This is a genomic window from Achromobacter sp. UBA5777, assembly GCF_002418565.1.
GTDB classification, from domain to species: domain Bacteria; phylum Pseudomonadota; class Gammaproteobacteria; order Burkholderiales; family Burkholderiaceae_B; genus Achromobacter; species Achromobacter animicus.
Map to the genome: position 1 here is coordinate 1 of NZ_DIEJ01000291.1, position 46,206 is coordinate 46,206.

At 65.7% G+C, this 46,206-nt stretch carries 40 protein-coding genes, 1 pseudogene and 1 riboswitch; of the genes and pseudogenes, 21 read left to right on the forward strand and 20 right to left on the reverse strand.

Annotation, left to right across the window (positions count from 1 at the left end; genetic code table 11):
• Positions 1–681: AfsR/SARP family transcriptional regulator (locus B3446_RS25390; protein WP_414632421.1), on the reverse strand; the 681-nt coding region annotated here is incomplete at its 3' end.
• A 161-nt stretch (positions 682–842) separates the two neighbouring features.
• Here B3446_RS25390 and B3446_RS25395 point away from each other — a divergent pair.
• Positions 843–1,691: a class I SAM-dependent methyltransferase gene (locus B3446_RS25395; RefSeq protein ID WP_291386630.1), complete on the forward strand. Its 849-nt coding sequence runs from the start codon at positions 843–845 to the stop codon at positions 1,689–1,691.
• Between the two features lie 207 nt (positions 1,692–1,898).
• Here B3446_RS25395 and B3446_RS25400 read toward each other — a convergent pair whose 3' ends face one another.
• Positions 1,899–2,960 carry a LacI family DNA-binding transcriptional regulator gene (locus B3446_RS25400; RefSeq protein ID WP_191575532.1) on the reverse strand — a complete coding sequence of 354 codons (1,062 nt, stop codon included), beginning with the start codon at positions 2,958–2,960 and terminating at the stop codon, positions 1,899–1,901.
• 112 nt (positions 2,961–3,072) lie between these two features.
• Here B3446_RS25400 and B3446_RS25405 point away from each other — a divergent pair, with 112 nt between their 5' ends.
• From B3446_RS25405 to B3446_RS25425, 5 genes are all read left to right on the forward strand, one after another.
• A complete protein-coding gene (locus tag B3446_RS25405; protein WP_105239374.1) occupies positions 3,073–4,095 on the forward strand; it encodes a TRAP transporter substrate-binding protein in 1,023 nt (340 codons plus the stop codon).
• An 11-nt stretch (positions 4,096–4,106) separates the two neighbouring features.
• On the forward strand, positions 4,107–5,987 hold the full coding sequence (locus tag B3446_RS25410) for a TRAP transporter large permease subunit (RefSeq protein ID WP_175183783.1): 1,881 nt from the start codon (positions 4,107–4,109) through the stop codon (positions 5,985–5,987).
• Between the two features lie 66 nt (positions 5,988–6,053).
• Positions 6,054–6,593 carry a VOC family protein gene (locus B3446_RS25415; RefSeq protein WP_291386634.1) on the forward strand — a complete coding sequence of 180 codons (540 nt, stop codon included), beginning with the start codon at positions 6,054–6,056 and terminating at the stop codon, positions 6,591–6,593.
• Positions 6,594–6,618: 25 nt separating this feature from the next.
• On the forward strand, positions 6,619–7,896 hold the full coding sequence (locus B3446_RS25420) for a ribulose-bisphosphate carboxylase large subunit family protein (RefSeq protein ID WP_291386636.1): 1,278 nt from the start codon (positions 6,619–6,621) through the stop codon (positions 7,894–7,896).
• Positions 7,893–9,272, forward strand: a complete 1,380-nt coding sequence (locus B3446_RS25425) for a four-carbon acid sugar kinase family protein (protein ID WP_291386638.1) — start codon at positions 7,893–7,895, stop codon at positions 9,270–9,272. The genes B3446_RS25420 and B3446_RS25425 overlap by 4 nt, the downstream gene beginning before the upstream one ends.
• A 17-nt stretch (positions 9,273–9,289) precedes the next feature.
• On the opposite strand, the gene B3446_RS25430 is transcribed toward B3446_RS25425, so the two are convergent.
• The 5 genes from B3446_RS25430 to B3446_RS25450 form a co-directional block, all read right to left on the reverse strand.
• A complete protein-coding gene (locus tag B3446_RS25430; RefSeq protein WP_291386640.1) occupies positions 9,290–10,609 on the reverse strand; it encodes an MFS transporter in 1,320 nt (439 codons plus the stop codon).
• A gap of 43 nt (positions 10,610–10,652) precedes the next feature.
• Positions 10,653–11,126 (reverse strand): RidA family protein, encoded by a 474-nt coding sequence (locus tag B3446_RS25435; protein ID WP_291386642.1) that lies wholly within the window; start codon positions 11,124–11,126, stop codon positions 10,653–10,655.
• On the reverse strand, positions 11,123–12,190 hold the full coding sequence (locus tag B3446_RS25440) for a DUF4392 domain-containing protein (RefSeq protein WP_291386643.1): 1,068 nt from the start codon (positions 12,188–12,190) through the stop codon (positions 11,123–11,125). Before B3446_RS25440 ends, B3446_RS25435 begins: the two co-directional genes overlap by 4 nt.
• Positions 12,191–12,196: 6 nt before the next feature.
• Entirely contained in the window at positions 12,197–13,195 is a 999-nt protein-coding gene (locus B3446_RS25445) for a threonine ammonia-lyase (RefSeq protein WP_291386645.1), read from the reverse strand.
• 198 nt (positions 13,196–13,393) lie between these two features.
• Positions 13,394–14,314 (reverse strand): LysR family transcriptional regulator, encoded by a 921-nt coding sequence (locus B3446_RS25450; protein ID WP_291386647.1) that lies wholly within the window; start codon positions 14,312–14,314, stop codon positions 13,394–13,396.
• Positions 14,315–14,529: 215 nt separating this feature from the next.
• On the opposite strand from B3446_RS25450, the gene B3446_RS25455 reads away from it, so the two are divergent.
• Positions 14,530–14,937, forward strand: coding sequence for a TonB family protein (locus tag B3446_RS25455; protein WP_291386649.1), 408 nt, complete (start codon positions 14,530–14,532; stop codon positions 14,935–14,937).
• 116 nt (positions 14,938–15,053) lie between these two features.
• On the opposite strand, the gene B3446_RS25460 is transcribed toward B3446_RS25455, so the two are convergent.
• Positions 15,054–17,435, reverse strand: coding sequence for a DNA internalization-related competence protein ComEC/Rec2 (locus B3446_RS25460; RefSeq protein WP_291386651.1), 2,382 nt, complete (start codon positions 17,433–17,435; stop codon positions 15,054–15,056).
• Between the two features lie 231 nt (positions 17,436–17,666).
• Here B3446_RS25460 and B3446_RS25465 point away from each other — a divergent pair, with 231 nt between their 5' ends.
• The 4 genes from B3446_RS25465 (at position 17,667) to B3446_RS25480 (ending at position 21,650) form a co-directional block, all read left to right on the forward strand.
• Positions 17,667–18,590: a LysR substrate-binding domain-containing protein gene (locus tag B3446_RS25465; protein WP_291386653.1), complete on the forward strand. Its 924-nt coding sequence runs from the start codon at positions 17,667–17,669 to the stop codon at positions 18,588–18,590.
• 153 nt (positions 18,591–18,743) lie between these two features.
• Positions 18,744–19,721, forward strand: a complete 978-nt coding sequence (locus tag B3446_RS25470) for a Bug family tripartite tricarboxylate transporter substrate binding protein (protein ID WP_291386655.1) — start codon at positions 18,744–18,746, stop codon at positions 19,719–19,721.
• Between the two features lie 46 nt (positions 19,722–19,767).
• Entirely contained in the window at positions 19,768–21,057 is a 1,290-nt protein-coding gene (locus B3446_RS25475) for a M28 family peptidase (protein ID WP_291386657.1), read from the forward strand.
• Positions 21,058–21,200: 143 nt separating this feature from the next.
• Positions 21,201–21,650 carry a PA2169 family four-helix-bundle protein gene (locus B3446_RS25480; RefSeq protein ID WP_175138322.1) on the forward strand — a complete coding sequence of 150 codons (450 nt, stop codon included), beginning with the start codon at positions 21,201–21,203 and terminating at the stop codon, positions 21,648–21,650.
• A 249-nt stretch (positions 21,651–21,899) separates the two neighbouring features.
• On the opposite strand, the gene B3446_RS25485 is transcribed toward B3446_RS25480, so the two are convergent.
• A complete protein-coding gene (locus B3446_RS25485) occupies positions 21,900–22,601 on the reverse strand; it encodes a glycoside hydrolase family 19 protein (protein ID WP_291386694.1) in 702 nt (233 codons plus the stop codon).
• 127 nt (positions 22,602–22,728) lie between these two features.
• Positions 22,729–22,860: riboswitch (TPP riboswitch) on the forward strand.
• Between the two features lie 31 nt (positions 22,861–22,891).
• Here B3446_RS25485 and thiM point away from each other — a divergent pair.
• Together thiM and B3446_RS25495 are read left to right on the forward strand one after the other, a co-directional pair.
• The gene (gene thiM, locus B3446_RS25490; RefSeq protein WP_291386659.1) at positions 22,892–23,707 is read left to right on the forward strand and encodes a hydroxyethylthiazole kinase; all 816 of its coding nucleotides are present in this window, start codon (positions 22,892–22,894) and stop codon (positions 23,705–23,707) included.
• Between the two features lie 74 nt (positions 23,708–23,781).
• Complete coding sequence (locus B3446_RS25495) at positions 23,782–25,902, forward strand: 5'-nucleotidase C-terminal domain-containing protein (RefSeq protein ID WP_291386661.1); 2,121 nt, start codon at positions 23,782–23,784, stop codon at positions 25,900–25,902.
• 42 nt (positions 25,903–25,944) lie between these two features.
• Here B3446_RS25495 and B3446_RS25500 read toward each other — a convergent pair whose 3' ends face one another.
• The 5 genes from B3446_RS25500 to B3446_RS25520 all read right to left on the reverse strand — a co-directional run bounded on the left by B3446_RS25500 (position 25,945) and on the right by B3446_RS25520 (position 31,715).
• Positions 25,945–26,703 carry an ABC transporter ATP-binding protein gene (locus B3446_RS25500; protein ID WP_291386663.1) on the reverse strand — a complete coding sequence of 253 codons (759 nt, stop codon included), beginning with the start codon at positions 26,701–26,703 and terminating at the stop codon, positions 25,945–25,947.
• Positions 26,700–27,584, reverse strand: a complete 885-nt coding sequence (locus tag B3446_RS25505) for an iron chelate uptake ABC transporter family permease subunit (protein ID WP_409558256.1) — start codon at positions 27,582–27,584, stop codon at positions 26,700–26,702. The genes B3446_RS25500 and B3446_RS25505 overlap by 4 nt, the downstream gene beginning before the upstream one ends.
• Positions 27,585–27,678: 94 nt before the next feature.
• Positions 27,679–28,671 (reverse strand): ABC transporter permease, encoded by a 993-nt coding sequence (locus B3446_RS25510; RefSeq protein ID WP_291386666.1) that lies wholly within the window; start codon positions 28,669–28,671, stop codon positions 27,679–27,681.
• 28 nt (positions 28,672–28,699) lie between these two features.
• Positions 28,700–29,650: a siderophore ABC transporter substrate-binding protein gene (locus B3446_RS25515; RefSeq protein ID WP_291386668.1), complete on the reverse strand. Its 951-nt coding sequence runs from the start codon at positions 29,648–29,650 to the stop codon at positions 28,700–28,702.
• 43 nt (positions 29,651–29,693) lie between these two features.
• Positions 29,694–31,715 (reverse strand): ligand-gated channel protein, encoded by a 2,022-nt coding sequence (locus tag B3446_RS25520; protein ID WP_291386670.1) that lies wholly within the window; start codon positions 31,713–31,715, stop codon positions 29,694–29,696.
• A gap of 210 nt (positions 31,716–31,925) precedes the next feature.
• On the opposite strand from B3446_RS25520, the gene B3446_RS25525 reads away from it, so the two are divergent.
• Together B3446_RS25525 and B3446_RS25530 are read left to right on the forward strand one after the other, a co-directional pair.
• Complete coding sequence (locus tag B3446_RS25525; protein ID WP_291386672.1) at positions 31,926–32,639, forward strand: response regulator transcription factor; 714 nt, start codon at positions 31,926–31,928, stop codon at positions 32,637–32,639.
• The gene (locus B3446_RS25530; RefSeq protein ID WP_291386674.1) at positions 32,639–34,060 is read left to right on the forward strand and encodes a HAMP domain-containing sensor histidine kinase; all 1,422 of its coding nucleotides are present in this window, start codon (positions 32,639–32,641) and stop codon (positions 34,058–34,060) included. Before B3446_RS25525 ends, B3446_RS25530 begins: the two co-directional genes overlap by 1 nt.
• A 29-nt stretch (positions 34,061–34,089) precedes the next feature.
• Here the strand turns inward: B3446_RS25530 and B3446_RS25535 are convergent, their stop codons facing one another.
• The 3 genes from B3446_RS25535 to B3446_RS25545 all read right to left on the reverse strand — a co-directional run bounded on the left by B3446_RS25535 (position 34,090) and on the right by B3446_RS25545 (position 36,974).
• Positions 34,090–34,908: a TatD family hydrolase gene (locus tag B3446_RS25535; RefSeq protein WP_291386676.1), complete on the reverse strand. Its 819-nt coding sequence runs from the start codon at positions 34,906–34,908 to the stop codon at positions 34,090–34,092.
• A gap of 79 nt (positions 34,909–34,987) precedes the next feature.
• Positions 34,988–35,701, reverse strand: coding sequence for an ABC transporter ATP-binding protein (locus B3446_RS25540; protein WP_056562341.1), 714 nt, complete (start codon positions 35,699–35,701; stop codon positions 34,988–34,990).
• Positions 35,694–36,974, reverse strand: a complete 1,281-nt coding sequence (locus tag B3446_RS25545) for a lipoprotein-releasing ABC transporter permease subunit (RefSeq protein ID WP_056318935.1) — start codon at positions 36,972–36,974, stop codon at positions 35,694–35,696. Before B3446_RS25545 ends, B3446_RS25540 begins: the two co-directional genes overlap by 8 nt.
• Before the next feature lie 130 nt (positions 36,975–37,104).
• On the opposite strand from B3446_RS25545, the gene B3446_RS25550 reads away from it, so the two are divergent.
• Positions 37,105–38,055, forward strand: coding sequence for a hypothetical protein (locus B3446_RS25550; RefSeq protein WP_291386681.1), 951 nt, complete (start codon positions 37,105–37,107; stop codon positions 38,053–38,055).
• The gene (gene recJ, locus B3446_RS25555; RefSeq protein WP_291386683.1) at positions 38,037–39,737 is read left to right on the forward strand and encodes a single-stranded-DNA-specific exonuclease RecJ; all 1,701 of its coding nucleotides are present in this window, start codon (positions 38,037–38,039) and stop codon (positions 39,735–39,737) included. Before B3446_RS25550 ends, recJ begins: the two co-directional genes overlap by 19 nt.
• A 46-nt stretch (positions 39,738–39,783) precedes the next feature.
• On the opposite strand, the gene B3446_RS25560 is transcribed toward recJ, so the two are convergent.
• Positions 39,784–41,094 carry an MFS transporter gene (locus tag B3446_RS25560; RefSeq protein WP_291386685.1) on the reverse strand — a complete coding sequence of 437 codons (1,311 nt, stop codon included), beginning with the start codon at positions 41,092–41,094 and terminating at the stop codon, positions 39,784–39,786.
• Between the two features lie 257 nt (positions 41,095–41,351).
• Between B3446_RS25560 and prfB the strand changes: the two genes are divergently transcribed.
• The 4 genes from prfB to B3446_RS25580 all read left to right on the forward strand — a co-directional run bounded on the left by prfB (position 41,352) and on the right by B3446_RS25580 (position 45,125).
• Positions 41,352–42,456 (forward strand): peptide chain release factor 2 gene (prfB, locus tag B3446_RS25565; protein ID WP_175123383.1). Its coding sequence is split into 2 segments (ribosomal slippage): positions 41,352–41,432 and positions 41,434–42,456, totalling 1,104 coding nucleotides; the frame shifts between segments, so codons are not numbered across the junction.
• Between the two features lie 43 nt (positions 42,457–42,499).
• Positions 42,500–43,255 carry an SDR family oxidoreductase gene (locus B3446_RS25570; RefSeq protein WP_291386688.1) on the forward strand — a complete coding sequence of 252 codons (756 nt, stop codon included), beginning with the start codon at positions 42,500–42,502 and terminating at the stop codon, positions 43,253–43,255.
• A gap of 10 nt (positions 43,256–43,265) precedes the next feature.
• Positions 43,266–44,789 carry a lysine--tRNA ligase gene (gene lysS / locus B3446_RS25575; protein ID WP_175123385.1) on the forward strand — a complete coding sequence of 508 codons (1,524 nt, stop codon included), beginning with the start codon at positions 43,266–43,268 and terminating at the stop codon, positions 44,787–44,789.
• 15 nt (positions 44,790–44,804) lie between these two features.
• The gene (locus B3446_RS25580; protein WP_291386690.1) at positions 44,805–45,125 is read left to right on the forward strand and encodes a preprotein translocase subunit TatB; all 321 of its coding nucleotides are present in this window, start codon (positions 44,805–44,807) and stop codon (positions 45,123–45,125) included.
• Here B3446_RS25580 and B3446_RS25585 read toward each other — a convergent pair.
• Together B3446_RS25585 and B3446_RS25590 are read right to left on the reverse strand one after the other, a co-directional pair.
• A complete protein-coding gene (locus B3446_RS25585) occupies positions 45,109–45,759 on the reverse strand; it encodes a TetR/AcrR family transcriptional regulator (protein ID WP_291386692.1) in 651 nt (216 codons plus the stop codon). The genes B3446_RS25580 and B3446_RS25585 overlap by 17 nt on opposite strands.
• Positions 45,760–45,765: 6 nt before the next feature.
• Positions 45,766–46,206, reverse strand: a pseudogene (locus B3446_RS25590) (steroid 3-ketoacyl-CoA thiolase); the annotation flags it as partial.

Below are 46,206 nucleotides of genomic sequence, written 5' to 3' on the forward strand. Positions count from 1 at the left end.
CTCGGCCTCAAACGCGCGCACGGCCGCAGCCAGATGTTCCTCGCCTTCGCGCCACTGCCCGCGCAGGCCCAGCGCGTCCAGCATCAGTTCATGCGCCTGTGAATCGAACGGCGCCAATTGCAGCCACTTGTCCAGGCAGGCGAAGCGTTCTTCCGCGCCCGCCGGCAGGCTTGCGGCCTGGTGCGCCAGCACGGCCGCATGGCAGGCCCGCAGGCGCCGCCGCTGCGCGGTCTGCCAACTATGGAAGAACGGACTGCGGCCGATCTCCAGGCCTTCCAGGAAATCGCCCTGGAACAGCGCCGACAGGGCGCGCAGCCTGTCGGGATCCGCCTTGTCGATGCCGTCCTGCATCGCCGCGCCGATGTCCAGGACATCCACGCGGCAATCGGACAGGTCGAGGCGCACCGCGTCCTGCACCGTCTCGACCCGGCGGCGGCCCGGCTCATCCAGCAGGCCGCGCGCCTTGCTCAGGCACCAACGCAGCTCGCCGCGCGGATCGTTCGGAATATCCCACAGCAATTCGCACAGGTGCGCCCGCATCACGGCGTTCGGGGCCAGCGCCAGGTAGGCGATCAGCGCCCGTAGTTTGCGCGACGGCGGCAAGGCCAGCGGCGCGCCGCCGCGGCTGATCGCCAGCGGTCCCAGCATGCGCACGTGGATGCTCGCGCCGGTCGAATCCACGCCAGATTCCACGCCCGCTACCACGCTCGCCTCCACGCTCGGTTTTTATCGTGGTTTCCGGGGCGCACGGCACGCGAATTCCTTCGCGGCGCTGGTTGCATCACCCCGGCGCGCTGGCAATGGATGCTGTCGCGCACCCCACGCAATAACGGAGAGTCACCATGTCCATTTCCTCCCTTGCCACCAGTGACGTGCGCGAAACCGCACAGCCCGACCTGGCCGCCTTGAAGACCCGCCAGCAGGGCACCTGGTCCTCCGGGGACTACGCCGTCGTCGGCACCACGCTGCAGATCGTAGGAGAACAGCTTTGCGAAGCCCTTGATGTCCGCGCCGGCCAGAAGGTGCTGGACGTTGCCGCCGGCAACGGCAATGCCACGCTGGCCGCCGCCCGCCGCTGGTGCGACGTCACGTCGACCGACTACGTGCCCACGCTGCTCAGCCGCGGCCGCGAACGCGCCGCCGCGGAACGCCTGAAGATCGAATTCCAGGAGGCCGACGCCGAGGCGCTGCCCTTCCCTGACGCCGCGTTCGACGTCGTCATGTCGACCTTCGGGGTGATGTTCACGGCAGACCAGGACAAGGCCGCGGCCGAACTGATGCGCGTGTGCAAGCACGGCGGCAAGATCGGGCTGGCCAACTGGACGCCCGACGGCTTCATCGGCCAGATCTTCAAGACCATCGGCAAACACCTGCCCCCGCCCGCCGGCGTCAAGTCGCCCGCGCTCTGGGGCACCAAGGCGCGCATCGAAGAGATGTTCGGATCGCAAGCCGCGTCGATTCAGTGCGAACCGCGCCACTTCGTGTTCCGCTACCGCTCGCCCGAGCACTGGATGCAGGTCTTCAAGACCTACTACGGCCCGCTGCTCAAAGCCTTCGGCGCGCTGGAACCCGCGGCGCAGACGGCGCTGACGGCCGATATCACCGCGCAGATCGAACGCTTCAACCGCTCCGGCGATTCGGCGGTCGTGGTGCCCAGCGAGTACATGGAAATCGTGATCACCCGCCGGTGATCGCGCGTCAAACCCCGCCTCGCAAGCGGCGGGATCGGCCTGGCGGTCGGCTGTGTGGTCCATGGCGCAGCGCCTTCACGGCCGTCCGCCGGCAAGCGCCGGGCAACCGTTGTAGAGGAACCATCCGTTGAAGTAGGCAGCGGCGTGCCCCGCCGCTGCCGCACTGGGTGCGAGCCCATAGCCGAAATAATACGCCCGCCCCTACCCCTACGGCAGGTTCTCCCGGAATATCACCTGGCTACGCGCCAATTCCACCCCATTCATCGCGCTGCGCTTATCCCGCAGATTGCTGAAAATGCGCACGCAGCTCATCAGCGCCTCCATCGGGCTTTGCGTGATCACGGCGTCCATCGTGCCGTCGATCAGCAGTGAACGCGTGTCGGGCGTCAGTCCATGCCCGATGAAAACAACCCGGTGCTGCTGCCCTGCTTCTTTCAGCGCGCGGGCCACCCCGTCTGACGCGCCGCCGATGTTGTAAATCCCGGCAAGCTGCGGATACTGCTCCAGCAACTGCCGCGTCTGCTCGTAGTTGCGCTGCGCGTCGTCATAGCCTTCGCGCAGGTCCACCACCTGCATGGCTTGGAATTGTTCGGCGTAGAGCTGCAGAAATCCGCTTTCCCGCTCTTCATGGGCGCGGTAATGCCGCGAGCCCGCGATCAGCGCCACATGCGCCGCGCGCATCCCGATAAAGCGCGCAATCAGATAGCCGGCCGTGCGCCCGGCGGCCCGATTGTCCAACCCCACGTAAGCCGTGCGCGCACTGTTGGCGATGTCCGAGATCAGCGTCACCGTCGGCACGCCCTGCTGCGCCAGCGCATTCACGGCCTCGCGCACCACGGGGTGCTCCAGCGCCATGAACGCAATTCCGTCGGCCCGCTTGCCATGTTTGGCCAGCGCCTGCGCCAACGCGTCGGGATTGAAGCTTTCCACGTACTCGACATGGCACTTGGCATTCAACGGCGCAAAGTGCTCGTGCGCAAAGTTGACGGTATCGCCCAGCATGCGCAGATAGCGATTGCTGCCGCGCGGCAACAGGAACACCAGCCGCATTGGCTCGGGCGCGGGAGCCGCGTACACCTCGTCGTCCGGCAGGTAATCCAGTTCGATGGCGGCCTTGAAGACCTTTTGCGCGGTGGCCGGGCGCACGCCGGGCCGGCGATTCAGCACGCGATCGGCCGTGGCCGTCGACACGCCCGCGCGGGCAGCCACGTCCGCCAGCTTGGCGAGTCCACGAGAGGAGGCGCTTCTATTCACATCAAAAACCATCATGAATAAGATTTGACGATGATAGCGCCTATTCACTATTGTCCACAGTGCCGCAGGGCTAAGGCGGTTTTGTGGCACATCAAAAAACATCATAAGCAAGACAACGGAGACAACCATGAAGCTGCTTACTCGCCGCAGTGCCCTGCGCCGCCTTTGCGCGGTTCCCGCCCTCGCCGTCGCCGGCACCGGCTTTCCGCTGATCGCCCGCGCCGCCGATTACTCGCTCAAGTACGGCAACAACCTGCCGGTGACGCATCCGCTGAACATCCGCGCCCAGGAAGCGGCCGAACGCATCCTCAAGGAAAGCAACGGCCGCGTCGACATCAAGATCTTTCCGAACAACCAGCTGGGCGGCGACACCGACATGCTGGCCCAGGTGCGTTCCGGCGGCATCGACTTCTTCACGCCGTCCGCCCTGGTGATCGCCACACTGGTGCCGGTGGCCGCCATCAACGCCGTCGGCTTCGCGTTCAAGGACTACGACCAGGTCTGGAACGCCATGGACGGCGCGCTGGGCGCCCACGTGCGCGCCGCCATCGCGCAGCGCAAGCTCTACGCCTTTGAAAAGATGTGGGACAACGGCTTCCGCCAGACCACCAGCAGCAAGGGTCCGGTCAATACGGCCGCCGACATGGACGGCCTGAAGATCCGCGTGCCGGTGAGCTCGCTGCCGATCTCCATGTTCAAGGGCCTGGGCGCCGCGCCCGCCAGCCTGCAGTTCAGCGAGGTCTACTCGTCGCTGCAGACCAAGGTGGTGGACGCGCAGGAAAACCCGCTGCCCATCATCCAGGTCGCCAAGCTGTACGAAGTGCAGAAGTACTGCTCGCTGACCAAGCACATCTGGGACGGCTACTGGTTCATCGCCAACGGCCGCATGTGGGAAGGCCTGCCCGCCGACCTGAAGACGGTGGTGGCGCGCGGCATCAACGAAGCCGGCCTGGCCCAGCGCGAAGACATCAAGAAACTCAACGCCTCGGTGCAGGCAGACCTGGAATCAAAGGGTCTGGTGTTCAACCAGCCGTCCGCCGACAGCTTCCGCGAACAGCTGCGCACCGCGGGCTTCTACAAGGAATGGCAAGGCCGGTTCGGCAATGAGGCCTGGGGCCTCTTGGAGCAGTCCGTCGGCAAGCTGGCCTGAGGTCGCGCGCCATGTCCTCCCTGTCCGCTCCCCACGCCGCGGCGCCCGCGCTGCCGGCCAATCCCCTGCGCCGGGCGGCCGGCGCGCTCGACAGCGTGTTGGGCACCGTGGTCGAACACGTTGCCGCGGCCATCGTGCTGGTCGAGATCCTCGTGCTGTTTGCGGGCGTGGTGGCGCGCTACGCGTTCCACAGCCCGCTGGTCTGGTCCGACGAACTGGCTTCGATCCTGTTCCTTTGGCTGTCCATGCTGGGCGCCGTCGTGGCGTTGCGGCGCGGCGAGCACATGCGCATGACGGCGCTGGTGAACAACGTCAGCCCGGCGCGTCGCGCGCAGCTTGAAACCGCAGCGCTTGCGGCGTCGCTGGCGTTCCTGGTGCTGATCCTGGCGCCCGCCATCGAGTACGCGCATGAAGAACACTTCATCATCACGCCGGCGCTGGAACTGAGCAACGCGTGGCGCGCCTCGGCGATTCCGGTCGGCATGGGCCTGATGGGCATCATCGCGCTGCTGCGCCTCTTGCGCACGCAGCCGCTGCCGCAGGTGGCGATGGCGCTGGCTGGCGTGGCGGCGGTCGTGGGCCTGTTCTGGCTCGCGCAGCCCCTGTTCTCCGGACTGGGCAAGCTGAACCTGGTGATCTTCTTCGTGGGCATCGTCGCCGCCACCGTGTTCTCGGGCGTGCCGATCGCATTCTCGTTCGCGCTTGCCACCTTCTCGTACCTGGCGCTGACCACCAACACGCCGATGGTCGTCATGGTGGGCCGGCTGGACGAAGGCATGTCGCACCTGATGCTGCTCGCAGTGCCGCTGTTCATTTTCCTGGGCTCGCTCATCGAAATGACGGGCATGGCACGCGCCATGATCCAGTTCCTGGCCAGCCTGCTGGGCCACGTGCGCGGCGGGCTGTCCTACGTGCTGATCGGCGCCATGTATCTGGTGTCCGGCATCTCGGGCTCGAAGATCGCCGACATGGCGGCCATCGCGCCCGTGCTGTTCCCCGAAATGAAAAAGCGCGGCGCCAAGCCTGGCGATCTGGTCGCCCTGCTGTCCGCCACCGGCGCGCAGACCGAGACGATTCCGCCGTCCATCGTGTTGATCACCATCGGTTCGGTGACCGGCGTGTCGATCGCCGCGCTGTTCACGGGCGGCCTGCTGCCCGCCGTCGTGCTGGGCCTGGCCCTGTGCGGCGTGGTGTGGTGGCGCTACCGCAAGGAAGACCTGAGCCTCGTCCAGCGCTTCACCTTCAAGGAGATCGGCCGCTTCTTCATGATCGCGCTGCCCGCCGTGGCCCTGCCGTTCGTGATCCGCGCCGCCGTCGTCGAAGGCGTGGCGACCGCCACCGAGGTCTCCACCATCGGCATCGTGTACTCCGTCGTCGTGGGCCTTGTGATCTACCGCTGCTTCGACTGGGCGCGAGTCAAGCCCATGCTGATCGAGACCGCGTCCCTGTCCGGCGCCATCATGCTGATCGTGGGCTGCGCCACCGCCATGGCCTGGGCGCTGACGCAATCGGGCTTCTCGGGCGATCTGGCCAAGCTGATGGCAGGCATGCCCGGCGGTAGCTACGGCTTCCTGGCCGTCTCCATCGTGGCCTTCATCATCCTGGGCAGCGTGCTGGAAGGCATTCCCGCCATCGTGCTGTTCGGCCCGCTGCTGTTCCCGATCGCGGTGCAGGCCGGCGTGCATGAAGTTCATTACGCGATGGTCGTGATCTTCGCCATGGGTATCGGCCTCTTCGCCCCACCCTTCGGTGTCGGCTACTACGGCGCGTGCGCCATCAGCCGCGTCGATCCCAACGAAGGCATCCGGCCGATCTGGGGCTACATCGGCGCGCTGCTGATCGGCCTGATCGTCGTCGCCGCCTTCCCCTGGTTCTCCATCGGTTTCCTGTGACGCGGCGCGGCCCCTTGCGGGCCGCGCCCCTCCCGTCTCTCAGCCACCCTTTTATAAAGATCCAACATGAGTCGTTTCCTGGGCGAGATCCGCCAACTCGGTTATGTCGTGCACGACATCGAAGCCGCCATGGACTACTGGAGCACCAAGCTCGGCGTGGGTCCCTGGTACTACAACCCGCGCGTGCCCATCGTCAATTACCAATACGACGGCGAACGCCACGACCCGCACAACTCCGTCGCCCTGGCCAACTCGGGCTATGTGCAGGTCGAGCTGATCCAGACCCGCAACGACGTGCCCTCCATGTACCGCGATTTCCTGCAAGCCGGCCGCACCGGCCTGCAGCACGTCGCCTACTGGACCGAAAGCTACGACGCTGACCTCGAGCGCCTGCTGGCGCAAGGCTTCAAGCCCAAGATGAGCGGCGAAGTCGGCGAAAAAGGCCGCTTCATTTACTTCGACACCGAATACCACCCCGGCACCGTCATCGAGCTCTCCGAAGTGGCCGGCCCCAAGGGCCGCCTCTTCGACCTGATCCGCGAAAGCTCGGTCAACTGGGACGGCAAGGACCCCGTCCGCGCCTTTCCCGACCTCAGCCGCCTCTGATACGCCCCTGCCGCACACCGCCACCATGAATTCCCAATCGTTTACCGCCACCTACCTGATTGAAACCCCCGTCGACCCCGCCAAGGTCGCGGAGGTCATGGCCGGCGAGCAGTCCTGCGGCACCTTCACGCGCGTGCAGGGCGAAACCGACGAGCTGCGCGCCCGCGCACGCGCCCGCATCGAATCCATCGAAACACTGGAAACGGTCGACTCGCCCAGCCTGCCCAATGCATATCTCGCGCGACAGCCGGGCGGCATGCCCGGCAAATTCCAGCGCGCACGGATTCGCATTGCCTTTCCCGTCGCCAACGTGGGCGCCAACCTGCCCACGCTGGCCGCCACCGTCGGCGGCAATCTGTACGACCTGGGCGAAGTCACCGGCCTGCGGCTCGAAAGCATGGAGCTGCCCGCCAACTACCGCGCGCAGTTCGACCTGCCCCAGGTCGGCATCGCCGGCACGCGCGCGCTGACCGGCGTGGACAAGGGTCCGCTGGTCGGCACCATCATCAAACCCAACGTTGGCCTCTCGCCCGAGCAGACCGCGCACCTGGTGGCGCAGCTGTGCGCGGCCGGCGTGGACTTCATCAAAGACGACGAGGTGTGCGCCAACCCGGCCCACGCCCCCCTCGCCCAGCGCGTGGCCGCCGTAATGGCCGTGGTGCGCGCGCACCGCGAACGCACCGGCCGCAACGTGATGGTCGCGTTCAACATCACCGACGAAACCGACGCCATGCGCCGGCACGCCGACCTGATCGAACGCGAAGGAGGCACCTGCGTCATGGCCAGCCTGAATTGGTGCGGCTATTCCGCCATCCAGACTTTGCGCCGCAGCACGCCGCTGGCGCTGCATGGCCATCGCAATGGGTTCGGCGCGCTGTCTCGCCATCCGCTGCTGGGCATGGGATTTCAGGCGTATCAGACGCTGTGGCGGCTGGCGGGCGTGGACCATATGCACGTGCACGGGTTGCAAGGCAAGTTCTCGCAGGAAGACAGCGAAGTCGTGGACTCGGCGCGCGATTGCCTGGCGTCGTTGACACCGGGGATCGACGACGCCGTCATGCCTGCTTTCTCGTCGGGTCAGTGGGCCGGCACGGTGCCCGCCACGTGGGCGGCCGTGCGCAGCGACGACCTGCTGTTCATGTCGGGCGGGGGCATTCTGGCGCATCCGGATGGTCCGGCGGCTGGGGTGCAGAGCATTCGTCAGGCGTGGCACGCCGTGCGCGACAACCAGCGGCTGGAAGACTACGCCCGCAACGCGCCTGAGTTGCAGCGCGCGCTGGAATTTTTTGGAAGCCGCGCATGATTGGCGGCACCGCGCCGCAGGTGTGCTGGTATGGCGACGATTTCACCGGCGCCACTGACACGCTCGCCGAGGTCGCGCGGGCGGGCCTGCGCAGCCTGCTGTTTTTGGGCGTGCCTTCTTCTGCGCAACTGGAACGGGCCGGGCCATTGGACGCCATCGGCATCGCCGGCGCCGCGCGTGGGATGGCGCCGGCGGAGATGGTCGAGGAACTGCGCGCGGTTGGCGCGTTCATGGCCAGCACCGGCGCGCGCGTGCTGCATTACAAGTGCTGTTCCACCTTCGACAGCGCACCGCATGTCGGCAGCATCGGCGTGGCGGTGCGCGAGCTGCGTCGGCATTTCGCGAATCCCATCGTGCCGATCGTTGGCGGGCAACCCAGCATTGGCCGGTATTGCAGCTTTGGGAATCTGTTTGCGCGCGCGGGGACTGCGCCCGAGATTCATCGCATTGATCGCCATCCCGTGATGAGCATGCATCCTGTCACGCCGATGCACGAGGCGGATTTACGGCGGCATCTGGAAGCGCAGGGGCTAGAGGACGTGCGGTCGGTGCCGCATGTTGCTTATCCCCCGAGTGCGAACTTGGAAGTGAACACGGGTACGGACTCCGCCGTGAGTTCCGGTACCGACTTAGCCGCGCTCGATGCGTGGATCGAACAGGTCACGGAGAGTGCGGACGGACCGCTGCTGCTGGATCTGGTGGACGAATCGCAGCTCGCCGCGATCGGCCGCCTGATCCAACGCGCCGCAGCCCGCGCCCCTCTGGTGGCTGTCGGCCCGAGCAGCGTGCAGCAAGCTCTGGCTCGCGCCCGGCCCACCGGACAAGCCCCCGCTACGCAGGCTGCCCCACTCCGCCCGTCGGACGGCCCGGTGCTGGTTGTCGCGGGCAGCCTGTCGCCTGTCACCGCCCGGCAGATCGCCGCTTCCGAAAGCTATACGCGCCAACCGCTGCAAGTCGCGCGGCTGCTGGCTGATGCCGGCTATGCCGCGCAACAGGTTGCGTTGGCCGCCGTGACATTGGCCGAAGGCCGCAACGTCCTGGTGCATACCGACAGGCCTGTCGGCACGGTCAGCGCAGACCAGACCGCCGCAACAGCCCGCGCCACCGCCAGCCTCGCCGCGGACATCGTGCGCGCCAGCGCAACAGCCGGTCAACGGCTGAATCGCATCGGCATCGCCGGTGGAGACACTTCCAGCCAGGCGACGCTTGCCTTGGGATTGTGGGGACTGGCGTTTCGCTGCGTGCTGGCGCCGGGGGTGACGGTCAGCGTTGCACGCAGCGACGACCCTGTGATCGACGGCATTGAGCTGATGCTCAAGGGCGGGCAAATGGGCGGGGATCGCCTGTTTGATGCGTTGGCCGCAGGCGACGCCTGAGAGGCCAACTCATCGGCTCAACGATTCACCAGCTTCTTGGGCAGCGTCAACGTAAGAGCCGCACCGATCATTGCCACGCACGCGATGAATATCACGCCATTATCGGTGCTGCCTGTGACATCCTTGACGACACCGACGACATACGGGCTGACAAATCCGCCCAGTCCTCCGAAGCAGTTGATCAGTGCCACGCCCGCTGCCATGCCGACGCCCGAAAGAAACAGTCCGGGAATCGTGAACAGCATGGACGTCGTGCTGTAGGCGCCGACGGCGGCGATGGTCAGCGATAGAAGCGCCAGCCCCATCGACCCATGGAACCAGACACTGCCAATCAAGCCGACGCACACGCAGGTGAACGGTCCAACCAGATGCCAGCGGCGCTCGCGCATGCGATCGGAACTGCGGCCGATCAGATACATCACCACGAAAGCCGCGGTGAACGGCACTGCGGTGTAAAGACCCACGTGCATGACGTCCCCCACGTTCAGCTGCTGCACAAGCGTGGGTAGCCAGAACGACACGCCGTAAGAGCAGATGGCCGAGCAGAAGCAGATGCTGGTCATCTTCCACACCCGCCGGTCTTTCAGCGTGGCCGCGAGCGACACGGTGGACTTGTCGTGGCGGGTGAGCTCGCGCTCGGCCTGGAGTTCGCCTTCCACCAACTCGCGCTCGCCCTGGGTGAGCCATGGGGCAACCGCGGGGCTGTCGGCCAGATACTTCAGGCACAGCAGGCCGAGGATCAGCGACGGCACGGCTTCGATAAGGAACATCCATTGCCAGCCAGCCAACGAGTGCGCTCCGTGGCCCCATTCGATGATGGCGCCAGAAAGCGGCGCGCCGATCATGCCTGACAACGGCACCGCCCCCACAAAGAGCGCCACCATCTTCGCTCGCTTGTTTGCGGGAAACCAATAGGTCAGATACAGGATCACGCCAGGATAGAAGCCGGCTTCGGCCGCGCCCAGCAGGAAGCGCAACACGTAGAACTGCGTCGGCGTCTCGACAAAGGCAAAGCAGGCCGAAATGATGCCCCACAGAATCATGATGCGGGAAATCGTCCGCTTGGCGCCGATGCGCATCATCAGCAGATTGCTGGGCACCTCGAAGATCAGGTACCCGATAAAGAACAGTCCCGCGCCCAAGCCATAAACGGCATCGCTGAAGCCCAGGTCGTTCAGCATATGCAGCTTGGCAAAGCCGATATTGATGCGGTCCAGATACGCCGCCACGTAGCACAACATGAGAAACGGCATGATGTGCAGCGCCACCTTGCGGTAGACGGCATTCCGGTCCGGCGCATTTCCCGCGTAGGCGGGCTGAGTCAGAGTTGCTTGCACGAATTTTCCCCTTGCGGATGTCAGGCGGACGCCCCGCCCCGACTTATGGTTTGAGTTGGAAGATGGCTTCGACTTCCACCGCCATGCCCGACGGCAGCGATGAAGCGCCGGTGGCGATGCGCGCATGCAGGCCGCGTTCGCCCAGCACAGCGGTCAGCAAGTCCGATGCGCCGTCCAGGACCTTTGAATGGGCATCAAAGTCCTCGGCGCAATTGACCACACCGGCCAGCCGCACCGAGCTGGCGACGCGCGACAAATCGTCCCCGCAGGCCTGAGCCAGATGGCCGAGCACGTTGAGCGCGCACAGCGCCGCGGCATCGCGGCCTTGCTCGACGCTCAGATCGCGCCCCACGCGGCCCGAGAACTCCAGCACGCCGTTACGCCGCGGCGCTTGCCCCGCGACGAACAGCAAGTCTCCGGCGCGCACGGCCGGAACGTAGCTGCCGCGCGGCGGATTGACCGTTGGCAATGCAAGTCCCAGTTCGGCCAGCCGACCGGAGATGGTGGTTGCGCTCATTTCAGTTGCCTCCAGTCGCCCTGGTGCCCCTGCCAGTTGATCGAGTGACCCAGCGCACGCATCACACTGCCACGCAGTGCGCGAACCATCCCTGCGTACTCCTGCATGGCAATGCCGTCATGCGCTGGCTCCGGGGCCATGAACATCCCATCCACGCCGCCGCTGGCGACGCACAGCTCGGTGCTGCGGATTTCCAGTTCGGGCTCGTGGAACACCACCGGGTTCTCCAGCAAGGCAGCAAGCGCCGCCACCACGCCCGTTGCACCAAAATTGGAGATGTTCGACACCACCAGCCAGTCGGCAGCCGTGACAGCGGCGACGCCGCCGCGTCCCGGTGTGCCGGTATCCGCAGCCTTGGGTGAAAACCGTGGTAAGTCCTCGGCAATCACGCCCATGCCTAGCTCGTTGCCGCCGTCACCGATGCCGATGAACGGGATCTTTGCCGCCTGAATTTTCTCGAACAGATAGTCCAGATTGGCGACCAGCCCGTCCAGCGGGCGACCGCCCAACCCGTGGTACAGGCCCTTGGCGTTCTTCCCGGGCCGTTCGATTGCGATCGCGGCGCAGGGACGCGTTATCGTCACCAGCGCGTCGCAAACTGCGTGTGCGCCGCGATCGTCCTTGGGGACCGTCTTGATATACACCGGCCGCAAGAAATCGAAGGGTTTGATGACGCCATCTTCCGGGAATGGCATCGGCGCCAGGCCCGCGCCGCGGCAGGTGGCGATCATCATCTCCTCCCAGTCTTCGTCGATGACGATGACGGTCTCGCGACGCAACCCCAGGAAGAAGGCCCGGGCCATCAGCGCGGCACCGATCGGGCCATCGGTTTCAGGCGCACCGCCGCCTTCCGGAAAACCTGTCGCGATCAGGATCGGTCCGGCGCTTTCCTGGGAGGCCTTCTGCAACCGCTCGGCAGCGCCCATGCACGCATATCCAGGCTGTCGCGTCTGCAGCGCCTCGTAGAGATTGCCGATCAGTCCAACGCCGGTGTAGTCGACGCGCATGAAGTCGTCGATGGTGCGTGCAACGCGGTGATATGTCTTGGATTCAGAATTCAGCATGATAGGTCAGGCGTTCAAGGCCTCGATGAAAACAGGGGTATCGACGTTGCCGCCGCTCAGTACGACGACAACGGTCTTGCCCGCAACGTCAATTTTTCCCGCGAGCACGGCGGCAAGCGGCACGGCGCCGCCCGGCTCCACCACCAGACGCAGGTGCTGGTACGCGGCTTTCATTGCACGCCTGACCTCGTCGTCGGTGACGACAAGGCTGCCTGAAAGCAGATCCAGGTTGATCGGAAAGGTCAGCTTGCCCGGCTTCACCACCTGCAGCGCGTCGCAGATCGACTTGGCGCCGGGCGCATTGCTTTCAGGCTGGCCGGATGCCAGCGATCGCGCCAGTTCATCAAAGCCCGCTGGTTCACCGGCATACACCGCCGTTTCGGGCGACAGCGACTTCACGGCCGTCGCCACGCCAGCGACCAGACCGCCGCCGCTGGACGCCGCAATCACGATATCCAGCGGCGCGCCCATGTCGCGGGCCTGCTCAACGATTTCCAGGCCGACGGTGCCCTGTCCGGCCATGATGTGGGGGTCGTCATAGGGCGGAACGATCACGGCGCCGGTCCTGCCAGCGATTTCCGCGCCAATCGCTTCGCGGTCGTCCTTCTGGCGGTCGTACAGCACCACCTCCGCACCGTTCGCGCGTGCGCCTTCAATCTTGGCCCGGGGCGCGTCGGCCGGCATAATGATCGACGCCGAAATGCCTAACGTGCGAGCCACCAACGACGTGGCCAGCGCGTGGTTGCCGGATGAAAACGCCACCACGCCTGCTCGCTTTTCTGCGTCGGACAGTTGCAACAACCGGTTGACGGCCCCCCGGAACTTGAAGGCCCCGGCGTTCTGCAAGGATTCGGCTTTGACCAACACCCGCGCCCCCGTCATTGCATTGAGCGATGCGCTCTCCAGCAATGGGGTACGCACGATGTGGGAACGAATGCGTTCGTGTGCCTGCTGCACGTCACCAAGCGTGATGGCAAAGGCGGATGTGGGATCTGCGGTATTCAAGGCTGCTCCTGGCTGAATGGGATTTTGCGCACCCATTACATCCCGGTCGTTTCATAACAACCAATCCTATCTTTGGATAGAAATCAATAAGGCTGTCTTATTGATCACAGTTTTCCGAGGAGCGTGCACTTTCAGCGGGCGCACGAAGCCCGCAGTTATCAGGGAAACCACTAATACGTTGACGAGGTGAAGGAACCGCTACGGGCGGCCTTTTCTCCGCCCACGCGGATTGCCAGCGGATGAAGCGCGCGCAATTTCGCCGGCAAGATCGGCCAGCGCCTCTTTCGTCTGTTGGTCACTGCCTGGCGCATAAGCCACGGCAAAGGACAGATCACGCAGTTGCATCTGCGCCCGCCGAACCTTCAACCGCCCCTGCGCCACTTCCTTCGCTACCGCCAACCGCGGGACAACGCATACGCCATAGCCATCCTCTGCCATGCGAACGATGGTGGACAGGGACCAGTTGGTGAAGATTCGAGGCGCGCCATGCTCGGGGGTAGTCAGTTCCCGATGAAGAAACGTATACGGGTAGGTCCGCTTGGGAAAAGTGATCAGCGGATGCCGCGCTACCTCGCTGTTCGACAAAGGTTCTTTCCCCACTTTCAGCGAAGGCGCCGACAGAAAGTTGAGTTCGTAGCTGCAAAGCGGCTTTTCAATCAGCACATCGTCATTCAATGGCCCGAGCAGGAAGGCCATGTCCAACTCACCCGACTTCAAGTTTTCGCGCAGGGTGGGCGTGATATCCACGACAAAATCGATAATCACATTGGGATAGCGCTTGCGGCATTGCTCCAGGAACTCCACCAGCCAGGTATGAACGATGGTTTCGGCAACGCCAAGACGAATGACTCCACTGATCGCCTGCTCTTCAGCTACCTTCATCATCATTTCCGAATGCAGCGCCATGAAACGCTCGGCGTACCCATACAGGACGCGGCCCTTCGCGGTGAGCTTTACCGCGCGCGACGTCCGGTCCAACGCCTTGATACCCAGTTCCTTCTCCAACGCCGCAATGCGTTGTGAGACTGCAGGCTGAGTGGTGTGCAGTTTTGCCGCAGCTTTGTTGAAGCTGCTGAAGTTGACCACCCAGTAAAAGACCTCAAGGCTCTTGAAATTCATTTGGATTTCGCGTCAGCGGGGAAGTTCGGCGGCGCCGATTCGACGGCTATTGTGCAGCCCGCAGCACGATCACAGGCGCATGGCTCGAATTTTATATTCCCGGGTGTCTGACACCCTGGTGATGGCGGGCAACGGCTAAGCGCTTGCCAGCGCGTTATGCTCCCTGGCGAAACATCCCGCTTTCCGCGGGATCCGGTCAAACAGGAGCTCCCGCAATGAATTGGCGTGTCCGCGCGGCCAGCATGTCTGCCCTTTTGCTTTGCCTTGCAGCGCCTGCCTCGGCGCAATCGCCGGCCACACAGGCCGAATGGCAAAAGGCTGTCAGTCAAAAGATCCTGCGCGGCATCAGGCTCCCGGCGGCTACCCGCGAGATGAGCTCTCCTGTGGTGCTCAAGGTTCGAATCGCCATCCTTCGAGACGGCGCGATCGACACCGTCGAGTTGGTGGAATCTTCGGGCAGCGACGCCGTGGATGAGGCGACGCTCGGCATGATCCGGCGCAACGGCACGTTACTGCCCTTCTCTGCCGACATGGCAGAAGACCGGAAGGACCTGACGCTGCCCATCCGGTTTCATTTCAACGGCGATGCGCCACCAGGATTCCCCGCCACACGAACCCGATAGCATCGACTCGTCGCTTGCGGCCCGCCGAGTCTTCTGATGTGGGGCGCATGAATGCTTGCCGCGTGGCGGCGCACTCGGTGCATGGCGAATGCCCTGACGACGTTGGCATGCGATGTCTACCGGCCGTGCCAGTACCGCTTCGCCGATTCCCGCTGGCCCCACACCGTCAACCCCTGCGGCGTCGCTTCCGCCATCACCGCCCCGTCCTTGTCGCTGCGCCAGAATCTTCCGCCAGCCCGCATCCACCGCAACTCCACCGCCCGCGCCGGATGCTTGAACCGATTCAGGTGCCCGGCCTGCGCGATGACGTGCTTGGCCTGCGAAGCCGCCACCAATTCGCGGCTGGACGACGACGACGAACCGTGATGCGGCGCCAGGACGACGTCGGCATCCGCGAGGCCCTGTTCGACCAGCGCCCGCTCCTGCGCCACACCGACATCTCCCGTCAGCAACAGCGAATGCTCCTTGCCCTCCACGCGCAGCACGCAACTGTCGGCATTGCGGTCATCCGCCTTTCCTGTGCGTTCTGACGGCCACGGATGCAGGAAGGTGAATACCACCCCATCGGCCTCCCAGCGCCCTCCCCGTTCGCACCGCACCATCTCATCGGGCAAGACCGGCTGCGCGTTGCCCACGTCCGGCCACATCCGAGCGTCCCGCCGCACGTAGGCCGGCAGATCGAAAGACGTATAACTTCGCGCCACCGGCACCGCCGCCAGCACCGCACGTGTGCCGCCTACATGATCCATATCCGCGTGCGACAGCACCAGCACATCCAGCCGTCCGATCCCCCGGGACTGCAAGAACGGCGCGACTACCCGTTCGCCCGCGTCGCTGCCGCCATAGCTGCGCGGCCCGGCGTCAAACAACAACGACTGGCTGGCCGTTTCCACCAGAATCGCGCTGCCCTGCCCAACGTCCATCGCGCTCATGCGCCAGTAGCCGGGTTCGGGCTTGTCCGGCCGCCAGAACAGCAACGGCAACATGCAGACCCATCCCAGATGACGCCCTGGCCAGCCGCGCGTCTGCAGCGCCCAGGCCATGCCCGCGACCGCCAGCAGCAGCCACATCCAACCAGCCGCCGCAACCGGCACGCTGGCCCAGCTTGCATTGCCCACCCATGACACGGGCACCATGGTGAGGTCGAAAGTGTCCAGGCCTGCCTGCCCGGCCCACGCCGCCAACGTCTCCGCCCCCGGCAGGCACGACAGCGCCGCGCACAGCAAGGCCAGCGGCGTCACGATGAACGTCACGACCGGTATGGCCACGGCATTTGCTAACGGCGAGCCCAACGACACCTGATGCACCAGAAAAGCCAGCAATGGCATCAGGCCAACGGTCACCAGCAATTGCACGCGCACCGCCTGCCCCAGCCGCGTCGCGCAGCGCGCGCGCCAGCCGGCATCAACATCAATTGGCGCCGAAGCGATGCGCAACAACACCGCCACCGCGCCGAACGACAACCAGAAGCCCGCGGCTACCGGCGCCCACGGGTCCAACGCCACGACGGCCGCCGCCGCGCAGGCCAGCACCCGGCCGCCGGATAGCGGCAACCGAGACAGCGCCGCCGCCAACACCACCAGCAGCATGAAGAACGTACGGCGCGCAGGCACGCCCCAGCCGGCAAGCAGGCAATACATCAGCGCAACCAGCGCCGCCACCGCCCCGCCCGCAATGCGCGCAGGCACGCGCTCCGCCAATCCCACGCCGCGCCAGCGCAATCGTCGCCATAAGGCCGATGCGAGCAGACCGCCAATGCCCGCGATCGACGTCACATGCATGCCGCTGATCGACACCAGATGCGTAATGCCGCTGCGGTTGAAGATGCGCCAGTCGTCGCGCGACACACCGGCCTGGTCCCCGATCGCCAACGCAATCAATACCGGCGCATAACGATGTTCGCCCAGCGCCGCGCGCATGCCTTCGCGCACGTGGTGCCGCGCGCGTTCGATCGCGATGCCGGGCGACGCCCATGGCCGGTCGTCCAGCAGCACAGGCTGTCCGCGCACGGTGCCTGTCGCGCGAACGCCGTGGGCAAACATGCGCCCCTCCGCATCCGGCCCGGCGGGGTTCAGCAGGCCGTGCGGTCTGCGCAACACCAAAGCCATGCGCCACACCTGACCGGGCAGCACCTGCGGCACGGTCTGGTTGGCGCCGGCCCCCGCCTGCCACGTGACCTGGACGTGCGAGGGAATACCGGGACGCGCGGACGAATCCAGCTCCGCCAGGAAACGCAGCCGGTTCGCATCGCCATCGGGCAACCCCACCACACGCACCACCAGCCGCGAGACCTGATCCTGGTGCTCGTCGGCCAGCGCGTCTTCCAGGCGGTGCTGGGCTTGCAGGGCCGCGTTGCCAAGACCGGCGCAGGATCCCAGCGCCAAGGCGGCAAGCACACGTAGGCAAGGATGCCGGGCGCGCGCCCATGCGGCGCAGGAAGCCGCGCCAACGGCGGCGAGCAGCCACAGCACAAGCGGACCGGGCAAGCTCGGTGACATCTGCACCAACCCCGCGCCGGCCACGAACGCAAGGCAGAACGATCGGCCCGTAATGGCTTTCTCCTGAAAAGAGAAAGCGTAGGGCGCCGCGGATTCGGCGGACGAGCCAGTGAACGGATTGATCCACCTCGGCTAACCGCCATTGTCCGGGCGTGCGAAGTACAGTAGCGCCACGTCAGCGCTGAATCAACGCCAAATCAGCCCCAAACCCAGCACCCACTTACGTCCCGCATGAAAGGCACCCGCAATTCCCTCTCTTCACTGCGCATCTTCCTGACCGCCGCCGAAACTCTAAATTTCAGCCGCGCCGGCGAAGCGTTGAACCTGACCCAAAGCGCGGTCAGCAAACACGTTGCAGCCCTGGAGGACAGATTGGGCACGGCGCTTTTCAAACGCATGCCCGCCGGCCTGCGGCTGACCTACGCTGGCGCGCTCTATCTCGAACGCATCAGCGCGGCGGTGCGCCTTATCGACGAAGCCGACGCGCTGGTCGCCAATCCCGCCTCGCGCGTGGCCCTGAACGTGGCGGTATCGCCGTCCTTTGCGCAGTTTTTCCTGCTGCCCAGGTTGTCCGAGTTTTTCGAGCTGCACCCCGGGATCCGCGTCAACATCCGTCCTCGCCTGCTGCATGCGCGCGATCGCTCCGAGCGGTTCGACGCGGAGATCCAGCTTCATACGGGCTATGTGTCCGGCATGAGCGCACAGTATCTCTGCGGCCGTGAGATGACGCTGGTCGCGGCGCCGTCGCTGCTGGATCGCCATCCCGTCAAGTCGGTGGATGACATCACCCAATTGCCGCTGCTCAAGCGTGCCCAGCGCGGTTACGGCTGGGACGAATGGCGAGCCGACGTCGCTCCGCTGTGGTCCGGCCCTGCTGCCACGGCGCCAGAGTATGAAGGTTTTTCGATCCTGCTGCCTGCCGTGCTGAACGGATTGGGTGCGGGCATCATGCCGTTGTGCATGGTGCTGGATCATCTGGAATCCGGACAGTTAGTCCGGCCGTTCGGAGAGACGGTGGAAGGACGGTACGGCTATCACCTCATGCAGCCCCGGCCCAACGTCGGCGGGCCGTATTGCCAGGCGTTCTGCGACTGGGTCATTGCGCAAGGCGGGGACCTGAATCTTCGAACGCGGCGCTACGCGGGAATTGCGTAGCGCGCAGTGCGCCCGATCCGTCAGTTCACCGCGCTCGAAAGCGCCCGGATTTCGGTATTCCCATTTGGAATATCCCATGCGCATACTTCCTTTGCCCGTGGAAAATGCAGCCACCACAATGACGTGAATCATTCATGGATCACCATAAAAATCATGTTCAAGTGGAAAAAACTGCTGGCCGCTTTGGCCATCCCTACGGCCCTGGCCGCCGCGCAAACCGCATCGGCCGCCTACCCCGATAAGCCCGTCAAGATCGTCGTACCGTACTCGGCGGGAGGCAGCTCGGACGTGGTCGCCCGCGCCATCAGCGACCAGTTGAGCGCCCAGCTGGGCCAGTCCGTCATCGTGGAAAACCGCGCCGGCGCGGGCTCGATGCTGGGAACCGCCTATGTGGCCACCGAGGCGCCCGACGGCTACACGCTGCTGCTCGCCGACGTCCCATTCACCATCGTCCCGGCGCTGTACAAGGATCGCGTGAAGTACAACGCGAAGAAGGATTTTGCGCCGATCACGTTGCTGGGCCTGTCGCCCATGTACCTGTTCGTGAATCCCGGGTTCGAGGCGCAGGACGTCCCGACGCTGGTGAAGACCGCCACCGCCAAGCCGGACACCATCTCCATCGGCTCGGGCGGCAACGGTTCGTTGACCCATCTGATGGCCAAGCTGTTCATGCAGGACACCAAGGTCAGGCTCGCGCACATCCCCTACAAGGGCGCGTCCGCGTCGGTCAATGACCTGGCCGGCCGCCAGATCGACGCCAGCTTTACCACCATGGCCTCTGCCGTGGCCCTCTTTCAGAGCGGCAAGATCAAGCCGATCGCCGTGTCGTCACCCGCACGGCAGGCGGATACGCCGGATGTCCCGACGTTTCAGGAACTCGGCTATCCGGGGCTGACCGTGCAAAGCTGGTGGGGGCTCGTTGCTCCGGCCGGAACGCCCGAACCCGTGCGTCAGAAGCTGTCGGATGCCATGGCCAAGGTCATGCAGTCCGAGCCCGTCAAGCAGCGACTGGCCAGCGTTGGCATGAACCTGCCGCCGGACACCAGCGCGGCCGCGCTGAACGCGCTGCTGGCGCAGGACTTTGCGCGCTGGGCCGACCTGGTGCAGCGCGCCAATATCACCTTCGAATAACAACATTGCAGCGCCGCGCGGCATGCGTGCGGCGCCGGAGACATCCATGACGACACCCTGGCAACAGGCGGCTGCGGACGACGCGGCCCTGATGAGCGATTTCCAGACCATTTGCGGCTTCGGCGGACGCCTGTCCGGCACCGGGCAGGACGAGGCGGCCATGGACTGGGCACTCGGCCGTCTTCGCGAGATCGGATCCGACGTGCGGCGCGTACCGGTGCCCTACGACGGGTGGCGCTGCCTGTCCAGCAGTCTGACGCTGCTGAGCGACACGCCCATCGACCTGGAATGCGTACCCCTGCTGCGCTCGGCCTCCACGAACGGACAGGGGCTGGAAGGCGTGATCCTGGATCTGGGCGCGGGCCGTCCGGAGGACTTTGAACGCGCCGGCGAATCCGTGCGCGGCAAGATCGTGCTGGTGCGCCATGAGTTTCCGTTCTCGCAAACGCACGTTCACCGTCGCCGCAAATACGACATGGCGGTGGCGCAAGGGGCCGCTGCCTTCCTCATCGCCAACCCGCTGCCGGGCGCCGGCCCCTTGTCCGGTTCCTCTGGCCGTCCTCGTGACGGGGCGGGCATCCCCGCAGCCTACATCGGCCACGAGGCGGCTTCGGCATTGACGGCGGATGCCGGTGCACGTGTCCGGCTGCATATCCGGGGCGAAGAGCTACGCGATTCGATGGCGTGCGCCGGCGTCCTGGACCTGCCTGGCGGCCGCGAAAGCCGTATCGTCATCAGCGCCCACATGGACGGTCACGACCTGGGCCAAAGCGCGCTGGACAATGCCACGGGCGTCGCCGTCGCGCTGGCTTCGGCACGGCTGCTCGCCAGGCAATTGGGTCCGGACACGCCCGGGCTGCGCATCTGCTTCTTCACCGCCGAGGAATGGGCGCTGGCCGGTTCGGCGCGCTACCTGGCCGACATGCCCGTTGCAAAGCGTGACCGCCTGAAGCTCGACATCAATCTGGACACCGTGGCGGGCGACGACACCCTCTGCGCGCTGATCAGCGACTATCCGGCGCTGGCGGGCGTGGTCAATGACACCGCGGCGCGCGCTGGTGTGCCGGTCTCGCACTGGCTGCCGTTCATGCCGAATTCCGACCACGCCAATTTCGCCAAGCACGGCATCCCCGCCTTGCGGCTGGTGGCAGGCTTCGAGAAGCCCGAATCGCGCGTGCGCCATATCCTGTCGCGCGGTGACTTGCCGGACATCATTCGGGAAGACGAAATGCGCAACGCCTTGGCGGTCACCTGCGCGATGGCGTCGCTGGCGCTGGAGATGACCGACGAGAAACTTGATGCGCTGAAAGCCGGCTCCACGTGTCCGCGCGTCTGACGTGTCTAACGCGAAAGGACGATCACAAAGGCGATCCGCCAAATGATCGCGCTGGCCCTTGCTGACGCAGGCACGCCACTTGCTGAGTCTCCAATTCCCAGGCGGCCTGCGCCGCCTGTTCCTTCCAAACCAAGGAGACCAACATGGCTGAACATGTAATCAAGGTGCTGAACAATCTGATCGAAACGTCGAAGAACGGCGAAAAGGGCTTTGCCGCGGCGGCTGAAGACGCAAAGGCGCCCGAGATGCAGGAGCTGTTCCGCAACCGTTCGCGCGACTGCGCGGCCGGCGCCACGGAGTTGCAAACCCTGGTGACCCAACTGGGCGGCGAGCCCGAGGACAGCGGCACGGTGGCCGGCGCCATGCATCGTGGCTGGACGAACATCAAGGCGGCGGTATCCAGCCGCACCGACCTGACGCTGCTCGAGGAATGCGAGAAGGGCGAGGACGTGGCCAAGGCGGACTACGAAAAGGCGCTCAAGGAAACGCTGCCCGACAACGTGCGCGCTGTTGTCGAACGCCAATATCAGGGCGTGCTGCGCAACCACGACCAGATCCGCGATCTGCGTAATCGCTTCCGCGCTGCGACGTAAGCACTTCAAGCTGCAATACGCGTTGTATTGAAACCGCCCGCCCGCCGCTCCATGCGCCGGGCGGGCGTTGTATTGCATGGCTTCGGCTACGTAAGCTTGCCGGATCATAAATGCGCCGGCGCATGACGTGCAGTTTCTTCAATGCGTCCGCAAACCCTAGTCACGCTGGCCACACGCGATCTGACGATTCCGGATGTGCCGACTGACGCCGAACAAGGCTGTCCCAAGCGCCGACGCGGACCTGCGCCTTCACCGCATCAGCTCGGCGTAAACCTGCTTGAACAACGCAAACCGATCTTTCAGACCCACCAGCCCGCCATTGATCCGCCGTGTGATCCTGGCGAAATCCTCCAGGTCATCGTCATGCGTGCGGTCGTCCGCCAGCTCATTCAACCCGCGCGACTGCCAATACCACCCGGCGCTCAGCGCAGCCCATTTCGGATCGGACAGTAATTCGGGCGTCTCAAGCAAATTGACGCCCATGGCGTCGCCGGCCGAGTCGTAATTGCTGCGCCCCGTCAGCTGGATGATGCCCCTGCCCCGATACCGGAAGCCGTCGTTGCTTTGCGCATCGCCATTGCCCATCCGGTTCGCATACACCAGATTCGCCAGTCCTTGCGGATTGTTCACATACGGCATGGCCGACGCCTCATCGGGAAATCGCTTTGGCCACACCTTGGTCAACCGCGCGGCGGTTGAGTAATTGAGGTTTTCCTCGATACGGTTGTACTGGCCCGACTCATACCCCGTTTGCGCCAGAAAGCTGGCGATGCGATCCGGCGTTTCGATTTCGTATTTCTGAAATGCGGGAGCCAATGCGTCGGCCCACGCACCGGGGGTTTTGCAGTTGGGAAAGATGCGTTGGAGTTGTTCTGCACTCAGCATGGCGGTCACCTGCTTGCATAGGAAGTCATCACGCCCCGCCGATACCGTCGCGTGTGCATTCATCACGGCGATCAAACGCGGGTCAATGATTTTGAGCCAGGCGTGACAGCCGCCAATACCTCAAATTGAGTATGTGGATCGATCCGGCACGAATTGGCCGCTTGACACCTGCCCGGTTCCGCCGGGAACATACGCCATCCACCCGGGGAGCTTCGCCAAGAAGCTGAGAATCCGTTGGTCTGCCGTCCTATGGCAGGCAATGCACGGCGACCCGTCGAACCTGATCCAGATAACGCTGGCGTAGGGATGGTGCGTGTGCCGCCGCATGCGCGTCCCACGCCCCAGGACCGCCCGGCATGACGCATCCCGACCTGCATTCCCTCTCCCATCAATCCCAGGACCTGCTCGCCGCCGTCCGCCGCGACGCGCCGCTGGTGCAGTGCCTGACCAATTTCGTCTCCATGAACTACGCGGCCAATGCGGTCCTCGCCATCGGCGCGTCGCCCGCCATGGTGCACGCCGAAGAAGAGGCGCCCGAGTTCGCGCGCTTTGCCGGCGCGGTGGTCATCAATATCGGCACGCTGTCTTCGCCCTGGCTACGGAGCATGCTGCTGACGGCGCAAGCCGCGGTGGACGCCGGCACCCCCTGGGTCCTGGATCCCGTGGCGCACCACGCCACCGCCTTTCGCCGCGATGCCATCCAACAACTGCTGGACCTTGAACCCGCCATCATCCGGGGCAACGCATCCGAGATCATCGCCTTGGCCGGCGGCCACAGCGCCGGCAAGGGCGTGGACGCCCGCGACGCCGTGGCGCAGGCCGAGCAGTCGGCCCACGACATCGCCGCGCGCCGCAAAACCGTGGTGGCGGTCACCGGCGAAGTCGATTACGTCACGGACGGCACGCGCGCGGTACGCATTGCGGGCGGTTCGCCGCTGATGCCCCGCGTGACGGCCACCGGCTGCGCGCTCAGCGCCGTGGTCGGCGCCTTTGCCGCCGTATCGAAAGACGATCCCTATGTGGCGGCAGTGGCCGCGCTGTCGTGTTTCGGCATCGCGGGCGAGCGCGCCGCGGTACACGCCGACGGGCCGGGTTCTTTCGCCTGGCGGTTCCTGGATGCGCTGGCGGCGCTGGACGCGGATTGCCTGACCCGCGAATCCCCGCTGCGTTGATTTGACACCGTGCATGTCACGGGTAGGTCACACACCGTCCCCAAAATTCCTCCCTTCAACACGGAGGAAAGACGGTGAAGCCAAACCTACGCACGATCTTTGCAGTGACCGCCAGCTTTGCGCTGGTGGCCGGCCTGTCCGCCTGCGGCGGCGATGACGATGACGACGACACCACCGCGCCCGAGACTCCGCCGCAGGCCAGCGTGCCGCAAGGCACGACGCTGGACCTCGCGATTCTGGGCACGACCGACCTGCACGCCAATGTGCTGGGTTACGACTACTACAAGCTGGCCGAAGACAAGAGCTACGGCATGGACCGCACGGCCACGCTGATCGCCAATGCGCGCAAGCAGTATCCGAACACGCTGCTGCTGGACAACGGCGACACGGTGCAGGGCACGGCGCTGTCGGATTACCAGGCACTGGTGTCGCCGGTGCAGTGTTCCGACATGATCGCGATCTACAAGCAGATGAAGCTGCTGTCGTACGACGCGGCCACGATGGGCAATCACGAGTTCAACTACGGCCTGCCCTATCTGTCGCAGATCACCAATGTGGACTTCGGGCTGGCCGGCATCACCAAGGGCACGGCGCAGACCAACCCGGCAGGCGCCAAGGATTGCGCGGCCCCGGCGTTCCCGTTCGTGTCGGCCAACGTCGTGTCGGCGGCCTCCAAACAGCCGATCTTCAAGCCTTATGTGCTGCTTGAAAAGACCTTCACCGGCACCGACAGCGCGGGCAAGTCCATCGACGTGCCGCTCAAGGTGGGCGTGATCGGCTTTGCGCCGCCGCCCATCATGCAGTGGGACAAGGCGAATCTTGAAGGCCACGTGGAAGTCACGGGCTGGAAGGAGACCGCGGCACGCTACGTGCCGGAAATGAAGGCCGCGGGCGCGGACCTGGTGGTGGCGCTGGCGCACGGCGGCATCGACCTGGCCACGCCCTACAGCCCGGACATGGAAAACGGCGCGGGCTATCTCAGCCAGGTGCCCGGCATCGACGCCCTCATCACGGGCCACCAGCATCTGCTGTTCCCCGACACGAACGAGAAATCGCAGTTTGCGGGGCAACCCGGCGTCGAGCTGGCAAAGGGCCTGATCAATGGCGTGCCGACCGTGCAGGCCGGCCAGTGGGGCAACAACCTCGGCCAGATCACGCTGAAGCTGGCGTATGACCAGGGTTGGAAGGTGCAGAAGGATGCAACGCAGGTGCAGCGCATCTCGACGCGCCTGACCGCGCAAAGCGGGTCCACGCCGGCGACCTACGTGGCGCCCGATGCGGCCGCGCAGCAATTGGTTCAAGTCGAGCACGCCGCGACGATCGACTACGTGAAGACGCCGATCGGCCAGAGCCAGTTCGACATGGCCACGTACTACGCGCTGGCCGGCGACGTGTCCGCGCTGCAGATCGTGAACATGGCGCAGATCGATTACCTGACGGACTACATCGCGAAAAACAGCCCGTCGTACGCCGGTCTGCCGATCCTGTCGGCCGCCGCGCCGTTCAAGGGCGGTCGCAACGGTCCCGGCGACTTCACGTATGTAAAGCAAGGCAACGTCGCCATCAACAACGCGGCCGACCTGTACCTGTACCCCAACACGCTGCAAGTCGTGCGGGTCAGCGGCGACATCGTGCGCCAATGGCTGGAAAAGACGGCCGAGCAATTCAAGCAGATCGACCCAGCACAGGTCGCGCCGCAGGATCTGATCGACACCGGCTTTCCGACGTTCAACTTCGACGTGCTGTATGCGGCCGGCAATGCGCTGCAGTATGAAATCGACGTGACCAAGCCCAAGGGCTCGCGGATCACGACGTTGACGTACAACGGCACGGCGTTGGATCTGAACGCGCAATTCCTGGTGGTGACCAACAACTACCGCGCCAGCGGTGGCGGCGACTTCCCCGGTCTGGCCGGCGGCAAGGGCGACATCGTGCTGCAGGCGCCGGACGCCAGCCGCGACGTGTTGATCAGCTACATCAAGAAGAACCCCACGCTCGATCTGGCCACCTACGGCCTGGACCGCAGCTGGCGTTTCGCGCAGGTCAGTTCGCTGGCCGGACCGGTGGTGTTTTCGTCGGTGCCGGGCACGCTGGCGATGGCCACGGCGCATGACGTGACCAACGTGTCGGTGTTTGACGCCACGCCCGATCCGGTGACGCAGCTGTCGCGCTACGCGATCGATCTGACGCAGTAAGCAGTTGGATCAGGCGGGCGCCCTGCAATGGGGCGCCCCGCCTCAGCGGTAGTACACGCAGATGCGCTTGCCGCCGATCTCGTGCACGTCGATCGGCAGTTCGTACAGATCGCTCAGCACGTCGGGCCGGATCAATTCCGCCGGCGTGCCGTGCCGGGCGATCCGCCCCTGCCGCATTGCCACGATGCGGTCCGCATAGCTGGACGCAAAGTTGATGTCGTGCAGCACCAGCACCACCGTCTTGCCCAGCTCGTCCGCCGCGCGCCGCAACGTGCCCATCATGGCGACGGCATGCTTCATGTCCAGGCTGTTCAAGGGCTCGTCCAGCAACACGTAGCGCGTGTCCTGGCACAGCACCATCGCCACGAACGCGCGCTGGCGCTGTCCGCCGGACATCTCGTCCAGATAGCGGTCCGCCAGCGGCTCCAGGTTCAGATACGCAATGGCCTGGTCGATGTGAACCTTGTCCTCCATCGTCAGCCGCCCGCCCGTGTGCGGGTAGCGGCCGAACGCCACCAGGTCCTTCACCGTCAGCCGCAGCGGCAGGTGGTTGTCCTGGCGCAGGATGGCCAGGCGCCGCGCCAGTTCCCGGCTGTCGGCGCGCGTGACGTCCAACCCTTCCACCAGCACGCGGCCCGCGCTCATCGGCAGCAGCCGGCTCACCATGGACAGCAACGTCGACTTGCCCGCCCCGTTCGGCCCGATGATGGCGGTGACGCCGCTGGCCGGCAGGTCCAGGCTGACGTCGTCGATCACGACGGTGTCGCCGTATTGCTTGCTGACGTTCTGGATTTCTATCATCGGCGCCCCCTGCGCAAGATCAGGACGAGGAACATCACGCCGCCCACGAATTCAATCACCACGCTGACCGTGGTGTTCAGCCCCAGCACACGTTCCAGTAACGTCTGGCCGCCCACCAGAAAAATGACACTGAGCAGCGTCGCGGCCGGCACCGTGTAGCGGTGCCTGTCCGAGCCCATGGCTTGATACGCCAGGTTGCTGACCAGCAGACCAAAGAACGTCACGGGACCAACTAGCGCCGTCGAGACGGACACCAGCACCGCGATCGCCGCCAGGGTCACCATCAGCGTGCGGCGATAGTTCACGCCCAGGTTCAATGCCATATCCCGCCCCAATGCCAGCACGTCGTAGCGCCGGCGCATGCGCCAGACGAAAAACGACGCGGCGCACACGGCGCCGAAGGCGATCGGCAGCAACTCGACGCGCACCGAATTGAAACTGGCAAACATGCGGTCCTGCAGCACCAGGAATTCATTCGGATCGATCAGCCGCACCACGAAACTCGACAGGCTGCGAAACAGCAGTCCGAAGATGATGCCCACCAGCATCATCAAATGCAGGCTGCGCACAGCATCGGAGAACAGCCAGCGGAACAGCAGACACGCAAACGCCGTCATCGCGCACACTTCCAGCAGGAAGGCGGCGACCGGATGACTGGCGGTGGCTGCCGCCTGCCCGAAGCCGAACACCACGACGGCCTGGATCAGCAGATATAGGGCGTCGAAACCCATGATGGCGGGTGTAAGGATCCGGTTGTGCGTGATGGTCTGGAACAGCACGGACGACACCGCCACCGCATACGCCACCAGCAGCATGGCCAGCAGCTTGCCGCCGCGAAAGGGAATGACGAACGACCATTGGCCATTCGCGCCCAGCGTCATGAAAGCGACGATGCAGAGCAGCGCACCGGCGCCCAGCGCGGCAAGACGCCATGTCTGCGGCGGGCGTGCGGCCACGCGGGAAAGCGAAGAGACTTCAGCCAAGGCGGTTCCTCCGCGTGCGCAGCAGCCACAGGAACAGGATGCTGCCCAGCACGCCGACTACCGTTCCGATGGGAATCTCGTAGGGGTGGATGACCAGCCGGCCGATGATGTCGCAGGCCAGCACGAACACGCCGCCCAGCAATGCCACCCACGGAATGGCGCGTCGCATGTTGTCGCCCAGCACCAGGCTGACGGCATTGGGCACGATGAGGCCAAGGAACGGAATGCTGCCGGCCGTCACCACTACCACGGCCGAGATGGCGGAAACGATCAACAGGCCGACCAGCGTCAGCCGCGCATGGTTCAGTCCCAAGTTGGACGCGAACTCGCGGCCCATGCCCGCCACCGTATAGCGGTCGGCGGCGGCATAGGCCGCGCAGGCCAGCGCAAACCCGATCCACAGCAATTCATACCGGCCGCGCAGCACGCCGGAGAAGTCGCCGGTCGTCCACGCATGCAGGGACTGCAACAGGTCGAAGCGATACGCCATGAAGGTGGTGACCGCCTGAATCACGCCGCCCAGGATCAATCCGATCAGCGGCACGATGAATGGCGTGCGCAGCGGCACGCGGCGCAACAGCGCCAGAAACAGCAAGGTGCCCGCCAACGCAAAACCCGTGGCCGTCAGCATCTTGCCGATCACGGACGTATCGGGCGCCAGCAAGGTGACGACCAGGATGCCGAGGGTGGCGGATTCGACGGTGCCGGCCGTCGTGGGCTCAACAAAGCGGTTGCGCACCAGCATCTGCATGATGAGACCGGCAACCGCCAGCGCCGTGCCTGCCAGCAGCAGCGCAAGGGTGCGCGGGACGCGGCTGACCAGCAGCAACCGCCACGCGCGCTCGCCCTCTTCGCCGCCGTTCCATAGCGCGGCCCAATGCATCTGGCCCGCGCCCAGGCTGATGCTGGCCACGCACAACAGCAGCAACACCACCACCACGGCCGTCAGGCCACCCCACCCGCTGATTGCGCGCCGCCAGTTCACCGGCAGCCCTTCCCGTCTTGCATGCTGCTTACTTTCCTTGCGACAACGCCGCGGCAATCTGATCCACGTTCTGCTGCATGGCCGTCAGGCCCGCGCTGCCCAGCAGATACCAGTTGAAGCCGTTCAGGTAGACCACGCGCTGGTTCTTCCACGCCTTGGTCGGACGCACCAGTTCATTGTCCAGCATGCGCTGCGCCGACACGCCTTCGCGGCCGATGGCGGCGTCGCGGTCAATCACGAACAGCCAGTCGGGATCGGTCTGGGCAATGAATTCGAAGGAAATCGCCTGGCCGTGGTTGGACACGTTCAGGCCGGTCGCGGCCGGCTTGACGCCGAAGGCGTCGTGGATCACGCCAAAGCGCGAGCCCGGGCCGTAGGCGCTCATCTTGCCGCCGGTTGTCAGCACGATCAACGCGGTGCCGGCGTTGGCGGCCTTGCCCTTGAGCGACGCGATGGACGCGTCCAGCGCAGCCAGCTTTTCCTTGGCCTCGCCTTGCTTGCCGTACAGCGCGGCTAGCGTTTCGGTATTGCGCCGGACGCTGCCGACCAGGTCCTTGGCGTCGACCGTCAGGTCCACGGTGGGCGCAATCCTGGACAGCTCGTCATACTTGGGCGCCGAGCGGCCGGCCACGAAGATGACCTGCGGCGCAGCGGCGTGGATGACCTCGTAGTTGGGCTCGAACATCGTGCCCGCCTTCAGATACCGCTTGTCGGCGAACTGGCTGAGCTGCGGCGGCAGCTTGGCGGCGCTGGGCACGCCGATGGGGTCCACGCCGAGCGTGTGCAGGGTGTCCAGCACGGCCAGATCCAGCACGATCGTCCTGGACGGATTGGCCGGCACGGCGGTTTCGCCGCGCGCGTGCTTGACCGGCGTGGTGGACTGTGCGGCGCACACGGCAGCCGCGGCGCTCAGCGCCAGCGCCACGCCGGCCCGGCTTGCCCAGCGGCGGGCTGCGCCCGCCTGTTTTCCATTGTTCATGCAAACCTCTCTGTAATGGGACGCCATAGGCGCCCCGTCAAATTCAGAACTTCACGCCGACGCCCAGCCAGTAACGGCGGCCGTCTTCGACGTAGCCGAAGTCGTCGTAGGCGACCTGCTTGTCGAACAGGTTGTAGATGCCGGCATACACCGACACGGTCTTGTTGACGGCGTACGAACCGCCCAGGTCCACGAAGGTGTAGGACGGCGCGACCAGCGCGTCCGACGACGGGCCCGTGGTCGGCTGGCTTTCGCGGCCGCGGAAGTTCACGCGCGCCCACGCCTGCAGCGCGTCGGACGGCTGCCAATTGACCGTGGTCGTGAACAGATGCTTGGGCAACTGGTTCAGCGGCTCGCCCTTGTACTGGCCGGACTTCTGCTCGGACTTCGTAAACGTATAGCTGCTGGTCATCGACCAGTCGGCGGCCAGCGGCAGCTTCAGGCTGGCTTCCACGCCGCGCGACACCGCCTTGTCCACGTTCATGTACGTGGTGGGATCCGAACCGAACTGGTTGGGACCGTCCGTGCACTGCGACAAGGGGCAAGCCACGCGGGTGATCTTGTCCTTGAAGTCGTTGTTGAACAGCGTGACGCCGGCATTCATGCCTTCGCCGTCGTCATACAGCAGGCCGATTTCCTGGGTCACCGACTTTTCGGGCGTCAGGTCCGGGTTGCCGTACATGTTGCCGCCGCGGCTGGTCTGGCCCCAGCCGGCCACGGTCTGGCGCAGGTCGGGCGCACGAAAGCCGGTGGACACGCCGCCCTTCAGGGTCCAGCGTTCGGCCATGTGCCACACGCCGTAGAGGCGCGGGCTAAAGTGGCTGCCGAAGTTCTCGTCCTGATCCATGCGCAGGCCGGTCGTGACGGCAAAGCTCTCGGTCAGGCGCCACTCGTCTTCGGCGAACAGCGCCCACTGATAGCGCTCGACCTTGCTGGGGCCGCCGGCAAGCTGGTTACCGGTCTGGTCGTCCAGGCGCTGGTTGAGGTAGCTGCCGCCCAGCGTCAGCATGTGGGAACCCAGCGGCAACGACCAGCTGGTCTGCAGATCCAGGTTCTTGATCTTCATCTGGCGAGAGCGGTTGTCGAACTCTTCCTGCTGCACGTAGCTGTCGGACACGCCCCAGCCCCAGCGGCCGGTGTGCGACAACGCCCACTTGCTGCTGCGGTAATCGGTTTCCGACGACGCCGGGCAGCCCGTGCGCGGGCACGCCGTGCCGGGCGGCAGCGGCTCGACCGTCTTGCCCAGGGTGTCCTGGAACTTCTGGCGCATCGTGGTCGCTTCCAGCACGATGTCGTGATCGCGGTTGGGCGTAAGCGCCAGCTTGGCAGTCACGCTTTCGGCGTTGCGCTTGCGGTAGCCGTTGTAGATGTCGTCTTCGTCGCGCTGCGTCGCCTGGCCGTAGATCTGCAGGCCCAGCAGGTCGTTCTTGATCGGGCCGGCCAGGTAGAAGTTGCCCTGGTAGATGTCGCCCGATTTGCTGCTCTCCTGGATCGTCGTATCCATGCGGATCTCGCCGTGCCATTCGTCAGGCACCTTGCGCGTGATGATGTTGATCACCCCGCCCATGGCGTCAGACCCGTACAGCGACGACATCGGGCCGCGCACCACTTCAATGCGCTCGATGGCCGACAGCGGCGGCGTCCAGCCACCCTCCACGCCCGTCGAATCCGAGTTCGTGCGGGTTTCACGCGAGCTCTGGCGCTTGCCGTCGATCAGGATCAGCGTGTACTTCGGCCCCATGCCGCGCAGGCTGATGTCCTGGCGATCGCCACCGCCCGTGACGATGACGCCCGGCACTTCGACCAGCGCGTCGTTCAGGTCGCGGTAGAACTTCTTGTCCAGATCTTCACGCGTGATGACGCTGATCGAGGCCGGCGCATCCTGGATGCGTTGCTCGAAACCGCTGGCCGTGACCACGACCGTATCCATCGTCGTGGTGGCGTCTGCAGCCTGCGCCCAGACGGCGGACGGCCCCAGTCCGAAACCCGCGGCGCACAAGGCGGCGGCCAGTTGCGTGCGCGACGCGGCAATGCGCTGGCCAGCGGCCAGATCTTTCCTGCTCATGATTCCAACTTCTCCCGTCCCCGGTTCGCTCCGCGCCCCACGCGCCGCGCTGCCCGGCTCCCACTTATTAATGAAAACCATTCTCATATTAGAATTGGGGCTTGCAGCACGCCGCAACACGCTTTCCGCAACTTTTATCTTCTTTGCACTTCTTGACACTCCGGCGCGCAGCGTTCGGCCACACTGCCGGATGCTCGACGCCCAACACGCATGCCTTTCACTCATTCAGCGGTGGCGCGCCGCATCCTGCTTATCGACGACGACGTCGAGCTGGCGCAGATGCTGCGTGAATACCTGGAACCCCATCAATGCCGGCTGACGCTGGCGCATACCGGCTCGCAAGGCTTGTCCTTGCTGGCGCAGGACGATTTCGATCTGGTGCTGCTTGATCTGATGCTGCCCGACGGCAACGGGCTGGATCTGCTCAAGCACTATCGCCAGCGCTCGCGCCGCCCGGTCATCATGTTCACCGCACACGGCGGCGAGACCGACCGCGTGCTGGGTCTGGAGTTCGGCGCCGACGATTACCTGGCCAAGCCCTTCAGCCCGCGCGAACTCAAGGCGCGCGTCACGGCCGTGCTGCGCCGCTTTGAAGAAACGCCTGTGCCCGCCAGTCCGTCGCTCAGCCTGGGCGCGCTGTCGCTGGACCCGGCCACCGGCCGCGCACGCATGGGCGCCGACGAAGTCATGCTGACCGGCGCCGAACAGCGCATCCTGGAAATCCTGATGCGCACGCCCGGCCAGGTGATCGCGCGCGACCAGATCGGCCTGTACGCGCTGGGCCGAGCCCCCGACCGCTACGACCGCAGCATCGACACGCACATCAGCAGCCTGCGCAAGAAACTGCGCCTGGATCAACACGCCGACACGCTGTCCATCCGCAATCTGCGCGGCTTGGGCTACGTGCTGGCGGGCGCTGCGTGATGACGTTGCTGCCCGCCCGGTCACTCTTTTGGCGCGCGTTCCTGACGTTTTGGGGCGCGATGGCGGTCATCCTGGTCTGCGGCATGGTGCTGACGGCGTCGGTGGCCTGGTACCGCTTCAATTCGCTGGATGGCCTGAATCCCGGGAACCTCACGCGCGACGCCGCGCAGGTCGCGCGCACGCAGGGCTCAGAAGGCCTGGAACGTTGGGTCCGCGCCATGGACGACAACTACTCGGCGCTGAAGATCTACGTCATGGACGCGCAGGACCAGGACATCCTGCGCCGGCGCCTGCCCACGCGACTTTATGACTGGCTGGTGGCTTACCGCGCGGCACCTGACCGGCCGCCGCAGTCCGACTATGCGCCGGCGGATCCGGCGGGTGAACGCGTGTCGTGGTGGGAGCCGCAGATCCTGATCCTGCCGGATGGTTCAGAACTGCTGATGCTGTTTCTGCCGTTCGACTCGTCGCGCTGGGAGGTGCTGGCGCTGTCGCCCGTCGCGCTGGCGCTGCTGCTGTTCGCGCTGGCGGTGACCGCTCCCTTCTGCTGGGCATTGACGCGCCACATCACCGCGCCGCTGGCGCAATTGCGCCAGACCACCTACGCCTTGGCGGCTGGGCAACTGGATACACACACACCGCCAAAACTCGCCACGCGCCAGGACGAACTTGGCCTGCTGGCGCGCGACTTCGACGCGATGGCCGTGCGCCTGAAAGCACTGGTCGATACGCGCGAGCAATTGCTGCACAACGTGGCGCATGAACTCCGGTCGCCGCTTGCGCGCCTGCGCCTGGCTTCCGAACTGGCGCGGCGCAACGACGAACGCCGGGACCTGCAGCTAGACCGCATCGAACGCGAATGCGAGCGGCTGGACGCCTTGGTGGGCAACACGCTGCGCCTTGCCCGCGTGGGCGCGTTGCCCGTGCCGACCGATCCGCTGGACCTGTCGGATGTGGTGGCCGGCGTCGTGGACGATGCCCGCTATGAGGCCGAGGGGCGGCACCTGCAGATCGATTGGGACACGCCCGCGCCGATCTTCATCGCAGGCGACCGCGCCAGCCTGGCCAGCGCCATCGAAAACGTGCTGCGCAACGCCCTGCGTTTTGCGCCCCCGCACAGCGTCATCCGCGTGCGCCTTCTGACCAGCGCCAGCGAGGCCAGTTTGGAGATCGAAGACCGCGGTCCGGGGGTCGCCACGCAGGAGCTGGCCTCGCTATTCGAACCGTTCTATCGCGCGGGGTCTGCCGGCGCCGCCAGCACGCCGGGCGGCGGCGCGGGACTGGGCCTTTCCATCGCCCAGGCCGCGATCGCCGCCCACAAGGGGGCGATATCGGCCCGCAATGTCGCCCCGCACGGCTTGAGCGTGCGCATGGATCTGCCGTTGCTGTCGGCCACCGTGGCGCGCGCCGCTGCGGGGTGACGCTGCGGGGTAACGCTGCGAACGACAGTTCAGTCCGCGTCAGCCAGTATCGCTGCCGGCAACCTTGGCAGCACGCGCATCGCGTTCGCGGTCGTGGCGTGCGCCACCTGCGCCGGCGTGATGCCGCGCAGCTCCGCCAGCACTTGCGCAATGCGCGCCAATTCGCCGGGACGATTGCGCCGATCGGGTTCGTGCAACCAGGCGGGCGGAATGTCCGGCGCATCGGTCTCCAGCACCAGATGCTCCAGCCCCACATCCACCGCATGGCGGCGAATCTGCAGCGCGCGCTCGAACGTCATCGCGCCGCCCATCCCCAGCGCAAAGCCATGGTCGATGAAGGCCTGCGCCTGCTGGGCGCTGCCGTTGAAGGCGTGCGCGATGCCGCCGATGCGCGGATGGCGGCGCAGGTACTTCAGCAGAATGTCCTGGGATTTGCGCACATGCAGCAGCACGGGCAGGCCGAACTCCACGGCCATGTCCAGTTGCGCGGCATAGAACCGTTCCTGGCGTTCGCGCGGCGGGCCGGACGCGATCTCCGGCACGAAGAAGTCCAGCCCGATTTCCCCGATGGCGACAAAGCGGGGATCGCCCAGGGATTCCTTGATGGTCTGTCGCAGCACGTCCAGATCGCCGTCGTCGGCACGCGCGACATACAACGGATGGATGCCCAGCGCATACGCGCCGCCAACAATACTGGCGGCCAAGTCACGCACGACCGCGAAGTTGGCCCGCTCGATGGCCGGGATCACGATCGCCTGGACGTCCGCATGAGCGGCGTGATCCGCCACCTCGGTCCGATCAGCATCGAACTCCGGGGCGTCCAGGTGGCAATGGGTGTCGATGAGCATGGGCGTGTCCTCCTTGTGCGGATTATCCGCCCGTGGCCGCCACGCGCACTAGCGCGGGCGGCTTTGAATGCGGACCGGGCTAGCCTGACACCAGGCGGCCGTTTTCCATCAGCAGCTGACGGTCGGCGCGGGCGGCAAGCTCGGGATCATGGGTGACGATCGCAAATGCCGTGCCCGACTCCTGGTTCACCCGCGTCAGCAGTTCGAACATGTTGTGGGCGGTATGCCGGTCGAGGTTGCCCGTGGGCTCGTCGGCCAGCACGCACACCGGCCGCGTCACCAACGCGCGCGCCAGCGCCACGCGTTGCCGTTCGCCGCCGGACAACTGCCCCGGGAAGTGCCCTTCCCGCGCGGAAAGTCCGACCAATCCGAGCACTTCTCGTGCCGCCTCGCGGGCCTTGTCGCGGTTCTCGCGGCGCACGATCAGCGGCATCGCCACGTTGTCCAGCGCCGAAAACTCGGCCAGCAGGTGGTGGAACTGGTAGACGAAGCCCAGGCTGCGGTTGCGCACCGCGCTTTTCTTGGATTCGGACAGCCCGATACCCACCTGGCCGTCAACCGAAACCGAACCGCTGGTCGGCACGTCGAGCAGTCCCAGAATGTGCAGCAAGGTGCTCTTGCCGGACCCCGACGCGCCCACAATGGCGACCATCTCGCCGCGCGCGACGGACAGGCTGACATTGCTGAGCACTTCGATCCGGGCGGGGCCTTCGTCGTAGACCTTGACGATGTTTTCGGCCTGCAGCGCCGGCGTCGTGCCGGCCTGCGGCTTCTGCGTCGGGGTATCAATCATGGCGCAGCACCTGTGCGGGTTGCAGGCGCGAGGCGCGCCAGCTCGGATACAAGGTCGCCAGCAGCGACAGCACCAGCGAGGTCACGCCGATGGTGACGATGTCGCCCACCTGAGGATCGGACGGCAGCGCACTGATGAAGTAGATTTCGCGCGGCAGGAAATGCACCCCCAGCATGCGTTCGATGAACGGCACGATCACGTCCACGTTATAGGCAATGGCAATGCCGCCGGCCACACCCAGCAAGGTGCCGATCACGCCGATCAGCGCGCCTTGCACCAGGAAGATGCGGGCCACTTCGCCGGGACCCGCGCCCAACGTGCGCAGGATGGCGATGTCGGATTGCTTGTCCTTGACGGCCATGACCAGCGAGGACAGCAGGTTGAACGCCGCCACGGCCACGATCAGCGCCAGGATCAGGAACATCATGCGCTTTTCGGTCTGCACCGCGGCGAACCACGTGCGGTTGTTGCGCGACCAGTCGCTGGCCATGACGTACGGCGGCAGGACGTTGCGCAGTTCGGCCGCCACTTCGGGGGCCTTTTGCATGTCGGCAATGCGCAGGCGCACGCCGGCGGTGCCGCTTTCGCGGAAGACGCGTGCCGCATCTTCGTTGTCCACGAACGCCAGCGAAGAATCGTATTCGTAGTGGCCCGACGAGAACACGCCTACCACGGTGAACTGGCGCATGCGCGGGGCAAATCCGGCCGGGCTGATCGAGCCCTGCGGCGCCATCATCAGCAGCGTGTCGCCGACCTTGACGCCCATGCCGTCGGCCAGCTCGTTGCCCAGCACGACGCCGAAGCCGCCGGGTTTCAGGTCGGTCAGCTTGCCCGACACCATCTGCCGCGGCAGGTCCGACACGTTGCCCTCGGTGGCGGGGTCGATGCCCCGCACCTGCACACCGCGCAACGCCTGCCCCCGGACCAGCATGCCCTGCGCCGCCACGAAGGGCGCGCCGGCCTTGACCTCGGGGTTGCGCTCGGCGGCGGTGGCGAACTGCTGCCACTGCTCAAGCACCCGCTCGGGCGATGCGCCTGGAAGATAGAGTTCGATGTGCGGCAGCACCGACAACATGCGGTCGCGCACTTCTTTCTGGAACCCGTTCATCACGGACAGCACCACGATCAGGGCGGCGACGCCCAGCGCGATGCCCGCCATGGAACTGGCGGCAATGAAGGAGATGAAGCGATCGCGGCGCCCGCGTCGCTGGCGGATCCGGGCAAGCCCCGCATAGCGGGCGCCGATCCATAGTTCGTAGGGTATTTTCAGCACGTGCGCATTATTGCATTAACCGCCCGTAAATCGCCCCGCGGATGTGCGGATCCTAGACCAGGCGTGACAACGTATGGCAGTTGGCCGCGGCGCTAAGTTCCCCATCCCGGCGCGGACTACAATCGCCGCCATGCTGATCGTCATTCCGGGCGCCCTGCCCGCCCTTCCCGTCGCCGCCGAACTGGCCAAGCTCCTGCCCGAGCGCGCGCCCACCCTGCACGGCTGGCTACAGGCCGCAACCGCCAGTCCAACCGCCTACGACCTGCGCGCGCACGGTTGCACCGCCTTTGAATCGTGGCAGCTGGAGCGCGCCGGGTATGCGCCCGAACCTGGCCTGCTGCAAAGCGCCGGGCTCGGCCCGCTGCTGGCCGGGCAACAATCCCACACACTGGCTGACGAACCCGTCTGGGTATGCGAACTGGTCCACCTTGCGCTGGGCGCGGATCAGGCGTCGCTGCTGGATCCGGATTCGATGGATCTGACCGAGTCGGAAACGGCCGCCCTGCTCGACACCGCCCGCCCCCTCTTTGAAGGCACCGGTTTCTCGGTCGAGCCGCTGTCGCCGCAGCGCTGGCGCCTGCGCCTGCCGGCGGACCTGCGCCCCCAGACCGCCAGTCCGTTGGCCGTGGCCGGAAAGCGCCTGAACGACTGGTGGCGCCAGGATGCCGAAACGCGCCCGTGGCGGCGCCTGCTGAACGAAATCCAGATGGCGTGGCACGAACACCCGGTCAACGACGTCCGGGCCGCTCGCGGCCTGCCGCCCGTCAACGCGCTGTGGCTGTACGGCGGCGGTACGCCCTGGACGGCGGCGCCCACCGGCCCGGCGCAGGTGTTGACCCAACTGGACGCGCCGCAACGCGCCGGCGACTGGGCGGCGTGGCTCGACGCACTGACCGAACTTGATACGCAGCATCTGCGCCCGCTGGCCGCCAACAAAGGCCTGCCCGCGACGCCCGTGCAATTGCTGCTGCTGGGCGATGACCGCAAGGCCGCCCTTGACCTGAAACCGCGCGGGGGCCTGCTTGGCTTGCTGCCCGCGCCCAAGAAGAACTGGAGCGCCTGGTGGTCTCACCCCGCTTAACCATCCGTCCGGCCGATCTGGCCGCCTGCCACGTCCTCGAGTCCTCCGGCATCCACCCCCTTTTGGCCCGCCTGTGGGCCGCGCGGGGCGTGACGCATCCGGATCAAACCCGCCTCGCCTGGCCTTCCTTGTTGCCGCCGGCTGGATTGACCCACTCGGCCCATGCGGCCGCCGTCCTGGCCGACGCCATCCAGGCCGGGAAAAAACTGCTGATCGTGGCCGACTACGACTGCGACGGCGCCACCGCCTGCGCCGTCGGCCTGCGCGCGCTGTCGGCAATGGGCGCCGATGTCGACTTCCTGGTGCCCAACCGATTCGAGACGGGCTATGGCCTGTCTCCCGCCGTTGTGGAGCTGGCCTGCCGCCACCGCGCGGGCAAGCCCGACATCATCATCACGGTCGATAACGGCATCGCCAGCGTCGACGGCGTGGCCGCGGCCAACGACGCCGGCATCGGCGTGGTCATCACCGACCACCACCTGCCGGGCGACACCCTGCCGAACGCCCTGGCCATCGTGAACCCCAACCAGCCCGGCTGCGGCTTTCCGTCCAAGAACCTGGCCGGCGTGGGCGTCATCTTCTACATGATGCTGGCCCTGCGCGCCGAACTGCGCCGCCGCGGCGTCTATGCGCCGGACGGCGGACCGCGCCTGGACGCGCTGTCTGACCTGGTTGCGCTGGGCACGGTGGCCGACGTCGTCAAACTGGACGCCAACAACCGCCTCTTGGTCACGCAGGGCCTGCAGCGCATGCGCAGCGGCCGTCTGCAACCCGGGCTGCGCGCGCTCTTCGCCGTCGCCGGCCGCGAACCGCGTAGCGCCAATGGCTTCGACCTGGGCTTTGCGCTCGGACCGCGCATCAACGCCGCGGGCCGTTTGGCGGACATGAGCCTGGGCATCGCCTGCCTGACCACGGACGACGAGGCACATGCACTGGAGATGGCGCGCGAGCTGGACAACATCAACCGCGAACGCCGCACGATCGAAGCCGAGATGCGCGAGCAGGCGCTGGCCGCAATGGAAGCGCCCGACGCCGCCTCCGGCGCCACCGTCTGCGTGTTCGACCCGGGCTGGCATCAGGGCGTGGTGGGACTGGTCGCCTCGCGCCTGAAGGAAAAATTCTGGCGCCCCACCCTGGCCTTCGCACCGGCCGGCGACGACGAAATCCGCGGCTCGGGCCGTTCAATTCCAGACGTGCACCTGCGCGATGCGCTGGACCTCGTATCCAAGCGCCATCCCAACCTGATCCGCAAATTCGGCGGCCACGCCATGGCGGCCGGCCTGACGCTGGGCAAGTCCGACTTCCCGGCCTTCGCCCCCGCTTTCGACGCCGCCGTGCGTGAGCTGACCGGACGCGATTCCTTCGAGCCCGTCATCGAAACCGACGGCTCGCTGGAAACCGGCTACGCCAACGCCGACGTGGCCGGCATGCTGCAGCAACAGGTCTGGGGCGCCGGCTTCGCCGCCCCCCTGTTCCTGGACGAATTCGTCGTGCGCAACCAGCGTCTGGTCGGCGAAAAGCACCTGAAGCTGTCCCTGGAACGCGGCCACCAACGCTTCGACGCCATCTGGTTCGGCCACGACCAGTCCCTGCCCGAGCACATCCAGGCGGCGTACCGCCTGGAACAGAACGTGTGGAATGGGATGGTGTCGGTGCAGCTGGTGATTGAACACGCCGGATAATGCGCGACGGTGTCTGACACCCATCAGACACCGTCCACCAGCAACGTTACTTATTCACCAGCTTCGCCGGCTGCGCCAGCGCCACCAGCGCGCCCACCACCAGGCAGCCAGCCAGCATGTACAGCCCGGTATTCGTGGTCCCGGTCAGGTCCTTCAGCCAGCCAACCAGATACGGGCTGACGAAGCCGGCCAGGTTCCCCACCGAATTGATCAGCGCAATCCCTGCGGCGGCGGCCGTGCCGCCCAGGAGCGCCGTCGGCAGGCTCCAGAACAGCGGCAGCACCGTGCAGATGCCGATGTTGGCCACCGTCAGCGCCAGAATCGCCAGCACGGTGTTGCCGCTCCACACCGCCGACAGGAACAGTCCCACCGCGCCGAACAGCGCCGGCAAGGCCACGTGCCAGCGGCGTTCGCGCTGCCGGTCGGAATTGCGCGAAATCAGGATCATGCCGATCACGGCGAACAGGTTGGGCACCGCCGTCAGCAGGCCAATCGCCAGCGGACTTTGCACGCCGGTGTTCTTGATGAGGCTCGGCATCCAGAACCCCACGCCGTACAGGCCCATGACGAACGAAAAATAGATCAGCGCCATCGCCCACACGCGTGGCTTGGTCAGCGCGGCGCGGATCGGCGGATCCTCCTTCTGCTGTTCCTCGGCTGCGATATTGCGGATCAGGACGGCCTTTTCATTGGCCGTCAGCCACTTCGCCTTGTTGATGCGATCGTCCAGATAGATCAGCACCAGCACGCCGATCACCACCGACGGAATCCCTTCCAGCAGGAACAGCCATTGCCAGCCCGACAGCCCATGGTCGCCGTGGAAGGTCGCCATGATCCACCCCGAGATCGGACCGCCGATCAGGCCAGACATGGGCACGGCGGTCATGAAGAACGTCGTGATGCGTCCGCGCCGGGCGGCCGGATACCAGTAAGTCAGGTACAGGATGATGCCGGGAAAGAACCCCGCCTCCGCCGCGCCCAGCAAAAAGCGCAACAGATAGAACATATGCACGCTGGTCACGAACATCATGCAGGCCGAGATGATGCCCCACGTGATCATGATCCGGGCGATCCAGACCCGCGCCCCCACCTTGTGCAGGATGATGTTGCTGGGAATCTCGAAGATGAAATAGCCGATGAAGAAGATCCCGGCGCCCAGCCCGTACACGGTCTCGCTGAACTGCAATTCCTGCAGCATCTGCAGCTTGGCGAACCCCACGTTGACGCGGTCCAGGTACGCCACCACATAGCAGACCACCAGCAGCGGCACCAGCCGCCAGCCCACCTTGCGGTAGATCCGGTCCTCTTCACTGGCGTCCAGCGCCGGCGAGACCCCGGGGGTCATCGTGTTTTCCATCTTTGTCTCCATTCCTCTGGCGGGATAGGCCGGCACGGGACCGGCGTTTTCGGGGTCGGCGGTCCCAAACGGGGACATCGCAGCCACCCGCCAAGGCTAGAGCCGTCGGGATGACAAAAAACTGAACAACGTGGACCCCGCGCCGCCGGGCGGCCGAAATCGGGCCCGTCCCCCGTCTGCCGCCGTGCGCCCGCGCACTCGGTCCATCCACGGTAAAATGCCAGGTTTCGCACAAAAGTCATCAGACAGGATCAATCATGGAAGCCGAACGTCAGAACCAGCTCGCAGCCCGCCTCGCCGACTACGCGGAGCGCGAACAGGCTCTACGGAGGTATCTTTGACTACGATGCCAAAGCTGAACGCCTCCACGTTGTAAACGCCGAGCTCGAAGACCCGGCCGTCTGGAACGACCCCAAGCACGCCCAGGACCTGGGCCGTGAAAAGAAATCGCTCGAGGACGTGGTGGAAACGCTCACGAGCCTGGGCGCCGGCGTGGCCGATTCCCAGGAACTCTTCGAAATGGCCGCCGCCGACGATGACGGCGACACCCTCGAAGCGATCGAACTGGACGCCAACGCCTTCCAGGAAAAGCTCGAAGCCCTGGAATTCCGCCGCATGTTCTCCAATCCGGCCGATCCCCTGAACTGCTTCCTGGACATCCAGGCGGGTGCGGGCGGCACGGAAGCGCAGGACTGGGCGTCGATGCTGCTGCGCCAGTACCTCAAGTACGCCGAACGCAAGGGCTTCAAGGCCGAGATCCTTGAAGAATCCGACGGTGAAGTCGCGGGCATCAAGTCGGCCACGATCAAGATCGAAGGCGACTACGCCTTCGGCTACCTGCGCACCGAAACCGGCGTGCACCGCCTGGTCCGCAAGAGCCCCTTCGACTCGTCGGGCGGCCGCCATACGTCGTTCGCCAGCGTCTTCGTGTATCCGGAAGTCGACGATTCCTTCGAGGTCGAAGTGAACCCCGCCGACCTGCGCGTCGATACCTACCGCGCTTCTGGCGCGGGCGGCCAGCACATCAACAAGACCGACTCGGCCGTGCGTCTGACGCACATCCCGACCGGCATCGTCGTGCAGTGCCAGAACGACCGTTCGCAGCACCGCAACCGCGCCGAAGCCATGCAGATGCTGAAGTCCAAGCTCTACGAACTCGAAATGCGCAACCGCATGGCCGAGCAGCAGAAGCTGGAAGACTCCAAGACCGACGTGGGCTGGGGCCACCAGATCCGTTCGTACGTGCTGGACCAGAGCCGCATCAAGGACCTTCGCACGAACGTCGAAATCTCCAACACGCAGAAGGTGCTGGACGGCGACCTGGATCCCTTCATCCAGGCCAGCCTGAAGCAAAACGTCTAAGTTCCGCGATTCTTCCCGCTTTCACGCACCCAGAGGTCCACGAATGTCCGACACCATTGCAATTCTCACCGGCGCCTCGCGCGGCATCGGCGCCGCCATGGCGCGCGGCCTGGTCAAACCCGGCACCCGCCTCATCACGCTGGCGCGCCGCGAAGACCCCGAGCTCGCCGCCCACGCGCGCTCGCAGGATGTGCAGCTGGAACAACTGTCCGTGGACCTCTCGGACCTGAAAGCGGCCGAATCCGCGGCTGAACGCATCTGCGCCGCGCTCCCGCGCGACGCCAAGCGCTATCTGCTGATCAACAATGCGGGCACGGTGCATCCCGTGGCGCGCACCGACGAACTCACCGACGGCGCGGCCATCACCGCCGCCTTCAACCTGAACGTCACCGCCGTCATGCTGCTCACGGCGCGCTTCCTCGCCGCCGTCGCTGAAATCAAGGCCGACCGCCGCGTGCTGAACATTTCCTCCGGCGCGGGGCGCAACCCGAACGCCGGCTGGGGCGTGTACTGCGCCACCAAGGCCGCGCTCGACATGCACGCTCGCGTCGTCAAGCAGGAACAAGGCGCCGACGGCGCCCGCATCGTCGCGCTGGCCCCCGGCATTGTCGACACCGACATGCAGGCCGCCATCCGCGCCAGTTCCGCCGAGAGCTTCCCCGCGCTGGCCAAGTTCCAGGACTTCCATGCCACCGGCAAGCTGTCCTCGCCCGCCAACGTAGCCTCCCGCATCCTCGCCTACCTGGATCGCGAAGATTTCGGCACGACCGAAATCGACGACATCCGCAATTACGACTGATCCCCCGACCATGACCGACCACTCGACCACTCCGGCCCCCGCCCAGGATGAAAACCGCTTGATCGCCGAACGGCGCGCCAAGCTGGCCAAACTGCGCGAAACCGGGGTCGCGTACCCCAACGATTTCGTCCCGGACGCCCGCGCCGCGGCCCTGCATGACAAGTACGACGGCGAGGAGCAGGAAGCCCTGGCCGCCGCCGCCGTCACCGTCAAGGTCGCCGGCCGCATGATGCTCAAGCGCGTCATGGGCAAGGCCAGTTTCGCCACGTTGCAGGACAGCACCGGCCGCATCCAGATCTACCTGGACCGCGGCACGCTCGGCGAAGACGTCTACGCCGCATTCAAGCAATGGGACATTGGCGACATCATCGCGATCGAAGGGTCGGTCTTCAAGACCAACAAGGGCGAACTCTCGGTGCACGCCGCCTCGGCGCGCCTCCTGTCCAAGTCGCTGCGCCCGCTGCCCGACAAGTTCCACGGCGTTGCCGACCAGGAACTGCGCTACCGCCAGCGCTATGTCGACCTCATCATGACCGACGCCACGCGCCGCACGTTTGAAGCGCGCAGCAAGGCCGTGGGCAGCATCCGCCAGTTCATGCTGAACGCGGGCTTCCTTGAAGTCGAAACGCCCATGCTGCACCCGATCCCGGGCGGCGCGGCGGCCAAGCCCTTCGTCACGCACCACAACGCGCTGGACATGGAAATGTTCCTGCGCATCGCGCCCGAGCTCTACCTCAAGCGCCTGATCGTGGGCGGCTTTGAACGCGTGTTCGAAGTCAACCGCAACTTCCGCAACGAAGGCGTCAGCCCGCGTCACAACCCCGAATTCACGATGATGGAGTTCTACGCAGCCTTCGCGGACTACCGCTGGCTCATGGACTTCACCGAAGAACTGATCCGCCAGGCCGCCATCTCGGCCAGCGGCAGCGCCGTCCTGACCTACCAGGAACGCGAGCTGGACCTGTCCAAGCCCTTCGACCGCCTGACCATCTGCGAAGCCATCCTCAAGTACGCCGACGGCTACACGCAGGCCCAGCTGGATGACCCGGCCTTCGTACGCGCCGAACTGAAGAAGCTGGGCGCGGACGCCGACGGCCCCGTGCTGTCGCGCGCCGGCCTGGGCGCGCTGCAACTGGCGCTCTTCGAAGAGACCGCCGAAGCCAAGCTCTGGAACCCCACCTACATCATCGACTACCCGGTCGAAGTCTCGCCGCTGGCGCGCGCCTCCGATACCCGCGAAGGCATCACCGAGCGCTTCGAGCTCTTCATGACCGGCCGCGAAATCGCCAACGGCTTCTCGGAGTTGAACGACCCCGAAGACCAGGCCGAGCGCTTCCGCTCGCAGGTCGAAGCCAAGGACGCCGGCGACGAAGAAGCCATGTTCTACGACGCGGACTACATCCGCGCCCTGGAATACGGCATGCCCCCGACGGGCGGCTGCGGCATCGGCATCGACCGCCTGGTCATGCTGCTGACCGACAGCCCCAGCATCCGCGACGTCATCCTCTTCCCGCACCTGCGCCGTGAAGACTGATCGTCGGCGCGCGTCATGATCTTCAAGATCCTGATGCTGCTGCTGGTCGTGGCGGGGCTGGTCTATTGGATCAAGCAACCTCGCCGCATCCAGCCGGGCGCTCCCTACCGCACCGTCCCCGCGCGGCGGCCGGTATTCATCGTGCTGTGCGTCGCCACGGCCATCTCGCTCATCGCCGCCATCCTGACCGCACTGCTCTGGACGGGTGGCGTGGCCAGCGGCGTTACCGGCGGCGGCTATCACGGCGAAGCCGATTTCCTGCTGCCCGTGGCGGCCTCGCTGCTGGCCTTGTCGGTGGCCTGCGCCGTCGGCGCATTCCTCAGGCGGCGGGGTTAGGGTCCACGGGCCACCTGCCCGCACCCGCCGGCAGCGCCGGCAATGACGCCTGCAGCATGGCGTCGATGAACGCGGCGGGCGCCAGCCGCCCGCCCGGCTTGTACCACTGCACCGTCAGGTTCATAGCGCCCAGCACACAGCGCTTGATGACTCGCGCATCGCCTTGCAGCAGCCCCGCCTGCACAGCCCCCGCCACCACCGACTGCCACATCGCCTCGTAACGATCGCTCAACCCCTTCACCGCCGCCTGGCTGGGCGCGGACAGGCTGCGCCATTCGTACACCAGCGCGTTCATCGCGTCCCCGCCCGCGCCGTGAAGCATGCTCCACATGTGCACACGGAACAGCGCCGCCAGGCGGTCCTCCGGCTCGACATAACTGGCCAGCGCCTTGCCGCCCAGGTCGATCACTTCCTGAATGCCGTTGTTCATGACGGCGACCAGGATTTCTTCCTTGCTGCGGAAATGATGGAACAGGCTGCCCGATTGCAGCCCCACGGCCTTGGCCAGTTCGCGCACCGTCGTGCGCTCGTAGCCGCGTTTGCTGAACAGCCTGCCGGCGGCCAGGACCAGTTCCCGCCGCCGCTCGGTCTCCGCGCCATCGTCGCGCGGCGCGGCGGTCCCCGTCTTGTCCATGGCGCGTCAAACCCTCTGGATGATGGTCGCGGTCGCCATGCCGTGGCCGATGCACATAAGCTGCATGCCCAGTTCGCCTTCGGTCGCCTCCAGCCCCGCCAGCATCTTGGCCATCAGGCCCGCGCCCGTCGCGCCCAACGGATGGCCATGCGCGATCGCGCCGCCCCACGGATTCACCCGCGCCAGGTCGGCGCCCGTTTCGCGCTGCCAGGCCAGCACCACGCTCGCAAAGGCCTCGTTGATCTCGATCCAGTCGATGTCCTCAAGCGCCAGGCCCGCACGCGACAGCGCCTGCCGCGCCGCCGGGATCACGCCCGTCAGCTGCATCACGGGATCCGACCCCACCACCACGCGCGCCAGGAATCGCGCCCGCGGCCGCAATCCGTCGGCCAGGGCCGTATCCTTGTCGGCCAGCAGCGCCGCCGACGCGCCGTCGGCGAGCAGGCT

Coding starts and splice junctions, on each gene's coding strand:
- B3446_RS25530 (WP_291386674.1), top strand. CDS start 32,639: ATGACGTTGCTGCCCGCCCGGTCACTCTTTTGGCGCGCGTTCCTGACG.
- thiM (WP_291386659.1), top strand. CDS start 22,892: ATGACGCATCCCGACCTGCATTCCCTCTCCCATCAATCCCAGGACCTG.
- B3446_RS25395 (WP_291386630.1), top strand. CDS start 843: ATGTCCATTTCCTCCCTTGCCACCAGTGACGTGCGCGAAACCGCACAG.
- B3446_RS25480 (WP_175138322.1), top strand. CDS start 21,201: ATGGCTGAACATGTAATCAAGGTGCTGAACAATCTGATCGAAACGTCG.
- lysS (WP_175123385.1), top strand. CDS start 43,266: ATGACCGACCACTCGACCACTCCGGCCCCCGCCCAGGATGAAAACCGC.
- B3446_RS25455 (WP_291386649.1), top strand. CDS start 14,530: ATGAATTGGCGTGTCCGCGCGGCCAGCATGTCTGCCCTTTTGCTTTGC.
- B3446_RS25400 (WP_191575532.1), bottom strand. CDS start 2,960: ATGATGGTTTTTGATGTGAATAGAAGCGCCTCCTCTCGTGGACTCGCC.
- B3446_RS25450 (WP_291386647.1), bottom strand. CDS start 14,314: ATGAATTTCAAGAGCCTTGAGGTCTTTTACTGGGTGGTCAACTTCAGC.
- B3446_RS25470 (WP_291386655.1), top strand. CDS start 18,744: ATGTTCAAGTGGAAAAAACTGCTGGCCGCTTTGGCCATCCCTACGGCC.
- B3446_RS25465 (WP_291386653.1), top strand. CDS start 17,667: ATGAAAGGCACCCGCAATTCCCTCTCTTCACTGCGCATCTTCCTGACC.
- B3446_RS25475 (WP_291386657.1), top strand. CDS start 19,768: ATGACGACACCCTGGCAACAGGCGGCTGCGGACGACGCGGCCCTGATG.
- B3446_RS25550 (WP_291386681.1), top strand. CDS start 37,105: ATGCTGATCGTCATTCCGGGCGCCCTGCCCGCCCTTCCCGTCGCCGCC.
- B3446_RS25580 (WP_291386690.1), top strand. CDS start 44,805: ATGATCTTCAAGATCCTGATGCTGCTGCTGGTCGTGGCGGGGCTGGTC.
- B3446_RS25585 (WP_291386692.1), bottom strand. CDS start 45,759: ATGGACAAGACGGGGACCGCCGCGCCGCGCGACGATGGCGCGGAGACC.
- B3446_RS25540 (WP_056562341.1), bottom strand. CDS start 35,701: ATGATTGATACCCCGACGCAGAAGCCGCAGGCCGGCACGACGCCGGCG.
- B3446_RS25435 (WP_291386642.1), bottom strand. CDS start 11,126: ATGAGCGCAACCACCATCTCCGGTCGGCTGGCCGAACTGGGACTTGCA.
- B3446_RS25425 (WP_291386638.1), top strand. CDS start 7,893: ATGATTGGCGGCACCGCGCCGCAGGTGTGCTGGTATGGCGACGATTTC.
- B3446_RS25500 (WP_291386663.1), bottom strand. CDS start 26,703: ATGATAGAAATCCAGAACGTCAGCAAGCAATACGGCGACACCGTCGTG.
- B3446_RS25570 (WP_291386688.1), top strand. CDS start 42,500: ATGTCCGACACCATTGCAATTCTCACCGGCGCCTCGCGCGGCATCGGC.
- B3446_RS25520 (WP_291386670.1), bottom strand. CDS start 31,715: ATGAGCAGGAAAGATCTGGCCGCTGGCCAGCGCATTGCCGCGTCGCGC.
- B3446_RS25415 (WP_291386634.1), top strand. CDS start 6,054: ATGAGTCGTTTCCTGGGCGAGATCCGCCAACTCGGTTATGTCGTGCAC.
- B3446_RS25535 (WP_291386676.1), bottom strand. CDS start 34,908: ATGCTCATCGACACCCATTGCCACCTGGACGCCCCGGAGTTCGATGCT.
- B3446_RS25525 (WP_291386672.1), top strand. CDS start 31,926: ATGCCTTTCACTCATTCAGCGGTGGCGCGCCGCATCCTGCTTATCGAC.
- B3446_RS25505 (WP_409558256.1), bottom strand. CDS start 27,584: ATGACGCTGGGCGCGAATGGCCAATGGTCGTTCGTCATTCCCTTTCGC.
- B3446_RS25410 (WP_175183783.1), top strand. CDS start 4,107: ATGTCCTCCCTGTCCGCTCCCCACGCCGCGGCGCCCGCGCTGCCGGCC.
- B3446_RS25440 (WP_291386643.1), bottom strand. CDS start 12,190: ATGCTGAATTCTGAATCCAAGACATATCACCGCGTTGCACGCACCATC.
- B3446_RS25420 (WP_291386636.1), top strand. CDS start 6,619: ATGAATTCCCAATCGTTTACCGCCACCTACCTGATTGAAACCCCCGTC.
- B3446_RS25405 (WP_105239374.1), top strand. CDS start 3,073: ATGAAGCTGCTTACTCGCCGCAGTGCCCTGCGCCGCCTTTGCGCGGTT.
- B3446_RS25515 (WP_291386668.1), bottom strand. CDS start 29,650: ATGAACAATGGAAAACAGGCGGGCGCAGCCCGCCGCTGGGCAAGCCGG.
- B3446_RS25460 (WP_291386651.1), bottom strand. CDS start 17,435: ATGTCACCGAGCTTGCCCGGTCCGCTTGTGCTGTGGCTGCTCGCCGCC.
- B3446_RS25560 (WP_291386685.1), bottom strand. CDS start 41,094: ATGGAAAACACGATGACCCCCGGGGTCTCGCCGGCGCTGGACGCCAGT.